54 protein-coding genes and 3 tRNA genes (2 of these 57 running past the window's edge) are annotated in these 56,500 nt (G+C 63.1%); 28 read left to right on the top strand and 29 right to left on the bottom strand.

Going from position 1 to position 56,500, the window contains the following annotated elements:
• Nucleotides 1-1,338 carry the 3' portion of an exodeoxyribonuclease VII large subunit gene (xseA, locus tag LZ538_RS08320; RefSeq protein ID WP_249831514.1) on the top strand. Its footprint begins 51 nt before the window's first position, so only the last 1,338 of its 1,389 coding nucleotides appear in the window; its start codon lies off the left edge, out of view; the stop codon is at nt 1,336-1,338.
• Between the two features lie 5 nt (nt 1,339-1,343).
• The gene (locus LZ538_RS08315; RefSeq protein ID WP_249831513.1) at nt 1,344-1,550 is read left to right on the top strand and encodes a DUF2093 domain-containing protein; all 207 of its coding nucleotides are present in this window, start codon (nt 1,344-1,346) and stop codon (nt 1,548-1,550) included.
• Here the strand turns inward: LZ538_RS08315 and LZ538_RS08310 are convergent.
• Complete coding sequence (locus tag LZ538_RS08310) at nt 1,547-2,074, bottom strand: type VI secretion protein (RefSeq protein ID WP_249831512.1); 528 nt, start codon at nt 2,072-2,074, stop codon at nt 1,547-1,549. The genes LZ538_RS08315 and LZ538_RS08310 overlap by 4 nt on opposite strands.
• 281 nt (nt 2,075-2,355) lie before the next feature.
• Here LZ538_RS08310 and LZ538_RS08305 point away from each other — a divergent pair, with 281 nt between their 5' ends.
• Nucleotides 2,356-5,463 carry a TonB-dependent receptor domain-containing protein gene (locus LZ538_RS08305; RefSeq protein ID WP_249831511.1) on the top strand — a complete coding sequence of 1,036 codons (3,108 nt, stop codon included), beginning with the start codon at nt 2,356-2,358 and terminating at the stop codon, nt 5,461-5,463.
• A gap of 102 nt (nt 5,464-5,565) precedes the next feature.
• Here LZ538_RS08305 and LZ538_RS08300 read toward each other — a convergent pair whose 3' ends face one another.
• A complete protein-coding gene (locus tag LZ538_RS08300) occupies nt 5,566-7,365 on the bottom strand; it encodes a tetratricopeptide repeat-containing sulfotransferase family protein (RefSeq protein WP_249831510.1) in 1,800 nt (599 codons plus the stop codon).
• Nucleotides 7,366-7,376: 11 nt separating this feature from the next.
• On the bottom strand, nt 7,377-7,994 hold the full coding sequence (locus LZ538_RS08295; RefSeq protein ID WP_249831509.1) for a 2OG-Fe(II) oxygenase: 618 nt from the start codon (nt 7,992-7,994) through the stop codon (nt 7,377-7,379).
• Between the two features lie 194 nt (nt 7,995-8,188).
• On the opposite strand from LZ538_RS08295, the gene LZ538_RS08290 reads away from it, so the two are divergent.
• Complete coding sequence (locus tag LZ538_RS08290) at nt 8,189-9,208, top strand: hypothetical protein (protein WP_249831508.1); 1,020 nt, start codon at nt 8,189-8,191, stop codon at nt 9,206-9,208.
• 405 nt (nt 9,209-9,613) lie between these two features.
• Here LZ538_RS08290 and clpB read toward each other — a convergent pair whose 3' ends face one another.
• Both clpB and LZ538_RS08280 read right to left on the bottom strand, forming a co-directional pair.
• Nucleotides 9,614-12,217: an ATP-dependent chaperone ClpB gene (gene clpB / locus LZ538_RS08285; protein ID WP_249831507.1), complete on the bottom strand. Its 2,604-nt coding sequence runs from the start codon at nt 12,215-12,217 to the stop codon at nt 9,614-9,616.
• A 61-nt stretch (nt 12,218-12,278) separates the two neighbouring features.
• Nucleotides 12,279-13,034 carry a hypothetical protein gene (locus LZ538_RS08280; protein ID WP_347402750.1) on the bottom strand — a complete coding sequence of 252 codons (756 nt, stop codon included), beginning with the start codon at nt 13,032-13,034 and terminating at the stop codon, nt 12,279-12,281.
• Between the two features lie 57 nt (nt 13,035-13,091).
• Between LZ538_RS08280 and LZ538_RS08275 the strand changes: the two genes are divergently transcribed.
• The 3 genes from LZ538_RS08275 to LZ538_RS08265 all read left to right on the top strand — a co-directional run bounded on the left by LZ538_RS08275 (nt 13,092) and on the right by LZ538_RS08265 (nt 14,918).
• The gene (locus tag LZ538_RS08275; RefSeq protein WP_249831506.1) at nt 13,092-13,409 is read left to right on the top strand and encodes a polyhydroxyalkanoic acid system family protein; all 318 of its coding nucleotides are present in this window, start codon (nt 13,092-13,094) and stop codon (nt 13,407-13,409) included.
• A gap of 44 nt (nt 13,410-13,453) precedes the next feature.
• Complete coding sequence (locus LZ538_RS08270) at nt 13,454-14,752, top strand: FAD-dependent oxidoreductase (RefSeq protein ID WP_249831505.1); 1,299 nt, start codon at nt 13,454-13,456, stop codon at nt 14,750-14,752.
• An 89-nt stretch (nt 14,753-14,841) separates the two neighbouring features.
• Nucleotides 14,842-14,918, top strand: a tRNA-Pro gene (locus LZ538_RS08265).
• Nucleotides 14,919-14,942: 24 nt separating this feature from the next.
• On the opposite strand, the gene LZ538_RS08260 is transcribed toward LZ538_RS08265, so the two are convergent.
• The 6 genes from LZ538_RS08260 to LZ538_RS08235 all read right to left on the bottom strand — a co-directional run bounded on the left by LZ538_RS08260 (nt 14,943) and on the right by LZ538_RS08235 (nt 20,670).
• The gene (locus LZ538_RS08260; RefSeq protein WP_249831504.1) at nt 14,943-15,503 is read right to left on the bottom strand and encodes a hypothetical protein; all 561 of its coding nucleotides are present in this window, start codon (nt 15,501-15,503) and stop codon (nt 14,943-14,945) included.
• Nucleotides 15,504-15,601: 98 nt separating this feature from the next.
• Nucleotides 15,602-16,741 (bottom strand): L-lactate dehydrogenase, encoded by a 1,140-nt coding sequence (locus LZ538_RS08255; protein ID WP_249831503.1) that lies wholly within the window; start codon nt 16,739-16,741, stop codon nt 15,602-15,604.
• Entirely contained in the window at nt 16,742-17,527 is a 786-nt protein-coding gene (locus tag LZ538_RS08250; protein WP_249831604.1) for a class II aldolase/adducin family protein, read from the bottom strand.
• Nucleotides 17,528-17,553: 26 nt separating this feature from the next.
• Entirely contained in the window at nt 17,554-18,195 is a 642-nt protein-coding gene (gene maiA / locus LZ538_RS08245) for a maleylacetoacetate isomerase (RefSeq protein ID WP_249831502.1), read from the bottom strand.
• Nucleotides 18,196-18,205: 10 nt separating this feature from the next.
• Nucleotides 18,206-18,589, bottom strand: a complete 384-nt coding sequence (locus tag LZ538_RS08240) for an acyl-CoA thioesterase (RefSeq protein WP_249831603.1) — start codon at nt 18,587-18,589, stop codon at nt 18,206-18,208.
• Nucleotides 18,590-18,606: 17 nt separating this feature from the next.
• Complete coding sequence (locus tag LZ538_RS08235) at nt 18,607-20,670, bottom strand: S9 family peptidase (protein WP_249831501.1); 2,064 nt, start codon at nt 20,668-20,670, stop codon at nt 18,607-18,609.
• Between the two features lie 168 nt (nt 20,671-20,838).
• Between LZ538_RS08235 and LZ538_RS08230 the strand changes: the two genes are divergently transcribed.
• The 3 genes from LZ538_RS08230 (at nt 20,839) to LZ538_RS08220 (ending at nt 23,633) form a co-directional block, all read left to right on the top strand.
• Nucleotides 20,839-21,318: a hypothetical protein gene (locus tag LZ538_RS08230; protein WP_249831500.1), complete on the top strand. Its 480-nt coding sequence runs from the start codon at nt 20,839-20,841 to the stop codon at nt 21,316-21,318.
• A 105-nt stretch (nt 21,319-21,423) separates the two neighbouring features.
• Nucleotides 21,424-23,235: an aminopeptidase P family protein gene (locus LZ538_RS08225; protein ID WP_249831499.1), complete on the top strand. Its 1,812-nt coding sequence runs from the start codon at nt 21,424-21,426 to the stop codon at nt 23,233-23,235.
• Nucleotides 23,202-23,633, top strand: coding sequence for a cupin domain-containing protein (locus LZ538_RS08220; protein WP_347402749.1), 432 nt, complete (start codon nt 23,202-23,204; stop codon nt 23,631-23,633). The genes LZ538_RS08225 and LZ538_RS08220 overlap by 34 nt, the downstream gene beginning before the upstream one ends.
• Nucleotides 23,634-23,637: 4 nt before the next feature.
• Here the strand turns inward: LZ538_RS08220 and LZ538_RS08215 are convergent.
• Nucleotides 23,638-23,712: transfer RNA gene (locus LZ538_RS08215), tRNA-Thr, on the bottom strand.
• A gap of 91 nt (nt 23,713-23,803) precedes the next feature.
• Between LZ538_RS08215 and LZ538_RS13275 the strand changes: the two genes are divergently transcribed.
• Genes LZ538_RS13275 through LZ538_RS08195 form a run of 5 tightly spaced genes read left to right on the top strand, consistent with a single transcriptional unit; the run spans nt 23,804 to nt 26,383 of the window.
• Complete coding sequence (locus LZ538_RS13275) at nt 23,804-23,935, top strand: hypothetical protein (protein ID WP_283937666.1); 132 nt, start codon at nt 23,804-23,806, stop codon at nt 23,933-23,935.
• 32 nt (nt 23,936-23,967) lie between these two features.
• Nucleotides 23,968-24,969, top strand: a complete 1,002-nt coding sequence (locus tag LZ538_RS08210) for a threonine aldolase family protein (RefSeq protein WP_249831498.1) — start codon at nt 23,968-23,970, stop codon at nt 24,967-24,969.
• Nucleotides 24,966-25,895, top strand: a complete 930-nt coding sequence (locus LZ538_RS08205) for a DMT family transporter (RefSeq protein WP_249831497.1) — start codon at nt 24,966-24,968, stop codon at nt 25,893-25,895. The genes LZ538_RS08210 and LZ538_RS08205 overlap by 4 nt, the downstream gene beginning before the upstream one ends.
• Nucleotides 25,896-25,936: 41 nt before the next feature.
• Nucleotides 25,937-26,152, top strand: coding sequence for a KTSC domain-containing protein (locus LZ538_RS08200; protein WP_249831496.1), 216 nt, complete (start codon nt 25,937-25,939; stop codon nt 26,150-26,152).
• Between the two features lie 24 nt (nt 26,153-26,176).
• Entirely contained in the window at nt 26,177-26,383 is a 207-nt protein-coding gene (locus tag LZ538_RS08195; RefSeq protein WP_249831495.1) for a hypothetical protein, read from the top strand.
• Here LZ538_RS08195 and LZ538_RS08190 read toward each other — a convergent pair.
• Nucleotides 26,380-26,934: a hypothetical protein gene (locus LZ538_RS08190; protein ID WP_249831494.1), complete on the bottom strand. Its 555-nt coding sequence runs from the start codon at nt 26,932-26,934 to the stop codon at nt 26,380-26,382. The two genes, LZ538_RS08195 and LZ538_RS08190, sit on opposite strands and share 4 nt — an antisense overlap.
• A 77-nt stretch (nt 26,935-27,011) precedes the next feature.
• Here LZ538_RS08190 and LZ538_RS08185 point away from each other — a divergent pair, with 77 nt between their 5' ends.
• The 4 genes from LZ538_RS08185 to LZ538_RS08170 all read left to right on the top strand — a co-directional run bounded on the left by LZ538_RS08185 (nt 27,012) and on the right by LZ538_RS08170 (nt 30,714).
• Entirely contained in the window at nt 27,012-27,221 is a 210-nt protein-coding gene (locus LZ538_RS08185; protein ID WP_249831493.1) for a hypothetical protein, read from the top strand.
• 108 nt (nt 27,222-27,329) lie between these two features.
• Complete coding sequence (gene hmgA, locus LZ538_RS08180; RefSeq protein ID WP_249831492.1) at nt 27,330-28,613, top strand: homogentisate 1,2-dioxygenase; 1,284 nt, start codon at nt 27,330-27,332, stop codon at nt 28,611-28,613.
• A complete protein-coding gene (fahA, locus tag LZ538_RS08175; RefSeq protein ID WP_249831491.1) occupies nt 28,610-29,896 on the top strand; it encodes a fumarylacetoacetase in 1,287 nt (428 codons plus the stop codon). Before hmgA ends, fahA begins: the two co-directional genes overlap by 4 nt.
• 116 nt (nt 29,897-30,012) lie before the next feature.
• On the top strand, nt 30,013-30,714 hold the full coding sequence (locus LZ538_RS08170) for an MBL fold metallo-hydrolase (RefSeq protein WP_249831490.1): 702 nt from the start codon (nt 30,013-30,015) through the stop codon (nt 30,712-30,714).
• A gap of 5 nt (nt 30,715-30,719) precedes the next feature.
• Here the strand turns inward: LZ538_RS08170 and LZ538_RS08165 are convergent, their stop codons facing one another.
• Both LZ538_RS08165 and LZ538_RS08160 read right to left on the bottom strand, forming a co-directional pair.
• Complete coding sequence (locus tag LZ538_RS08165) at nt 30,720-31,130, bottom strand: Cif family virulence factor (protein ID WP_249831489.1); 411 nt, start codon at nt 31,128-31,130, stop codon at nt 30,720-30,722.
• 141 nt (nt 31,131-31,271) lie between these two features.
• A complete protein-coding gene (locus LZ538_RS08160) occupies nt 31,272-32,042 on the bottom strand; it encodes an OmpA family protein (RefSeq protein ID WP_249831488.1) in 771 nt (256 codons plus the stop codon).
• 421 nt (nt 32,043-32,463) lie between these two features.
• Between LZ538_RS08160 and LZ538_RS08155 the strand changes: the two genes are divergently transcribed.
• The 4 genes from LZ538_RS08155 (at nt 32,464) to LZ538_RS08140 (ending at nt 34,918) form a co-directional block, all read left to right on the top strand.
• A complete protein-coding gene (locus tag LZ538_RS08155) occupies nt 32,464-32,703 on the top strand; it encodes a hypothetical protein (protein WP_249831487.1) in 240 nt (79 codons plus the stop codon).
• Nucleotides 32,704-32,839: 136 nt separating this feature from the next.
• Nucleotides 32,840-33,514: a DUF3313 family protein gene (locus tag LZ538_RS08150; protein ID WP_249831486.1), complete on the top strand. Its 675-nt coding sequence runs from the start codon at nt 32,840-32,842 to the stop codon at nt 33,512-33,514.
• A gap of 21 nt (nt 33,515-33,535) precedes the next feature.
• A complete protein-coding gene (locus LZ538_RS08145) occupies nt 33,536-33,736 on the top strand; it encodes a hypothetical protein (RefSeq protein WP_249831485.1) in 201 nt (66 codons plus the stop codon).
• A 72-nt stretch (nt 33,737-33,808) separates the two neighbouring features.
• On the top strand, nt 33,809-34,918 hold the full coding sequence (locus LZ538_RS08140; RefSeq protein ID WP_249831484.1) for an AI-2E family transporter: 1,110 nt from the start codon (nt 33,809-33,811) through the stop codon (nt 34,916-34,918).
• A 3-nt stretch (nt 34,919-34,921) separates the two neighbouring features.
• Here the strand turns inward: LZ538_RS08140 and LZ538_RS08135 are convergent, their stop codons facing one another.
• From LZ538_RS08135 to LZ538_RS08120, 4 genes are read right to left on the bottom strand one after another with little or no spacing between them, the layout of a single operon-like run.
• Nucleotides 34,922-35,605: a potassium channel family protein gene (locus tag LZ538_RS08135; protein WP_249831483.1), complete on the bottom strand. Its 684-nt coding sequence runs from the start codon at nt 35,603-35,605 to the stop codon at nt 34,922-34,924.
• 22 nt (nt 35,606-35,627) lie between these two features.
• Nucleotides 35,628-36,128, bottom strand: a complete 501-nt coding sequence (locus LZ538_RS08130) for a hypothetical protein (protein WP_249831482.1) — start codon at nt 36,126-36,128, stop codon at nt 35,628-35,630.
• A 30-nt stretch (nt 36,129-36,158) separates the two neighbouring features.
• Nucleotides 36,159-37,118 carry a hypothetical protein gene (locus tag LZ538_RS08125; protein WP_249831481.1) on the bottom strand — a complete coding sequence of 320 codons (960 nt, stop codon included), beginning with the start codon at nt 37,116-37,118 and terminating at the stop codon, nt 36,159-36,161.
• Between the two features lies 1 nt (nt 37,119).
• The gene (locus LZ538_RS08120; protein WP_249831480.1) at nt 37,120-37,938 is read right to left on the bottom strand and encodes a DUF2092 domain-containing protein; all 819 of its coding nucleotides are present in this window, start codon (nt 37,936-37,938) and stop codon (nt 37,120-37,122) included.
• A gap of 346 nt (nt 37,939-38,284) precedes the next feature.
• Between LZ538_RS08120 and LZ538_RS08115 the strand changes: the two genes are divergently transcribed.
• Nucleotides 38,285-38,932 (top strand): response regulator, encoded by a 648-nt coding sequence (locus LZ538_RS08115; protein WP_249831479.1) that lies wholly within the window; start codon nt 38,285-38,287, stop codon nt 38,930-38,932.
• On the opposite strand, the gene LZ538_RS08110 is transcribed toward LZ538_RS08115, so the two are convergent.
• The 4 genes from LZ538_RS08110 to LZ538_RS08095 all read right to left on the bottom strand — a co-directional run bounded on the left by LZ538_RS08110 (nt 38,919) and on the right by LZ538_RS08095 (nt 42,445).
• Nucleotides 38,919-39,617, bottom strand: coding sequence for a sensor histidine kinase (locus tag LZ538_RS08110; RefSeq protein WP_249831478.1), 699 nt, complete (start codon nt 39,615-39,617; stop codon nt 38,919-38,921). The two genes, LZ538_RS08115 and LZ538_RS08110, sit on opposite strands and share 14 nt — an antisense overlap.
• 227 nt (nt 39,618-39,844) lie before the next feature.
• Nucleotides 39,845-40,465, bottom strand: a complete 621-nt coding sequence (locus LZ538_RS08105) for a DUF3313 domain-containing protein (protein ID WP_249831477.1) — start codon at nt 40,463-40,465, stop codon at nt 39,845-39,847.
• 161 nt (nt 40,466-40,626) lie between these two features.
• The gene (locus tag LZ538_RS08100) at nt 40,627-41,349 is read right to left on the bottom strand and encodes a DUF3047 domain-containing protein (protein WP_249831476.1); all 723 of its coding nucleotides are present in this window, start codon (nt 41,347-41,349) and stop codon (nt 40,627-40,629) included.
• Between the two features lie 4 nt (nt 41,350-41,353).
• Nucleotides 41,354-42,445, bottom strand: coding sequence for a patatin-like phospholipase family protein (locus tag LZ538_RS08095; RefSeq protein ID WP_249831475.1), 1,092 nt, complete (start codon nt 42,443-42,445; stop codon nt 41,354-41,356).
• A 337-nt stretch (nt 42,446-42,782) separates the two neighbouring features.
• Here LZ538_RS08095 and LZ538_RS13270 point away from each other — a divergent pair, with 337 nt between their 5' ends.
• Nucleotides 42,783-43,766 carry an outer membrane protein gene (locus LZ538_RS13270; protein ID WP_283937664.1) on the top strand — a complete coding sequence of 328 codons (984 nt, stop codon included), beginning with the start codon at nt 42,783-42,785 and terminating at the stop codon, nt 43,764-43,766.
• A gap of 60 nt (nt 43,767-43,826) precedes the next feature.
• Here LZ538_RS13270 and LZ538_RS08080 read toward each other — a convergent pair whose 3' ends face one another.
• The 3 genes from LZ538_RS08080 to LZ538_RS08070 are packed head-to-tail and all read right to left on the bottom strand — an operon-like array spanning nt 43,827 to nt 47,424.
• Nucleotides 43,827-44,864, bottom strand: a complete 1,038-nt coding sequence (locus tag LZ538_RS08080; protein WP_249831474.1) for a DUF2955 domain-containing protein — start codon at nt 44,862-44,864, stop codon at nt 43,827-43,829.
• The gene (locus LZ538_RS08075; RefSeq protein ID WP_249831473.1) at nt 44,864-45,991 is read right to left on the bottom strand and encodes an HlyD family secretion protein; all 1,128 of its coding nucleotides are present in this window, start codon (nt 45,989-45,991) and stop codon (nt 44,864-44,866) included. The genes LZ538_RS08080 and LZ538_RS08075 overlap by 1 nt, the downstream gene beginning before the upstream one ends.
• A complete protein-coding gene (locus tag LZ538_RS08070; protein WP_249831472.1) occupies nt 45,988-47,424 on the bottom strand; it encodes an efflux transporter outer membrane subunit in 1,437 nt (478 codons plus the stop codon). The genes LZ538_RS08075 and LZ538_RS08070 overlap by 4 nt, the downstream gene beginning before the upstream one ends.
• A gap of 320 nt (nt 47,425-47,744) precedes the next feature.
• On the opposite strand from LZ538_RS08070, the gene LZ538_RS08065 reads away from it, so the two are divergent.
• Nucleotides 47,745-48,821: an AraC family transcriptional regulator gene (locus tag LZ538_RS08065; RefSeq protein ID WP_249831471.1), complete on the top strand. Its 1,077-nt coding sequence runs from the start codon at nt 47,745-47,747 to the stop codon at nt 48,819-48,821.
• Nucleotides 48,822-48,996: 175 nt separating this feature from the next.
• On the opposite strand, the gene LZ538_RS08060 is transcribed toward LZ538_RS08065, so the two are convergent.
• The 3 genes from LZ538_RS08060 to LZ538_RS08050 form a co-directional block, all read right to left on the bottom strand.
• Complete coding sequence (locus tag LZ538_RS08060) at nt 48,997-49,830, bottom strand: acid phosphatase (RefSeq protein WP_249831470.1); 834 nt, start codon at nt 49,828-49,830, stop codon at nt 48,997-48,999.
• 93 nt (nt 49,831-49,923) lie between these two features.
• Nucleotides 49,924-50,514, bottom strand: coding sequence for an OmpA family protein (locus tag LZ538_RS08055; protein ID WP_249831469.1), 591 nt, complete (start codon nt 50,512-50,514; stop codon nt 49,924-49,926).
• Nucleotides 50,515-50,580: 66 nt separating this feature from the next.
• A tRNA-Thr gene (locus LZ538_RS08050) sits at nt 50,581-50,656 on the bottom strand.
• Between the two features lie 181 nt (nt 50,657-50,837).
• On the opposite strand from LZ538_RS08050, the gene LZ538_RS08045 reads away from it, so the two are divergent.
• A complete protein-coding gene (locus tag LZ538_RS08045; RefSeq protein ID WP_430741963.1) occupies nt 50,838-52,211 on the top strand; it encodes a PAS domain-containing protein in 1,374 nt (457 codons plus the stop codon).
• A 109-nt stretch (nt 52,212-52,320) separates the two neighbouring features.
• On the top strand, nt 52,321-56,500 hold the 5' portion of the coding sequence (locus LZ538_RS08040) for an NAD-glutamate dehydrogenase (protein WP_249831467.1). 458 nt of this gene lie beyond the right edge of the window; the window shows 4,180 of its 4,638 coding nt (coding positions 1-4,180); its start codon is at nt 52,321-52,323; its stop codon lies beyond the right edge, outside the window.

Raw genomic sequence — 56,500 nt, 5'->3', positions numbered from 1 at the left:
GGCGACAATTCGCCGGCGCTCAGTGTCAGCGAGTTGTCGGGGGCACTGAAGCGCACGATCGAAACCGCATTCGGCCAAGTCCGGGTCCGCGGCGAGATATCGGGCTTCAAGCGACACGGTTCAGGTCACTGTTACTTTACGCTGAAGGACGAGAATGCCTGTATCGACGCCGTGATTTGGCGGACGAGCGCGGGCGCACTTGCATTCCGACCAGAGGACGGCGCCGAAGTCATCGCGACGGGCAGGCTCACCACTTATCCGGGGCGATCGAAATATCAGATCGTCGTTGAACGTATGGAGCTGGCAGGCGAAGGGGCGCTGCTGGCGCTGCTGGAGAAAAGGCGAAAGGCTCTCGCGGCCGAAGGCCTGTTCGACACCTCGCGAAAGCGCCGACTGCCCTTCTTCCCGCGGCTGATCGGGGTCGTCACATCGCCGACGGGGGCGGTGATCCGGGACATCTTGCACAGGCTCGAGGATCGTTGCCCGACCCATGTCATCCTGTGGCCGGTGCCGGTCCAGGGGGACGGTGCCGCCGCGCGCATCGCCGATGCCATTCGCGGTTTCGCGTCGCTTTCGCAAAAGCCGGACCTCCTCATCGTCGCGCGCGGCGGCGGCTCGATCGAGGACCTGTGGGCATTCAACGAGGAAGAGGTGGTTCGCGCCGCCGCCGAATCACCGATCCCGCTGATTTCCGCGGTAGGACATGAAACCGACACGACCTTGATCGATCATGCTGCGGACCTGCGGGCGCCGACGCCCACGGCCGCGGCGGAGCTGGCGGTGCCCGTCCGGGCCGAATTATTCGCGCAGTTGGGCGAGCTGGGCCATCGCGCGCAGCACTGCCTGTCCCGAAGGACCGAGCGTGCGCGCGAGCGCCTTGAGCTCACGGCGTGCCGCTGGCCGGAACCGCAGGCGATTATTGCGCCGCACGTGCAATATATCGACGAACTCGGCGAACGCCTCCCGCGTTCGCTCGCGGCACGTGCGAGCCACGCGCGCGCGGATATGAATCTTGTCACTGGCCGCCTCAGGCGGGATCTGATCGACCAGCGGATTGCCCAGCTGACGGATCGCCTCGCCGCGGCATGGAGGATGGCAGAGCTCGCGCATCCCGAGCGGCCACTCGCAAAAGGCTATGTGCGGGTTACGAGCCGTGGCGGAGCGACCCTGACGAGTTCCGCGCAGGCGCGCGCCGAACGATCGGTGACCTTGCGATTCGGCGACGGTGCCGTCGATGCGACCATCGATGGGCAGAAGGTTTCGCCGACCGTTGAGCGCAAGGCGCGGACTTCCTACAATCCGCCGCAGCCGGGGCTGTTCGACGAGGCGAAGGAGTAAAGAGAATGCTGATGTCGGGAAGCGGAAGGGCAGCGCGCGTGCATTATCTCGCGGGGACCTTTCGCATGCTGAGCGACGGAGACCATGTCGTCTGCGCGGTGACCGGCGAACGCATCCCCTTGCTTGAGCTGCGCTACTGGAGCGTGGAGCGTCAGGAAGCCTATGCCAGCCCGGAAGCGAGCCTGAAGGCGGAGGCCGGCGCCGCGCGCTAGTGAATTCGGCGCACCTTGACCGCGGGCTGGTTGGCAATTTCCGCCCAATAGCTTCCAAACGCGCCGCGCGAGATGTGCACCTTAGTGCCCTTCTTTGGTTCGAAGACCGAAGTCGGCTCGATCGATTCCCAGGTTGATTGGGGCTCGGTCAGGTCGAAGCGAATGTAGCCGTTCGATATCGGCCTAAATGCGGCGAGAGTGGAATTCAGCTCCTTCTGCTCGGCCTCCCCACGGTCCTGATCCTTGCCTCCGAAGAATGGCAGTTTGAGGCCTCCAAAGCCGAACAGGGAACGCCTGACTTCCTGGACCTGCTTGCGGTCGACGACCGCAACGTCGCCCTTGGCACGCGCCGTGGCGAGCTCGCCGACGGCACGGTCGAAACAGGCGAGCCGAGCCGCATTGTCCGCGACTTGCCGGCAGGCTTCGACCGCAATCACAAGGCCGGACTTGCTGAGGTCGGCAGTTGCCGGGTTGGCCGGCGCCGCCGCGGCTGCGGCCGCGGCCAGAACGAAGGTGGTGATCATGGATGCTGGTCCCCCCAGATGCATTCGGCGCGCAACGTGACAGTCCGTCGATGAAATTCAATCTGCGGCTGCTGCATTGGACGTTCAAAGTGCCAGTCCGTCGACGAATTTCAATCTGTGCCTCAAATGCAACACCGCTGAATTGTTCGTCAGGCGAACGCTCCCGATCAATTGTCTCCCCCAGAATCATTGGTCATACAGCGGCCACTAACGTGAGGCTCGGCGCATGTGCGCACCTTTAGCGCGCGCCCAGCTTTCAACGTTCGTCGAAGGGGACAAAAATGCGAATTTCCAAGACCCAATTGCTTGCAACCACGTTTATTGCGGGCGTCGCTTTTGCGGCTCCGGCATTTGCGCAATCCACGGACCCGCAGGGCCCGTCACAGGATCCGAACGTCCAGGCGGCTCCGACCGACCAGACTCCGGCGACCCAGGAAAATCCGGCTGACACGGCCGCACAGGGCGCTCAGGACACCGAGAAGGGCTCGGCCGAGACGATCGTCGTCACCGGTTCGCGCATCGTGTCGCCGAACATCGTGTCGCTCGCTCCGGTCCAAGTGGTCGGCGAAGCGGACATCGACAAGTCGGGCGCCGTCAACGTGCAGGAAGTCCTGCTCGAGAATCCGGCCTTCGGTACGCCGGCGGTCAGCACGACCAACTCGGCGTTCTCGACCTCGGGCGCGGGCGCCGCGACGATCGACCTTCGCGACTTCGGTTCGAACCGTACGCTGGTCCTGATCAACAACCGCCGCGTCGTCGGCGGCTTCGGCGGTTCTCCGATCGTCGACCTCAACGTCATCCCGACCCAGTTCATCGAGCGCATCGACGTCCTCACCGGCGGCGCTTCGTCGCTCTACGGTTCGGACGCGGTCGCGGGCGTTGTGAACTTCATCTACAAGCGCAACTTCCAGGGCCTGCTCGCCGAAGGTCAGTACGGCATCACTGAGAAGGGCGACTATCCGCGCTACCAGATGAACGTTACGGCCGGCGCGAACTTCGCCGAGGACCGTGGCAACCTCATGTTCCACCTCGGCTACTCGGACGACAAGGGCCTGCTGTCGCGCCAGCGCAAGAACACGCGCGTCGACGACATCGACTATTTCCAGTTCAGCGGCAATCCCGACGATTACGGCACGCCGTACGAGCCGTTCTTCTCGAGCTTCACGCCGCAGGGCCGTTTCTTCACCTCGGCCGGGTCGTTCACGTTTGACCAGAATGGTGTGCTCCGGAACTGCTTCAGCAGCAACGGATCATCGTGCGGTGGCGCTCCGAACGGCTTCAACCGCCAGTTCTTCCGTACGCTGTCGACGCCGGTCAAGCGGTGGCTGGTTGCCGAGCGCGGTCACTTCGACATCACCGACAACATCAGCTTCATCACCGAGGCGACCTACTCGAAGGTGGCTGCGAAGACCGAGATTGAGCCGGTTCCGCTCGACGTTGCGAATATCTTCGTCAACACCGCGCGCGCTCCGGTTCAGAGCCTCGTCCAGGGCCCGAACGGACCGGTCATTGTCGACAATCCGCTCGTCCCTGCAGCGATCCTCGCCGCATCGACGGACACGGACGGCGACGGCCTCAAGGATATCGGCTTCTCGCGTCGTCTGCTGGAGTTCGGCACCCGTAACTATACCGCGGACCGCGACTTCTTCCGCTTCGTGACCGGCTTCGAAGGCAAGCTGTTCAACGACCGCTGGAACCGGGACGTGACCTACAACTTCGGTCGCACCGAAGAGCAGCAGGTTGCGAACGGCGACGTCAACATCCAGAACTTCCAGCATGGCTTTGCGGCGGTTCGGGAAACGGCGGCGACGGGCGACCTCAACGGCAACGGTGCGCTCGGCGATATCGTCTGCGCCGATGCGGAGGCTCGCGCCGAGGGCTGCGTGCCGATCAACATCTTCGGCGCCGGCGCCATCTCGCAGGCGGCGGTCAACTACATCAAGGCCGAGAGCAACCACTCGTTCAAGGTCACCCAGCAGGTGTTCAACGCGAACCTGTCGGGCGCGATCATCGACCTTCCGGCCGGTCCGCTCGGCGTCGCGATCGGCGGCGAGTATCGCAAGGAGAAGAGCGAAGAGAATTGGGACGCGCTTACCAACGCGGGCCTTCTGACGGGTAACGCGCTGCCTGACACCTCGGGTCAGTTCAACGTCAAGGAAGCCTATGGCGAAATCAACGTTCCGATCCTCGCCAACATGTCCTTCGCCCATCAGCTCAACCTGCGCGCCGCGGGCCGTATCTCGGATTATTCGACGATCGGCAGCGTGACGACCTGGAACGTTGGTGCCGACTGGGCTCCGATCGAGGACATCCGCTTCCGGGGAACCTATGCGAAGGCGGTTCGCGCGCCGAACATCGGCGAGCTGTTCACCGGTCCGTCGCAGACCTTCCCGACCGGCCTCCAGGATCCTTGCGCCGACATCGATCCGGGCACTGCGGGCCAGCAGGGCGTCACCCTGACCAGCACCGGCACCGTCTCCGAGCAGTGCCGTGCTACGCCGGGCGTCATCGCGAACATCAACGCCAATGGCGGCGTGTTCACGCTGACCCAGGCCGACAAGCAGGGCGTCAGCGGCTTCACTTCGGGTAACCCGAACCTCGGTCCGGAGAAGTCGAAGAGCCTTACGCTGGGCGTGGTCATCAACCCCAAGAGCTTCGAGCCGCTTCGGAACCTCGTGCTGTCGGTGGACTATTTCAAGATCAAGCTGACCGATGCGATCTCGTTCTTCTCGCGTCAGACGATCCTGAACCAGTGCTACCAGGATGCGAACGCCGCGTTCTGCCAGTTCATCACCCGCTTCCCGACCGCGACCGGTTCGGCGAGCCCCGGTGCGCTGCAGTTCATCAACGTCGGCGGCGTCAATGCGTCGAAGCAGAACGTGGAAGGCATCGACACCGTGCTGTCCTACCGCACGGGCCTCGACAGCTTGCTCACCGGCCTGACCGCGAACGCCCGGATCGCCTGGACCCACTATCTCAAGGGCGCTCTGACCGAGCTGCCGGGTGAGGATCCGAACCGTCAGGTTGGCGAGATCGGCACGGCCAGGGACAAGGCTAACGGCACGATCGCGTTCAACACCCGCCAGTGGGGCGTGTCGTTCACCGGCACCTACATCGGCAAGTCGTATGAGGACGACGTGTTCCTCTCGGGCTTCGGTCTCGACGACAAGGCGGTCAAGATCGATCCGGAGTTCTACCTCGACACGCAGCTGAGCTTCACGCCGGTCCGGAACTACGAGTTCTTCTTCGGTGTCGACAACCTGCTCGACAACAAGGCTCCGAACATCCTGTCCGGTTCGCCATTCAACAACACGGGTGCGGATACCGCAGCCAGCGTCTACGACATCTTCGGACGTCGCTATTACGCCGGTGCGCGCCTGCGCTTCTAAACCGACGAACGATCGTCAAAAAACTGGCGGCGGGGAGGAAACTCCCCGCCGCTTTTTATTGCCTTAACGACTGGATGATTGCGCGAAGCGCGAGTTAGGCGACTAAACCGACTGGAAGTCCGGTGCGTCCGGGTAGGCGTCGAGGACGGGTCCCAAAGCTTCCTTGAGCGGCGTCAGCCAAGGGTCGAACTTGCGCCAGGCTTCAAGACCCTCGCGGCTAATCGGCCTTCGGACCTGCTCCGAGCTGGGCGTGCGTACCGCACGTTCCGTTTCGTAGAACCGAAGGCAGGCATCATCGAAGGGGAGCCCGAGATAGTCGAGCATGCGCCGGATCTCGGCTTCCGTGTCCTCGACCAGCCGTTCGTGAATTACACGATGAACGCGTCCGGGCAGCACTTCTTCGACGTGCGCCATCATCCGTACATAGTCCGCATAATAGCGGCCCATCCAGCCGAGATCGTAGCTGAAGGCCTGCCCTCGCGCGTAATGCTGCTTGAAGTTCGAGAACCCGGTCGCGAGCGGATGCCGGCGCGCGTCGATGATCTTCGAGTTCGGAAGGATCAGGTGGATCAGCGGAACGTGCACCCAATTGTTGGGCATCTTGTCGATGAATCTTATCCGCCCTTCCACGCGATGAGGGCGCGTACGGGCAAGATATTCTTCCCCGAGATCTTCGATAGCGTCCGCTGAAAGGGCCGACAGCTTTCCGAAGTAATCACCGTGCCGACGGCCCAGCTTCTTCGCGAGGAACCCGATGTCGGGGAGTTCCGTCGTGCCCTCGATCGCGGGATGGCTGGCCAGGATTTGCTCGACCAGAGTCGACCCCGAACGCGGCATGCCGACAATGAAAATGGGATCGGGAGCGGGGCAGCCCTGGCCCGCGTGCTTTTCAAAGAATTCGCGCGTGAAGAATCGCGTACTGGCGGCGACTTCCTTGGAAATATCGTCGGGATCGTGATTCAGACGAATCCGCCGCAGCTGGTTCGCTTTTGCGTAATGCCCGAATGCCTGGTCGGTATCGCCGCTGTCCTCGAACGCCTTGCCGAGCGCAAAGTGAATATGCAGCCGGTCGTCCTCGCCGAGGCCTTCGTCCTCGATGGCCTCGGTCATGGCTGAGATATCTTCGGCGCCGAATTTCACCGTCTTCAGATTGGACAGGTTCCACCATGCTTCGCCGGCGTGCGAGTCCACTTCGACGGCCTGGCGCATTGCGCGCAGCCCATCGTCGGACCGGCCTTTAGTCTTGAGTATCAGACCGTAGTTCAGCCACAGTTTCGGGTTGTTGCCAGATGTCGCGATCAGGCGCTCATAGAGAGCAAGGGATTCGTCAAATCTGCCCGCGCGGCCAAGCGCGGCCGCCTTGATGAAACTCGCAAGTTCTTGGCCCGGATCGTTCGTCAGGGCCTCGTCCATCAGCGACACGACCTCGGCATGTCGGCCGTGCCCATCCAACGCCGATGCAAGCGCAAAGCGCGCCGGGAAGAAGTCGGGTGCGAGCTCAATAGCCAGCCAGAGCAAATCTTCAGCTTCGTCGTCGAAGTCGAGCTCGTGTGCCAATCTGCCCATCAGGAACAATGCCACCGGTTCCGCTGGCCGTTCGAGCAGGCGCTTGCGGAGCACTACTTCGGCCGTCTCGAGGTCCTTTTTGGCAAGCGCCGCGGCGGCTTGGTTGAGAAGCGGGTCCGCACCGCGCACGAACGTCCTGAGTTCACCGCGGCTATTGGCGCGCTGCTCGATTGCCGCCAGGGCCTGGGCAAGCAAGCGGTAGCCTTTGGCGTCGAGGGGGTCACCTCCGAGATGCTCGCGGAGGCGGCGAGCTGCCTCCTGGGGATCTCGGTCGATCAACTCCGGAATATGTTCCAGCGAACCCCCGTCGGTCACCGTGTCCGGGCTCGTACTCAATCCAATCTCCGTTAGCGCCTGTTGCCGATCGGTCCCGGAGGGTCGTCGCACCTGAACCATCCGGTCACCGCCATGCGCCTTTCCGTCACATAGGTCGAAACCATCGAAACGGAATGCAATTGCGGGATGGTAAAGATGTTCAGCGTGTTGAAGGACGGCTTGAACGCAGCCTCGATGTTGTCGTCGCGATCGAAGAATTGAAGAAAGCCGCCCCAATCGCGTTCCCACACGGGGGACATATTGAACACATAAGCGGCGAGGCGGCCCTCCATGTGCATTTCATCGGTGTGAGCCTTGAGGAAATGCCCTTGCTTGAACCAGGTCGCCTGACCGTCGGCCCAACGGATATTCTCCAGCCCCGTGACCTGGCGAATGGTTTCCAGCACGGGTTCGCTGTTGATGAGCTCGTAAAAGTCGAAGATCCCCTGTCGCGGTGCATGCTCTGAAAAATATGCATTCAGGACCGGGTAGAAGGCATAAATGAACTGATACTGCGTCCGCGCCCTCTCTCTGATGCCCATCATCATGCGCGTCGCTTCGTCGTTGCTCAAATTGTCCAACCGGTCAGCGTGCAACTGATGGACATGGTTGCCCTCATTGAACACAATGCCCCATGGCAGCGCTTTCAAGTCATCAAGCACTAGGTCGGCGGACTGGGGCGTGAGAAAGTTTCGGATTTGCAACCGTTTCGTGCGAGCATAATCCTGCGCGAGCGACGCGACGTCCAACTCCGGGCTAAGCTTTAGCGGGGCCTTCGATGGTTCGGTTTCCACCATGATTCTCTCGATGAAATTTGCAGAACTTCTAATGAGCCTTGGCTGCCATGTCTCCGGATAAACAGGCCGCGTCCGTGCTCCGGGACGCCGACTGGCTGCCTGTGCATTGGCATCATGCACGTGACGCAATCGACTTTGCGTGGATTCCCCGGGACCGTCATCCTTCGCTCACGTTCCTGGCGGAGCAATATTGGCGTGAATTGAATCCGCCCGTCGTTTCGCTCGATCGCAGCGGTCTGGGCGAACTCGGCTCGCACAATGCTCACTACATCTTCCATTCTGCATTTTGCTGCTCAACCCTGCTGACCCGAGCGCTCAATGTTCCCGGCAGGGCAATGGCGCTCAATGAGCCGGAGATCCTGCTCGATCTCGCTTCGGCGGCGCAGCATGGCCGGCTGACGAGCGACGCGTTGCGCACCGTCGCGGAGCTTTTGGCCCGACCATTTCGTCCGGAGGAATCCGTCGCGATTAAGCCGAGCAACGAAGCCAACGTCTTGGCTCAACATCTGCTTGGCGGGAACGAGGGGTCGCGTGCGATATTCCTTTATGCGCCGCTGAAGCGCTTCCTCAGCTCGGTAGCGCGAAAGGGGATGTGGGGGCGGCTATGGGCCCGCCGCTTGTTCTCGACACTCCGCGTGCAGACCGGGATCGACGTCGGCCTTGACGAAGTCGGGCTGTTGCAATTGACGGACCTGCAGGTCGCAGCGCTCAGCTGGCTCATGCACCACGCGCAGGGCGCCGCCTTGCTTGCCGCATTCCCGCAACGCGTGAAGACGCTCGACAGCGAAACCTTCCTTGCGAACCGGGCACAAACTCTCGACGCGCTCGGGGTGCATTTCGGCAATGCGCTGGACGGGGCCAAGATCGCTGCTGGCCCGGCGTTTGCAACGCATTCGAAGGAAATCGGACGCAGCGTGGATCCCGAAGCGCCGCTTGAGCCGCGCATACCGATGCCGACGATCGATGAGGAGATCGAGATGGTGGCGACTTGGGCGCAGTCCATGGCCGAACATCTGGGAATTGCCTTCGACCTGCCGCGAGGGTCGACCTTGATGGCACCCGCGTAGCCGCGCGGGATCCTAATTGCATAGGGCGATAAAAAGGATCATTGCCCCAGTGTCCTGATCGAAGTCGATGCTTCCGAAGGGAGGGGCCCCATGATCACTCGCCCGCTAGCTTCCTTTTCGATCCTTTTTGCCGCCGTTGTCTTGTCGGGAGCGGATCATGCTCCGCCGGCTGCACAGGCTCCTCAAGCCGGTGCTCCCGAGGAGCGCGTCTGTGAGAACATCACGGTGGTGGGAAGCCGGCTCGCAAGAAGGCGCGTCTGCGCGACTCGCGCTGAATGGGCGGAGCGAAGGAAGCAAGACAGGGAGGTTACCGAGCAGTTCCAGACGATGCGCAACAATCCCTGTAACTCGAGCAACCAGCCGAACCCATCAACGGGCATGTGCTAGTGGCGTCGAGGGACGTTGCTATTCCGCTGCGGCCCTGACTTCCTCGACCGGTGTCAGCAGCAGCTGGCCGTCGCCTTCATCCACACGGATGACCGAGCCGTCGGCGATCTCGCCGGCGAGGATTTTGTCGGCGAGCGGATCCTGCAAATACTTCTGGACCGCGCGCTTCAGCGGTCGCGCACCATAGACCGGATCGTAACCGACCCTCCCTAACCACGCGCGAGCAGCGTCAGTGAGGTCCAGCCTGATCTTCCGGTCCTCGAGCAGCTTCTGCAGCCGTGCGACCTGGATGTCGACGATCGGCCCCATGTGCCCGGCGCTCAGTCGATGGAACAGGATGACCTCATCCAGGCGGTTCAGGAACTCCGGCCGGAAATGGCCGCGCACGACCTCCATCACCTGCGGTTCGACTTTCTCGACCGGCTCATCCTCGCCAAGCGCAGCGAGATATTGTGATCCCAGGTTCGACGTCAGGATGATGATCGTGTTGGTGAAGTCGACGGTGCGTCCCTGGCCGTCCGTCAGCCGGCCGTCGTCGAGCACCTGCAGCAGCACGTTGAAGACATCGCCGTGCGCCTTTTCCACCTCGTCGAACAGGACCACCTGGTACGGGCGCCGCCGAACCGCCTCGGTAAGCACGCCGCCCTCTTCATATCCGACATAGCCTGGAGGAGCGCCAATCAGGCGAGCGACGGCATGCTTCTCCATGAACTCCGACATGTCGATCCGGACCATCGCGCTCGAATCGTCGAACAGGAACTCGGCCAGGGCCTTGGTCAGCTCGGTCTTGCCGACGCCGGTAGGGCCGAGGAACAGGAACGAGCCGAGCGGGCGGTTCGGGTCCTGGAGGCCCGCGCGGGCCCGGCGCACGGCGGCTGAGACCGCCTTTACCGCGTCTTCCTGACCGATGACGCGGGCGCCGATCATCTCTTCCATCTGGAGCAACTTCTCGCGTTCACCCTCCATCATCCGCTCCACGGGAATGCCGGTCCAGCGACTGACGACGGCGGCAATGTCCTGGTCGGTGACTTCCTCGCGCAGCACGGCGCCCTTCGACGCAGCCTGCGCATCGGCCAGCATTTTCTCGAACTCGGGGATGCGTCCGTACTGAAGCTCACCCGCTTTCGCGAGGTCACCGCTTCGCTGTGCCTGCTCCAGCTCGAGGCGGGCCGCGTCGAGCTGCTCCTTGATCTTCGCCTCGCCGGCGATCTTCTCTTTCTCGGCCTGCCAGCGCTGCGTCAGCTCGGACGATTTCTGCTCAAGATTGGCGAGCTCCTCCTCGAGCTTCCCAAGTCGATCCTTTGATGCCTTGTCCTGCTCCTTCTTGAGTGCCTCGCGCTCGATCTTGAGCTGGATGATCCGGCGATCGAGATTCTCGATCTCCTCGGGCTTGGATTCAACCTCCATGCGGATGCGGCTGGCCGCCTCGTCCATGAGGTCGATCGCCTTGTCCGGAAGGAAGCGATCGGTGATGTAGCGGTTGCTGAGCGTGGCTGCGGCCACGATCGCCGCGTCCGTTATGCGCACCCCGTGATGAAGCTCGTACTTCTCCTTCAGCCCACGAAGGATCGAGATCGTGTCGGGCACCGTGGGCTCGCCTACGAACACCGGCTGGAAGCGGCGCTCGAGCGCCGCGTCCTTTTCGATATATTTGCGATATTCGTCGAGGGTCGTCGCGCCGATGCAGTGTAGCTCGCCTCGCGCCAGGGCGGGCTTCAAAAGGTTGCCGGCGTCCATCGCGCCTTCGGCTTTCCCGGCCCCGACCAATGTGTGCATCTCGTCGATGAACAGGATGATGTCGCCCTCGGCCTGTCGGACCTCGTCGAGGACGCCCTTGAGCCGCTCCTCGAATTCGCCGCGATATTTTGCGCCGGCGATCAGCGAGCCCATATCGAGCGCAAGGAGCCTTTTGTCCTTGATGCCGTCGGGAACGTCGCCATTGGCGATGCGCAGTGCGAGACCTTCGGCGATGGCGGTCTTGCCGACGCCGGGCTCGCCGATCAGGACGGGATTGTTCTTGGTGCGCCGCGCCAGGACCTGGATCGTCCGGCGAATCTCCTCATCGCGGCCGATAACCGGGTCGAGTTTGCCGGCGCGCGCTGCGTCGGTGAGGTCGCGCGCATATTTCTTGAGCGCGTCATAGCGGTCTTCCGCGCCCTGCGTGTCGGCGGTGCGGCCGCCGCGCAGCTTGTCGATTGCGGCATTCAGGTTTTGCGCGGTCAGCCCGGCCTTCGCGAGCGCACCTCCGACATCCGTGTTCTTCGCTAGCGCCATGGCAAGCAGGATGCGTTCGACCGTCACATAGCTGTCGCCCGCCTTTTTCGCGACTTGCTCGGCCTGGTCCAGGATACGGATCGTGTCGCCGTCCAGCGCCGGGGCCTGGGTGGCGCCGCTGCCGGTAACCGCCGGTACTTTCGCGACCAACTGGTCAACTTCGCGCCGCGCCGCCTGAGCGTCGCCGCCCGCGGCGTTGATGAGCCCTGCCGCCATGCCCTGCTCGTCGTCCAGCAGCGCCTTCAGCAGGTGTGCGGGCGCGATACGCTGGTGGTGCTCACGGACCGCAATCGTCTGCGCTGCCTGGAGGAAACCGCGAGCGCGGTCGGTCAGCTTTTCGAAATCCATTCCCTACCCCTCTTTCAGGAGGCGATATGGTGTTGCACTATAGCAACACAAGCCCCGCGCATCAGTTGTTCGGCGGCTGCGTACTCGGGCTTTGGCTTATCAGAGGATTGGCCGCGGGCTGCGCGCTAGCGGCGTCCGGATCGCTCGAATGAGCAAGCTCGAAGCTGCGGGCACAGGCAATCGTGCCCTCGTCGTTCGTGCCCCACGTCCGGAATTTCCGCGAATCCACATGGAAGCGCAGCCCAACGTAGAAGCCGAGCCCGACGCCATAACCTTGTCCTGAGCGGGCGTGAACGGCGCATAAAGTCCGGATCATCGCGTCCCGAGTGATAGGCCGAAGCGGGACCATGTCGACCGCCTGCATGAACCGATGCGCGCTTTCCCGGGCACCGCCGGCGCACTGGTTCAGCATCGGATTCCGGTACACCGAAACAGGCTCTACCGGCCCCAGGACCGGAATCACCTTGTCGCGAACATAACGGAGTGCCTGCACTACGTTTGGCCAATCCTCCGGCGGCGGCACTTCGAACGCGGGGGCGCCGCATTTGTACCAGTCGCTCGCGGTCCGAAGCAGTTGCCAGGTCGGCACTACGCCGTTCACGCCATAAGTGGCAAGATAGTCGTTCAGAGCCTTCACCTGCGTCGCGTGGGAGGGCGAGGCGAGGTACCAATTGCGATAGCCGGGCTCGTCCTGTCCGATGACGACATAAGGCTCGAGCGGATTCCACGGCATGCCTGGGTACCAGGCTGGAGGCTGCGCAACCGCCGATGAGCTGGCGAGGAGCAGCAGGAAGAACAACTTGCACATCGGACGCAAGATACGCCCCTCACCGATCTTGAAAAGCAAAGAACGCCAGCCCACTGTATTATTTCTATGCCACAGCCCATCGAAGTCGATCTGCCTCACAACCTCGGCAAGGACGAAGCGCGCCGCAGGATCGCGAACAATGTCCACAAGCTCGAGGAGCATATTCCCGGGGGAGCCCAGGTTCAGTCCGGCTGGGCCGGCGATCAGCTCAACCTCGACGTGCAGGCGATGGGGCAGGAGGTCGCCGCAACGATCGATGTCGAGGACAGCAAGGTTCGCTTGAAGGTGCTGTTGCCTGGAATCCTCGGGATGTTTTCCGGCGTGATCCAGTCTGCTCTGCAGAAGAAGGGCGGTGTCCTGTTGGAGGATCATTCCAAGGGCTGACGTCGCGTCGGCTTTGCCGCTAAGCATTCCTGAAGGAGGTGCGGATGCGGCATTTCGCGATCGTCGGTTCAGGCCCCGCGGGCTTCTACACGGCCGAGGCGCTTGAGAAGGCCTTTGGCGATCAGGCGCGTATCGACATTCTCGACCGCTACCCTGTTCCCTACGGCCTGATCCGCTTTGGCGTCGCCCCCGACCACCAGTCGCTGAAAGCCGTATCCAAGCGCTACGATAAGGTCGCTGAATCCGCCGGCGTCGACTTCATCGGCAATGTGACGGTCGGCCGCGACGTCAGCGTGGCGGAGTTGCTCGAACTCTATGACGCCGTGATCCTCGCCACCGGGGCGCCGCACGACCGCAAGCTGGGCATTGCCGGTGAGAACCTGCCAGGGGTCATCGGCTCGGCGGAATTTGTCGGCTGGTATAACGGGCATCCTGATTTCGCCGACCTCGATCCGCCGTTTGATGGCGCCAGCGCCGCCGTTATTGGCAATGGCAATGTCGCGCTCGATTGCGCGAGAATTTTGTCGAAGACGCGCCACGAGTTCGAAGGGTCGGACATTGTGGGCCACGCGCTCGAAGCGCTGGACGGTGCGGCGATCCGCACGGTCACGATCCTCGGCCGGCGCGGACCGCACCAGATCGCCATGACTCCAAAGGAGCTCGGCGAGCTGGGCCATCTAGAGGCGGCTGTCCCAATCGTCGACTTGGCCGATTTCCCGCCCGTGGAAGCTGACGAGACGCTCGAGCCCGGCCTGCGCAAGTCGGTCAGCCTGTTGCGCGGATTTGCCGATCTGGAGGCGAACAAGCCCAAGAGTATGGTCTTCGACTTCTTCGCCAAGCCGGTGGCGATCGAAGGTGATGGAAAGGTTGAAAGGATCGTCGTCGAACGGACTGAGCTCGACGAACGTGGCGGCGCGCGCGGGACCGGGGAAACCTATGAGGTGCCGGCGTCCTTAGTGATCACGGCAATCGGTTATTCCACGTCTCCGATCGACCATGTGCCTTTCGATGGCGGAAAATTCGTCAACACGGACGGGCGCATTGCCGATCGACTGTATGCAGTCGGCTGGGCGCGGCGGGGCCCGACCGGAACGATCGGGACCAATCGTCCTGACGGCTATGAGGTGGCGGACCGCATCGCTGCGGAAATGCCCCAAGAATGCAGCGGAGACCGTGCCGGCGCAAGCGGCCTGAAACAATTGCTCGAGAGCCGAGGCGTGATGCCGACAGACTATGCTGACTGGCGCAAGATCGAGCAGACAGAAGAGGGCAGGGCACGGCCGGGCTCGCCGCGGGAGAAGTTCGTTCGGGTCGAGGACTGGCTTAAAACCGTCGGCCGCTGATTGCCGGTTGCGCTCGCCGCGTCCCCCATCTATCTAGCCGCGGCCTTGGCTCCCGCCCGCGACCTCGCGTCGCCTTAGCGGGTTCCGGTCGGGGAGTAGCTCAGCCTGGTAGAGCACTGTCTTCGGGAGGCAGGGGCCGGAGGTTCGAATCCTCTCTCCCCGACCACTTTATTTCGTCCTTAAGCGGGCTCTACCAGCTCGTGAATACGTCCGGGCAGGGGTTCGAAGACCCGTCGACCAGGATCTGCTTCAGCATCTCTGCCATCTGAGCGGCATAAGCGTCCGCCTCCGCCTGGCTCGATGCGCTGCGTTTCAACGCCACGCCGGCGCAGGCCGTATTCACCTGGACATTGTCGGGGTCGGATTGGCTGAGCTCGCTGTAATGTTGCGCAAGCGCTTCCCATTTCTCGGCGTCAGCGACGGCCGCGGGCTCTTCGCCGCTCGGAGCGCCGCCCATCAGGCTGAGCCGCGTCGGCGGATTGTCCGTGCCGGGCTTGAATGCCTCGATCGTGCGGTCGTCGATTACCCTGATCCCATAGGTGATTCCATTATTGGGATTGGTGAACTGATAGGTCCCGTCCGCTTGCCTCGCATATGGCGACGTCTTGTTCGGCTCGACCACGACCAACGTGTCGCCGTCCATCTTCAGGTCGATGGTGTAGCCGCCTCCATCGATCGCATAGGTGCCCCCCGGCTCGGCAGGCGCGACCACTGCAGAAAGCAGTACAGCAACTCCGACCGAAGCACGCACGGCGCGGTACGCAATACTTCCGTTCGACAAAACCGATCTCCCCCCAAACGACTGATCGGTTTGAATAACAGGCATGAATCGATGCGCAAGACGAGGGGTCAGCGGCTATCGATTGTTTCGGAGTCGACCTCGGCTACCGTCCGTGTGCCGGTGAGCGCCATGGCCACGCGCATCTCGGCATCGAGAAGTTTTAGTACGTGGCCGACGCCTGCCTCGCCGCGGGCGGCGAGGGCATAGGCCCAGGCGCGGCCCAGCAGCACGAAATCTGCACCAAGCGCGAGCATCCTGACGACATCCAGGCCAGATCGGACGCCGCCGTCCACGAGCACGGGCATTCTTCCGCCCACGGCGTTCGCGACCGAGGGAAGCGCCCGCGCGCTGGAGAGGGCGCCATCCAGCTGACGGCCACCGTGATTCGAAACGACGATTGCGTCGGCGCCCGCCTGAACAGCGGCTCGTGCGTCATCGGGATCGAGAATGCCTTTGATGACGAGCGGGCCGTCCCACTGTGAGCGGACCCACTCGACGTCTTTCCACGTGACGCTCGCGTCGAAGTTCTGCGCAACCCAGCCCATTAGGTCTGCGAGCACCGCCCCGGAGCCGAGCAGCGGCTCGAGATTGCCCATGGTAAGCGGGCGGCCTCGCGCCGCGACGTCCCATGCCCAGCTGGGTCTTTGCAGAACCTGCGCCACCCTGCTTCCGGGACGGCGAAGCGAACCCGACAGCCCCGCCCGATAATCGCGATAGCGAGTCCCGGGCACCGCGAGATCGACAGTCAGCAGCAATGCCCCGCAGCCGGCTTCCTTGGCTCCGGCGATGAGGTCGCTTACGAACCCCCGATCCTTGACGATGTAGAGCTGGAACCACAGCGGCGCTGCCTGCGCGACCTCGCCGATCGAACATGCGCTCAACGTCGACAGCGTGAAGGGCACGCCTGCGGCCTGCGCTGCTCTCGCCGCCTGGCACTCACCGCGGCGGGCATAAAGACCCGACAGGCCGACAGGGCCCAGTCCGACAGGCATGCTCCAGCGCTGCCCGAACAACTTTGTCGACAGGTCGATGTCGGAAACGTCGCGCAGCACCCTTTGCTTGAGCGCGACGGCCTGCAGGTCCTCGACGTTCCGCCTTAGCGTCACCTCGTCATACGAACCGCCGTCGAGATATTCGAAAAGGAAGTGCGGCAGCCGCGCTTTCGCGAGTGCCCGATAGTCGTTGATGGATGCTGCGCGGCCCGACACTTAGCTCGCGAAGCTCGGGTCTAGCCGGTACGCCTTCCGCTTCAGCGCCGGCCAGGCGAGGAAATTCGCTGCCATAGGCAGGCCGATGGCCCCCTGCTGCGCGGTGATTTCGGGCGACCCCTGCGGTGGGTTGTTGACGTTTTCGCCAGCCGAAAGAGCCATGATCTGCGCCTGGCATGCCCGCTCCAGATAATAGAGGCGGATGAAGCACTCCCCGACATTCTTGCCGACTGCGAGCGTGCCGTGGTTGCGCAGGATCATTGCATTCTTCTCGCCTAGGTCGGCGACAAGGCGATCGCGTTCGTCGAGATCGACGGCGACGCCTTCGTAATCGTGGAACGACACGTCGCCGCGGATCAGCATAGCCGTCTGGGTGAGGGGCAGCAGGCCTTCCGAATGGGCCGCGACTGCCTGACCCGCGGGGGTATGGAGATGCATGACCGCATGTGCGTCCTCGCGGGCCATGTGGATTGCGGAGTGAATGGTGAAGCCGGCCGGATTGGTGATGAAGGGCGTCGGCTCAACGGGGTTGCCGTTGACGTCGACCTTGATGAGGCAGGATGCGGTGACCTCTTCGAACATCAGATTGTACGGATTGAGCAGGAAATGGTGCTCGGGCCCCGGAATCCGCGCCGACAGATGCGTGAAGATGAGGTCGTCCCATCCGTAATAAGCCACCATTCGGTACGCGGCGGCGAGGTCGACGCGGATCGCCCATTCCTCTTCACTGACCTTGCCTTCCAGCGATGGGATATCGACCGATTGCAGCGGCTTGAGATCGTGCATGCCACGGTTGATGCTGTCGACGCGGTTCATGCGGGCACCTCCTGCCGGTCCGGGTGAGCGGCCGCGAATGCATCGAGCTTGTTAGCATTCTCATCGGCACGCAACAGCGTGGGATAATTGTCGAGCGGCACATCGTAACGGCGCGCGTTGTAGAGCTGAGGCACCAGGCAAACGTCCGCTCCGGTCGGCGCATCCCCGAACAGGAATTTGCCGGCCGTCGGCGCTGCAAGCGCTTCGAGCGCGGGAAGCCCCTCGGCGATCCAGTGCGCGTACCACGCGTCGATCTCATCCTGAGAATGACCAAGCTCGCTCTTCAGATATTTGAGCACCCGCAGGTTGTTGAGCGGGTGGATGTCGCAAGCGACCGTCATCGCCATCGCCACCACATGCGCGCGCTCCGCCGCGGATGCGGGAAGCAGCGGCTGGTTGGGGTAACGAAGGTCGAGATAATTCAGGATGGCGAGGCTTTGCGTCAGCCGATGCCCGTCGATTTCGAGCATGGGCACGAGCCCCTGAGGATTGAGCCGGCGATAATCCGCCGACTTCTGCTCGTCGGCGCGAAAGTCAACCTGCCGGCTTTCGTAGTCGATCCCTTTGAGGTTGAGGGCAATGCGAACTCGGTAGGCGGCGGACGAGCGCCAATAATCGTAAAGGATGGGCCGGCTCATCGGACCGCTGTTACTCCGACGAGACGAATGGCGCTATGACTTCGGCGGGAACCCTGATCGGCCGCCCGCTCTCCTTGTCGATAATCGCCCAGTCCGTTCGCGAGCGAACGCGGGCTTTGCCGTCCTCGCCGCAAAATTCGATGTGGCGATCGAACTTCGCGCCCTTGAGATTCTCTCCGGCCCAGGTTCTCGCGGTGATCGTCTCGCCTTCCAGGACGGCGCGCAGATAGTCGATCTCGTGCCTGACCACGACCCAGACATAATCGTCCTGGTGGCCGGGGTCGGCGACGCTTCGCCAGTGAGTGGTCGCGACCTGCTCCATCCACTGCACCCACACGGCATTGTTCACGTGCCCGAGCTCGTCGATATGCTCAGGTCCGGCGACGAAGGTCATCTCGAAGACGGGACGGGTCAATCCGGGACCTGCGTGAGCATGAACGCGTAGGTTTCCGCGACCTCGTGGAGCTTCTCCCACCTGCCGGACTTGCCGCCGTGGCCGGCGCCCATGTTGATCTTGAGGAATAAAGGGTTGCCGTCGGTCTTGGTGGCGCGCAGCTTTGCCGCCCATTTGGCGGGCTCCCAATATGTCACCCGCGGATCGGTCAGTCCGCCTGTGATCAGCATCGGCGGATAATCCTGCGCCTTCACATTGTCGTAGGGCGAATAGCTCCGGATGTAATCGAACGCCGCCTTGTCCGCGATCGGGTTGCCCCACTCGGGCCACTCGCCCGGCGTCAGCGGAAGCGTGTCGTCGAGCATCGTGTTCAGCACATCGACGAAGGGCACGTCAGCGATCATCGCGCCGAACAGCTCCGGGGCTGCGTTGACCACCGCACCCATCAATTCGCCGCCCGCCGAGCCGCCGTTGATCGCGATCTTCCCGGCGCTGGTTAATTTCGCGTCGATCAGCCCTTTGGCGACATCGACGAAATCGTTGAACGTGTTGGTTCGCTTGGTCAGCTTGCCGTCGAGGAACCACTGGTAGCCGAGGTCGTCGCCGCCGCGGATGTGCGCGATGGCGCAGGCCCAGCCCCGGTCGAGCAGACTCTTGCGATTACTGTTGAAGGCGGGCGGGATCGCGATTCCGTACGCGCCGTAGGCATAGAGGAACAATTTGCCCCCGCCGTCCTTCCCGAACCCCTTCCTGTAGACCACCGAGACCGGGATTCTCGCGCCGTCACGCGCTTCGATCGTCAGCCGCTCGGTCGCATATTGCGACGCGTCGTAACCGCTGGGGATTTCCTGGACCTTGCGAACCTCGAGCTCGCCGCTCTTCGGATGATAATCATAGGTCGTCGCGGGCGTGACCATCGACGAATAGCCCAGGCGATAGCTGTCGGGTGCGAATTCAGGATTGCCGTGGAACGCCGCCGAATAGCTCGCTTCCTTGAACGGAATGCGCGTCTCTTCGCCGTCGTAGCTTCGCAGCATGAGCTGGTCGAGGCCGCCGACGCGGCTGCTGATCGCGAGATGATCGCGGTACGCGCTGGCGCCGGTCAGATAGGCGTCGTCCGAACCGGGAATGACCGTCCGCCATTCCTCGGGCGCCGATGGATCGGCCTCGGCAAGGCGGAAGTTCACATGGTCGTCGTTGGTGTGGATCCACAATTTCCCGTGCGCGGCATCGACATGATATTCGCGCAGCGGTTTCCGTCGTGAAATCAGCGTGAGCGGCTGCGCCGGATCGGCCGCCGATACGAAGCGCACTTCGCTCGTCGCATTGTCGCCGGTTGCGATGATGATCAGGCTCTTGTCGGTCGACTTGCCGACGCCCACGCTGAATCCGAGTTCCTCGGTCTCCTCGTACAGCGTGATCGCCTCTTCGGGAGCGTTGCCGAGCCGGTGATAGCGGGCCCGGTAACTCCGCCAATGCTCGTTGACCTCGTTGAACACGATCCCGGCGCTGTCACTGGTCCAGACGGGCTGGCCGATGCCGACCTTGGTGACGGTCTCCAGGTCCTTGCCGGTCGCGAGGTCGCGGATCCGCAACTCGAAGCGCTCCGATCCATCATAGTCCGCAAGCGTGGCCAGCAGCTTGCCGTCCGGACTCACATCGAGTGCGCCGAGGCGGAAATATTCGCGGCCTTCGGCTTCGACCGGCTCGTCGAAGATCGTCTGATCCTCGCCGCCCTTCACAGGCTTCCGATACCAGCTGCGATATTCGGCGCCGGGCTTGAACGCCCACCAATAGAGGAAGTCACCGTCGCGGATGGGGACCGAGCTATCGTCCTCCTTGATCCGCCCCTTCATCTCCTCGAACAGCTCATCGATGAGGCCCTGATGCTGCTTCTTCCACCCCTCGAAATAGTCGTTCTCGGCGTGAAGGTAGGAAAGCACGTCCGGGTCGTTCACTTCGGGATATTTCTGGTCCCGCAGCCAGTGCCAGGGGTCCTCGATGGTCACTCCGTGACGCTCGTAGCTGTAGGGGCGTTGCTCGGCGCTCGGCGGTTGCGGCAGGTCGGAAGGCATGTCCATGAAAGCGCTCTTAGCGCGATGGCCGCTGACTGAAAGAGGCGACCGCGAATGCGAATGCGTCTCTAAATGCCAAGTCCCTGACGTCGTAGGTAAAAAGGCGTCGGGTGGTTCACCTTAGCCGTAGCTCCCGCAGCTCGATCATAGTATCGAGCGGAAGGGGGAGACAGTATGCGCAACCATCTATTCGCGGGGCTTGCCGCGTGCCTGTTGCTTGAGGGGTGCTCATCGCGTCCGCGCGAGTTCACGCCAGCGCTCGCGGCGCCGGCGTCGAGCCAGGCTCAGTTCGACGCGGCTTATTCGGAATGCCGGCAGCTTCTCGTCGAGGGCAAGCTCGATTCGTCGGGCCGGGTCGCCTCGGCGGGCGCCGGTGCGGCAGCAGGAGCGGCAACCGCCGTCGCCGGGGGCACGGCCGCTGCGGCTGCCGGCGGCTATGCCGGTCTTGCCGCTGCCAGCGCCACCATCGTCCTGCTTCCGGTGGCGATCATTGGCGGAGCCTGGGGCATGTCCAGGATGAAGCGCGCCAAGAAGGAGCATGCGGTCAAGACCGCACTGTCCGGCTGCCTGCACGAGCGCGGCTACGAAGTCGCCGCCTGGTCGAAGGCCGCGAAAAAGCCTGTCGCCGAGGCACCGAAAGCGACTGGCGAATAAGCGTCGCTCTCCGATTGGGCTAGGCATTCCCGCAGGCGCTCCGGCACACCGGGTCTTTAAGATTGCCGTTCCTTGGACTAGCTGGGGGCCAAGGGAGTCCCGCCCATGTCCACGTACGCCGATCGTCTTGCCGCCCTCCGTGAGCAGCTGAAAGCCAATTCGCTGGACGGCTTCGTCGTCCCGCTGACCGATGAGCATATGAGCGAATATGTCGGAAGCTATGCCCAGCGGCTGGCCTGGCTCACCGGCTTCGAGGGATCGGCGGGGTCCGCCGTCGTCCTTCCGGAAGAGGCCGCGATCTTCGTCGACGGCCGCTACACGCTCCAGGTGCGCCAGCAAGTCAGCGCGACCGAATGGAGCTATCAGTCGGTGCCGGAAACGAGCACAACCGACTGGCTGAAGGAGCATGCGCCTGAAGGCGGGCGCATCGGCTACGACCCCTGGCTGCACACGCGCGACTGGGTGAGGAAAGCCAAGGAAGCGCTGGCGAGCCGTGGCGCCGAGCTGGTGCCGGTCGAGCGCAATCCGATCGACGAAATCTGGTCCGACCGCCCCGAGGCTTCGAAGGCGCACCTTGTCGTCCAGTCGGACGAATATGCGGGGAAATCGGCGGCGGAGAAGCGGACCGAGATCGGCGACTGGCTGGCCAAGCAACATGCCGACGCAGCCGTTTTGTCGGCGCTCGATTCCATTGCCTGGGCGTTCAACATTCGTGGGCAGGACGTTTCGCATACTCCGGTCGCGCTCGCTTATGCATTGGTCCACGCCGATGGGACCGCGGACTTGTTCGTGGCCGGCGAGAAGATCAGCCCCGAGGTCCGGCAGCATCTCGGCAACGGGGTTCGGCTGCATGAGCGCTACGAGTTCGAGAATGCGCTTGCGGAGCTGAAGGGCAAAACTGTCGTCGTCGACCCTGAGCGCGCCGTAGCCGCCATCTTTGAGGCGCTTGAGCGGGCCGGTGCGAAGGTGATCGCGATGCGCGACCCGACGATCCTGCCGAAGGCGATCAAGAATCCCGCGGAAATCGCCGGCCAGAAGTCCGCGCAGGAGCGTGACGGCGCCGCAATCACCCGCTTTCTCCATTGGCTCGACGAGGAAACGCCGAAGGGCGATGTGGATGAGCTGAAGGCCTCGGATCATCTTGAGGCTTTGCGCCGCGAGAATCCCGAGCTGCGCGACCTTTCCTTCGACAGCATCTCGGGTGCAGGGCCCAACGGCGCTATCGTGCACTATCGCTCGAGCGAGAAGACCAACCGCAAGCTTGAGCAGGGCACGCTCTATCTGATCGATTCCGGCGGCCAATATGTCGACGGTACGACCGACATCACGCGCACGGTTCCGATCGGCGAGCCGACGGCGGAGATGCGCGATCGCTTCACCCGCGTTCTGCAGGGTCACATCGCGATCGCGACCGCTGTTTTCCCGAAGGGCACGCGCGGTAGCCAGCTCGACAGCTTTGCACGCCGGCCACTGTGGGAAGCGGGTGTCGACTATGCCCATGGCACCGGCCACGGCGTAGGCAGCTTCCTGTCCGTCCATGAAGGCCCTCAGCGCATTTCGCCGGTAGGAAGCGCGCAGAGCGGCGGCGACGAGCCTTTGCAGGTGGGCATGATCCTCTCGAACGAGCCGGGCTATTACAAGACCGGCGAATATGGGATCCGGATCGAGAATCTGGTGCTGGTCGTGGCGCGGGAGATCGAGGGTGCCGAGAAGGAGATGCTCGGTTTCGAGACCCTGACCTTCGCCCCCATCGACCGGCGGCTGGTCGATGTCAGCATGCTTAGTCCGGAGGAGTTGATCTGGCTCAATTGCTACCATGCGCATGTGCTCGCGCGTATTGGTCCCAAGCTCACTGGTGCTGACTTGGCCTGGCTTCAGGCGGCGTGCGCGCCGATCGAGGCGCCCTCGGTGGACTGATGCAGGGCAAGTCCCTTTTCGACTTCCCGATCCACCTTGGAAGGGATGGCCGCGCGATCCAGCAGCCCGAGTTCACGGGCATGGAATGGTATGACGATTATGTCCTCCGCCATGGCGACGATCTTGACGAAGGCCGTCTGGTCAGCCTTTTCCGTTTCTCAGAGCCTTGGACGAGCTGGGAAATGCACCCGGCGGGCGACGAGGTGGTCTGCTGCCTCCAGGGGCATATGACGCTCCACCAGGAGCTGGAGGACGGTTCGGAGCAGTCCTTTGATCTTGGTCCCGGCGATTATGCGGTCAATCCTCCAGGCGCCTGGCACACTGCGGACGCGGAGGGCCCCGTCGTGGCTCTTTTCATCACTGTGGGAAAGGACACGACCCACCGGCCGCGAGACTAGGGAGTGGTGCTGCCGGTGAGGATTGAACTCACGACCTCAGCCTTACCAAGGATGCGCTCTACCACTGAGCTACGGCAGCACTTTTTCCGGAAGTGGCGCGCCTATGACGGCGCGGCCCTTGCGCTGTCAACCCGGTTGCAGCGGCCGACAGCCCGGCGCATGTGGCTGGCATGACGGGAAAAGACAAGGCGCGCGAGGAACGCCTGGCAGCGGCGCTTCGCGAGAACCTGCGCCGCCGAAAGGCTCAGGCCCGCGAGATGCCGGTCGATTCCGACGGCAAGGGCAACAACTCTTCACATTGACGCCCGATTCTACCGCCGCCAATGCGCCGGCCATGCGCTTCTTCTCCGACAATGCGGCGGCCGCCCACCCGAAGGTGATCGAAGCGATCGTAGAATCGAACCGCATGGACACCGCCTATGACGGCGACGCCTGGAGCGCGCGTTTGGATGGTGCCTTCTCGGATCTTTTCGAGACTGAAGTCCGGGCATTTTGGGTGACGACCGGGACAGCCGCCAATTGCCTGGCCCTTGCGGCCTTGTGCCCGCCCTATCGGAGCATCCTGTGCCATAGCGACGCGCATATCGAGGTGGACGAGGCCGGAGCTCCAGGATTCTTCACTGGGGGCGCCAAGCTGATGCTCTTGGACGGCGCAGGCGCCAAGTTGGCACCTGACGAGGTCGGTGCCGCCTGCGACCGTATCCGGCCCGATGTGCACCAGGTCCAGCCCGGGGCGCTTTCGATTACCAACGCAACGGAATATGGCCTCGTCTACACGGCTGCCGAAGTGGCTGCGCTCGGGCGGCTTGCAAAAGAGCGTGGATTGGCTTTCCACATGGATGGCGCCCGCTTCGCCAATGCGCTCGCGTCGACGGGCGAAAGTCCCGCCGATGTCACCTGGCGTGCCGGCGTGGACGCTCTTTCCTTCGGCTTCATCAAGAATGGCGGTCTCAACGCCGAAGCCTTGATCCTCTTCCGCACGGAGCTTGCCGACGAGATCGCCGTGCGTCGCAAGCGCGCGGGGCATCTGCTGTCGAAGGGCAGGATGATGGCAGCGCAGATTTTGGCGCTCCTCGACGATGGGCTCTGGCTGGAAAATGCGCGCGCCTCGAACGCTGCTGCGCGCATCCTTGCTGAGGCAGCGCCGGGGCGCTTGTCGTACCCTGTCGAGGCCAACGAGATCTTCCTGAAGGTCACGGGCTTAGAAGCAGCCGCGCTCCGAGCCGCCGGATATGATTTCTACGATTGGGGCCCGGGGGAAATCCGTCTCGTGACAAGCTGGGACCAGCCAGGCGAGGCGGTCGAGCAGCTGGCCGCGGCGATCCGTGCCCTGTGAGTGAGCGGCACGGCCCCGACTTCCGGACGGTCGTCCTTCCCTTCGCTATTTTCACCGCCATCTGGGGCTCGACCTGGATCGTCATCCGCGACCAGCTCGGAGTTGTCCCCGCGCAATGGTCGGTGACCTATCGCTTCATCATCGCGACGGCGGCAATGATGCTTCTGGCAACGGTCAAGCGTCACGACCTGCGCCTCAGCCGTCACGGAATGCTCATCGCCGCATCGCTCGGCTTCACGCAATTCTGCATCAATTTCAACGCCGTGTACCTTGCTGAACGTCACATCACCTCGGGCGTCGTCGCAACCGTATTCGCCTTGCTCCTGATCCCTAGCAGCCTCCTCGCCTGGGCGTTTCTCGGCCAGCGCCCGTCGAAGCGGTTCGTCGCGAGCTCCACCGTGGCGGTAGCTGGCGTCATTCTTTTGTTCGCCCACGAGCTTCGTCAGCACGCGGCCGATGGTGGGGAGATCCTCTCCGGGATCGGCTTGACCCTCGCGGGAATGCTGGGAGCATCCATCTCGAACGTTGTGCAAGCTCGCCCGGAAGTCCGCGGCTATCCGCTTTTTGCATTACTCGCCTGGTCGATGGCTATCGGCACATTGCTCGACGCAGCAGTCGCCTTCACGCTCGCCGGCCCGCCCGTCCTGGATTCCCGCCCCGGCTATTGGCTCGGACTGCTCTATCTTGCCATTCCGGCCTCGGTGCTCACCTTCAGCCTATATTATCCCGTGGTACGGAAGATCGGCCCGGCGAAGGCCGCATATTCGAGCGTGATTGTGCCGCTTATCGCCATGGGCTTTTCGACCTGGCTGGAGGATTATCGCTGGACGCCGCTGACCATTGCGGGCGCGCTGCTCGCCATTGGGGGAATGTTGGGCGCGCTTAGCCGCGGTCGACCGCCAGTCGCGGCTCCGGACGCCGCCTAAGGCTGTTGGAGCAGCTTTGGGCGTCGGACGTTAAGCCGCGCATGCCTTCAACGGTCATTCGCCGCTTCGTCTATTGCCCCGACAACAGCGAGCTCTGGGTCGAGTTCGTCACCGGTCGCCGCTACGTTTATTCTGACGTCCCGAGCGAGGTGGCCGACGCGATGCGCGGCGCTTTCGCGAAGGGTATCTATTTCAATACGCGCATCCGCGATCGCTTTCCGCACCGCGAAGTGACTCACGAGCATACCGAATCTTAAGGCCGATGACCGATATGCTCGCGCATGATTCCGATGCGCACGAGCTCGGTCTTCAAGAGCCGCTGGATGGCGCTCGTCTGGGCGGCCGGCGTGCTCTGGTTTGCCTATAGCGTTGCCGGCTCCGAGCCTTCCGGTGGAAACACGGCTGCCGAGCAGCCGACCGACGTTACCGGGGCGACCATTTCCGACGAAGACGCCAAGAAGTTCGTCGAAGTCGTCAACGGCCTCTAATCCTTCTCCAGCCACTCCGCCGATTCGATGTGCCAGCGCCGCTGCGCTTCCGTCGAGCCGGGGACATCGTTCACTCTGCGAAGGGTCATTTGCCCTGACCGGTTGAACGCGCTCCCGTCGTTGCGTTTGCCGTAGAGCACGGTCGGAACATTCACGTAGATCGACCCTGCCGCGCCCTCGGGCTCTTCCGGTTTGCCTATCTGGAGATGGACTTCGGCATATCGGCGTAGCTCTTCGGACACGCCGCGGGCGCGTGCGGCGTCGCCCCACAGCTTTTCGGCCTCGGCGAAGCGCTTTTGCTCGATCAGCGCGCCGTAACTTTGCACGACCTGGCCAGCCGCCTCTGCGCTCTTTGGATCGATCGGGCCGTGGGGCTCTTCCAGCGGCTTTCGGTCGTCCGGCAAGCCGCCCTGGGTGCCCGGTGCGGGAGGGGCTGCAGGCGATGGCGTCGGCGCCACGGGAGTCGAAGATTCCGGCTCGGCGGCTGGCTGCTGCGACTGCTGTCCGCAGGCCGCGCAGCTTACGGCCAGCATTGCAATCACTACTCTCATCGCAGTCTCCTCATGGGAACCGCGCACCGCACGGTTCGTTCGTTTCGCAACAACAACGTGCAACAGGGAGAGTTTCCGTGGCCGATAACGATCGGGATGAAGTAGAACGCACGACCGTTGTCGAGACTGGCAACGGGGGCGGAGGCGGAGGCGTGCTCGCCGTCGTCCTGCTGATCATAGTAGTGCTCGTGCTCCTTTATTTGTTCCGCGGCCAACTCGGCCTCGGCGGGAGCGACACGAACATCAACGTCCCAGACAAGATCGACGTCACCGTCAACCAGAACTGACGTCCATTCTTTTCACGCGGGTGGGATGCGAGTCCCCGCTCGCTCGCGGGCGCGGTCTGACGGCCGCGCCCGTTTGAGTTTGCGCTATTGACGCACTAACGCACGCTCATGGCTGATGCCTTTCAATATATGAGCGGCTTTGGCGGTCATTTTGAATCGGAGGCTGTTTCCGGCGCGCTTCCGAAGGGCCGCAATTCGCCCCAACGGCCCGCGTTCGGCCTTTATGCCGAACAGCTCTCGGGAAGCGCATTCACCGCCACTCGCCATGAAAACCGGCGCAGCTGGCTGTACCGGCTTCGACCGACCGCCGACCATCGACCTTTCAGCGCCTATGAAGGCGCAGCTTTATTCGCCGCTCCGCAATCCGCCGAACCGCTGGCCCCCAACCGGTTGCGGTGGGATCCCGCCGATCTGTCGAGCGGGACTGACTTCGTGGACGGGCTCGCGACCGCTCTCCACGCTCGCCAGCCGGAGGATCTGGAGGGCTGCTCGGTCCACCTCTACCGCGCGACGAAGAGTATGGACCGTCGGGTCTTCGTCGACGCCGATGGGGAGCTATTGATCATCCCGCAACAGGGGAGGATCGAACTCCAGACCGAGCTTGGACGTCTGGAGCTTCCTCCAGGATTCATCGGTGTCGTGCCACGCGGCGTGAAGTTCCGCGTCCAGCTGATCGACGGCGAAGCCCGCGGCTATGTCGCGGAAAATTATGGGCTGCCGTTCCGGCTTCCCGATCTCGGTCCAATCGGGGCAAATGGCCTCGCCAACCCGCGCGACTTCCAGGCGCCGATGGCCTGGTTCGAGGACAGCGAGGAACCGACGGAAGTGATCCAGAAGTCGCTCGGTCACCTCTGGACGACCACGCTCGATCATTCGCCGCTCGATGTGGTGGCCTGGCACGGGAACTATGCGCCGTATCGCTACGATCTTGCCAGCTTCAACACGATGGGGACTGTCAGCTTCGACCACCCCGACCCGTCGATCTTCACGGTCCTCACGTCGCCGAGCAATGTGCACGGGCGCGCCAACGCGGATTTCGTGATCTTCCCGCCGCGCTGGATGGTCGCCGAGGATACGTTCCGTCCGCCCTGGTTCCACCGAAACGTGATGAGCGAAGCCATGGGGCTGATCTACGGGGCTTATGACGCCAAGGCGGAAGGGTTCGCGCCGGGCGGCCTCAGCTTGCACAACCTCATGAGCGGCCACGGCCCGGACGTGGAAAGCTGGCGGAAGGCAAGCGAGGCGGATCTCAAGCCCGCCAAGATCGAAGGGACGATGGCGTTCATGGTCGAGACCTGCTGGCCTTATCGCCCGACGCAATGGGCGCTCGACCGAGCCCAGCCCGATTATGATCTTGCCTGGACAGGCTTTCCGAAGGCGCAGCTGCCATGAGCGACGGCTCGATCGACCAATCACTCACCAGCTGGGTGGAAAGCACGGGCGGCGAGACCGATTTTCCGATCCAGAATTTGCCGCTCGGCATTTTCTCAGAGTCGAAGGGCAGGCGCCGGCCAGGCGTCGCGATTGGCGACTATATCCTTGACCTCCCGGCGGTCATCGACCTGCTCGACGAAGGATGGCGGGAGGACCTCACGCAGCCGGTCCTCAACGCCTGGCTCTCGCGAGGACAAGGCGCGCAGCGGGAGTTGCGGTTGCGGCTTGCCGAATTGCTGAGCGATGCGCGCTACCGCGACGACGTGGAGGCCCAGCTGATCGGACGAAGCGAGGTACGAATGCACGTGCCCTGCCTCATCGGCGACTACACCGATTTCTATGTCGGCATCCATCACGCGACCAACGTCGGCAAGCAATTCCGCCCCGACAATCCGCTGCTGCCGAACTACAAATATGTGCCGATCGGCTATCATGGGCGCGCCAGTTCCGTGCGCGCATCCGGCGAGGATGTAATTCGCCCGAGCGGCCAGCGCAAAGCGCCCGATGCGGACCTGCCGGAATATGGCCCAAGCCGTCGGCTGGATTATGAGCTGGAACTCGGGATCTGGGTGGGATCCGGCAACGAGCTGGGCCAACCCATACCGATCGGTGAGGCGAGCGAGCATATCGCCGGCTATTCACTGCTCAACGACTGGTCCGCACGCGACCTGCAGGCATGGGAATATCAGCCGCTCGGCCCGTTCCTCTCGAAAAGCTTCCTGACCAGCGTCAGTCCCTGGATCGTGACCCCCGATGCATTACGACCGTTCCGTAATCGGCTGCCTTCCCGCCCCGCCGGGGATCCGCAGCCGCTCCCTTATCTCGACGATCCGGCGGATCGTGAAACTGGTGGGCTCTGCATCCAGCTTGAGGTGACCCTCGTCACCGACGCCATGCGTGCGGCCGGCATGCAGCCGCACGTCCTGTCCCGCGGCTCGGCCGATACCGCGATGTACTGGAGCGCGGCCCAGATCGTCGCCCACCACAGCTCGAATGGCTGCAACCTGCAGCCTGGCGACCTCATCGGCACCGGGACGCTCTCCACGGACAATGATGAGGGCCTGGGATCGCTCCTCGAAATCAGCCGCGGCGGTAAGCAGCCGATTCAACTCCCCACCGGGGAAGAGCGCAGCTTCCTTGAAGACGGCGACGAGATCGTGCTGCGCGCATGGTGCGAAAGCGAAGGCGCGGTCCGCATCGGCTTTGGCGAATGCGTCGGGCGGGTCGTGTCGGCGGCCTAGGCTGGCGCCAAGTCTCAGCCACGGCGACCAAGGCGCCGATGACGGGTGCTTCGAGAACACAAATGTTCACAGGCATTTCGATCGGCTAAGATGAAGCCCAGGCAAGGGGGCGCACCGTGATCTTTCGCCAGCTATTCGAGCCGAAGTCGTCCGCCTACACCTATTTGATCGGCTGCGAAGAAACGGGAGCAGCGGCTTTGATCGATCCGGTGCTCGAGACGGTCGAGCGCGACCTCGATCTGCTGAGCGATCTCGGCCTGACGCTGGAATATACGATCGAAACGCACATACATGCCGACCACGTCACTGGTGCGGACCGGTTGCGGGCGGCGACGGGAGCCACGGTTGCCGTCCCGGAGCAGAGCGGCGCCGCCAATGCCGACCTTTTGGTGCGGGAGGGCGAACCGATCCAGATCGGACTGCTCAGCTTACATCCGCTCCACACGCCCGGTCATACGGCGGATCATCATTGCTATCTGCTTGAGGCGCCGAGCGCCGCACGCCTGTTTACGGGAGATGCGCTGCTCATCGAAGGTTGCGGCCGCACCGATTTCCAGAACGGCGATGCAGCAACGCTCTATCGCTCAGTGCATGAAAAGCTGTTCTCTCTCCCCGAGGAGACTCTGGTCTACCCCGGTCACGATTATCAGCAGCGGCGGGTCAGCAGCATCGGGCAGGAAAAGGCGCGCAACCCCCGGCTGGGCGGGGGCAAGACGCTCGCGGAGTTCGTGTCGATCATGGCCGCGCTGAACCTGCCCAACCCGAAGATGATGGACGTCGCCGTCCCCGCCAACCTGGAGTGCGGCGAGATCGATTGACGGCGCTAGCGCTGATTGTCCCAGATCATGTGGATGATGCGCCAACCCTGGTCCGGATCGCGGAATAACTGGATCGAATTGATGCCGCGTCTTTCGACGTCTGAATCGTCCGGCGAGCGTCGCGCTTCATAGGCGCTCCACACGTGCGCGATGTTGCCGAACTGGTGGATGCGCCGCGCCGTTTCGACCTCGTAAAAGGCGTTCCTTTCGAAGAAGTCCGATGTGTTCGCGGCATATTCGTCGAGGCTCATGACCAAACGCTGCGGCCGACCGTTCTCGTCAACCCAGGTGCGCATCTGATGTGCGTCGGTCAGGAAGCAATTTGCCTGGCGTGACCAGTCGCGCGGGCCGGCCGGACCGGAAATCATTGCATACATCTCGTCGACAACCGCGCCGATCTGTTCTTCGTCGCTCATACTTACCCCCCGCTGCTTGCCCGCGCTCGCCTAGGCGATGTGACGCGCGCACCGGAACGATTTTCGACGAAGAGCTGAGCCCGTTGCGCGAAGGGGCGCGGCGCCCTCGACGCCGCGCCCCTGCAATTGCTCAGCAGTCGCTTATTGCTTCAGGTGAGCGGCGCTGGTCAGTATGCGGACCGTGACCTTGCGGGCCCCTTGCAAGCTTGCAGGGTCCGGCTTGTCGACGGGAATGTGCATCTCGCCCATCGCCGACGCTCCCAGCACTCGTCCGGGCAGCACCTTTCCGCTCTGCTTGAGATAGTTGATCACGGCCTGCGCGCGGCGATTGCTGAGCTTCTCATTCGCCGCCGCATTGCCTCGCGGATCGGCGTAGCCGAGGACCGAAATCACATAACCTTTATGCGACGCCGCCTTGGAAGCGAGCTCGCGCAGCTTCGTCTTATCAGCCGCGGTAACCACCGCGCTGCCGGTCTTGAAATAGATATTCTCCTCTTCGCGCACGTCCCAGTCGCCCATGCGCGAATAGGCCGACCTCAGCTCGGCCTCGCGTCGCGCCGTTTCCTGCACGCCGGCCTGGATCTGCGCGGCCGTCTTATAGTCTTTCGCCTTATACTCGATGTCGTTCGCGGCGCCTGACGCGTCGAGGTCGATGTGGACAGGCAAGCCAGGGATCAGCGCGGTCGTTGGCACTTCTTCCTTCTGACCTCCCAATGGTCCGGATACGGACCGCACGCGGGTAGACGGGGGCAGGGCGATGGTCTTGTCGCCCGCCGGCGTTTTCACGGTCAGTTGCCCGTTCTGGTTGGTGACAATAATGCCGTCGAGCTGTGCCTGCGCCAGCACCGGCGTTGCGAACAGCGCCGCGGCCGCGGTCCCCACAATCAGCAAGCGCATTCCCCGGGTCGTCATGTCCCATCTCCTCGATCTAACTGCGCGATGCGCACCGAGAGCGGGTTAGGATTCGTCGGGAGGGCCATCCATCAGGAGAAACCCGCTCGGATGCGAGGGCTTTTCATGATCGCAGGAGGGCGTAGGGATCAGGGCAAGTCATCCCCCTGACTATGGAATGTACGTAGGGACTCTCAGCAGCTTGTTGCGGGGCCGTAGCAGGAGGAAAAGGATGCGCCGGCTTGAAGGCGCGCCTCACCTCCCCAGAACCCCAGGCGGGCCTTCGCCGGTATGTTTGTGTCATAGCGCATCGTGGAAACTTTGGCGTTCGGCAGCCGTTAAGGCGCCGCCAGTTAGCGATTCGGAATTACGTGGCTGGCCATTGGAGCTGCAGCGCTCGAGGGTTCGTTTCTACAGCCAATCGTGAGCGTAGTGAGGTGCGATGGATAATTATCGCAATTCCGCCGCCGAAGCGCAGCCACAGCGCCACGATCCGGTATCGGTGGCGGCAAGCCTTCGCGACGACTTCAGCGGGCTGATCGCAATCTTCGACCGTCACCTCTCGAGACCGCTCGATGTCGATGGTGAGGTGCGCCTGGCGCTGTCAGAAGCCAAATGCGCTGCGCAGCGCGGGCATGATCTCAGCAAGCGCCTGATGGGCCTTCTTCGCCAATCGATTTGATCGCGGGCAAACCCCGATCCGAGTGACGCGCTTCCGAGCGCGCGCGGAGGAGCACTCCTACAGATTTACGCTGATCGACTTGGTCCCGCTTTGACCTGAAAACGCCCTCCTCGTCTTTGTGATTGAGGAGGGTTCTGTGAGGCTCCCGCCTGTCGCGATCGTTGCAGCAAGCGCGCTACTTGGCGCGGGTGCATCCGCGGTTGCCAAGGCACCCACCACTTGGGACGGTCTTACCCAGGTAAAATCGAAGCGGCTGGATCTCGTCTACCTGCAGCCAGGCGCTGACTTCCGCGCCTACAGCAAGGTACTGGTCGAGCCCACGGAGGTCGCTTTCGCGAAGAACTGGCAGCGCGACTACAACAGGTCCACGCGCCAACTTGGCGCACGCGTTTCGGACAGCGAAGTGCAGCGGACGATCACGGAGGCGGTCAAGGCCGCGAACGACATATTCGCGCAAAGCTGGACCAAGGGCGGCTACGCGGTCGTCGACACACCGGGACCGGATGTCATGCGCGTCAAGACCGGCGTCGTGAACATCTGGGTCAACGCGCCGGATCGCCCGACAGCCGGCCGCTCCTATTCGTTTTCCGAGGAAGCTGGGCGCGCGACACTATTTGTCGAAGCGCGCGATTCGATGACGGGAGCGCTTCTCGGCCGCGCCGTCGATCAGCGCATCGTCGGCGATAACATGACCGCGTGGCGGACCAGCGTCAGCAATCGGGGCGACTTCCGGGACCAGGTGCAGCATTGGGCAGACATCAGCGTGCGCGGGATGGCGGAGCTCAAGGCGCTTTCGCCGATCAAACCGTAGCGCAAGGATGAGGGAGGACTCATGTCGAAAGCAGCAAATCTAATTGCGGGAATCGTTTTCCTGATCGTCGCGGCGGTGTGCCTTTATCGGCTCCTTTTCTATTTCCCGATCGACATAGGCGGTCAGCGCGTCGGGCAGGTCGCGACATTCTTCGCGCTGGTCATCTCGGCGGCGCTTTGCCTCATTCTCCTCCGTGGAGGGCTCGCCGGCGACCGGCGCTGACGGAACGGACGGAGACGACGGTCGGGAACAATCCCGATACTTCGAGAGCGAGGGAGGCCTAGGGTGGCGGCCATGGCGGAAAAGACAACAGGCAAAACGACGATCGGCGGAGTTGTCGAGATCATCCTTCCGCTGCTCATCCTGGCGTTGCTAATTGCGCTTTGCGTGCAGCTGCTGGTGCCGTTCGTCGGCCTCCTGATGTGGACGATCATTCTCGCGGTCTGCTTCTACCCGGTGCACAAAAGACTCAGGGCCCGCGGAATGAGCGACCGGCTTTCCGCAAGCATCATCGGAATTGGTCTTGCCGCACTGATCCTGGTGCCGACTGCTATCGCGGCAATCAGCGCGGCGAGCTCTGTACCCGCGCTCGTCGCAGGTCTGCGATCTGGCGAGCAGCACGTACCTCCGCCACCCGCGAAGCTTGCCGACGTTCCGCTGGTCGGCGCGAAAGTGCACGCGGCGTGGGCGCAAGCGGCAAACGACATGCCGGCTTTCGCCAAGCAATTCGGCCCGCAACTTGCGAATTTCACCAAATGGCTTGTCGGCGCCGCAGGCGGAATGATCGGCGCGGTCCTTGCGCTTCTCCTGGCGGTGATTTTCGCGGCGATCACGCTGGCCTATTCGGATGCTGCGCGCGCGTTTATCCGCTCGGTCTTTGCTCGGGTGACCGGCAGCCGAGAAAAAGGCGATCATTATATGGACGTGATCGGCGCTACCGTGCGTTCGGTCGCGAACGGCGTCATTGGCGTGGCCTTCGTCCAGGCTCTCCTGTGCGGAATCGGCTTCTTCCTGGTCGGCATTCCGGGCGCGGGAATCCTGTCGCTTCTCGCCATGGCGCTGGGCGTCGTGCAGGTGCCAGTCGTTATCGTGACGCTGCCGGCGATCATCTACGCCTTCGCGGTCAAATCGACCACGGTGGCTATCATCTTCCTCGTCTGGTTCATCATCGCGGGGCTGAGCGACGCGGTGCTCAAGCCGCTCATGATCGGTCACGGGCTCGAGGTGCCGATGCCCGTCATCCTGCTCGGCGTGATTGGAGGCGTGATCGCTTACGGGCTCGTCGGCCTGTTCATCGGCGCGGTGCTCCTCGCCGTTGGCTACGTGCTGTTCCGTGAGTGGCTGGCCGCGACGCCCGCCGCGACGAATGCCAAGGGATCGGGGACGCTTCAGGCAGCTGAGTAGGGCTTACCGTCCGCCTTTCTGAGGCACGAACAGGCCGATGAGGCGCGCCACCATCACTGCCAGGTAAAGCTGTCCGCCTATCACTTCGAAGGTTGCTACGCCGCGTGCAATGTCCGTGCGCGGCAGGAAGTCGCCATAGCCGAGCGTCGCGAGCGTGACGAAGCTGTAATAGACGGCCGTTGTCTCGGTCGTGGGATCCGGTCCTACCAGGCTTCCGGGCCAGAAACCCTCCAGCGACCAGTAGATCTGGCCGAAGAAGATGCCGGCGAGCAGGTAGGTGCTCAGCGCCGCGTAAAGGGTCTCGCGGTCCACGGCTCTGGAGCTGACGACGAAGCGCAACGTGGCGCCGGCCGCGGCAAGCCCCGTCAGTCCCACGAGCACGAGCAGGACCCCTGAATTTACTGGCAGGTAGCCGTAGTCGGCGGCGAAGCGCGCGGCGACCAGCAGCGCAACGCCAATGAACAAAGCGTGCCGCGTCGCCTTGGTTGCATTCGGCATCACTGCCGCGAACAGGCACAATCCGAGCAGGAATTTGATCAGGAACACCGGGAGCCCGATGGTGGATGCGGCCGGCATCACGAGCAAAGTCAGCAGCAGCGCATAGAAGAGAACAGTGTAGCGAGACGTATCGTAGGCGCGCCAGAACCGCGTGTCGCGGATCATGCGCCTGTTGGTATGGGTAGCCATTTCGATTGGCGCCCGGGCGCGCTCACGCGAGCTTTCGATACAGACGCACGATCAGTTCCTCGACGATCACCATCGTCACGACGACGATGATCAGCCAGATGATCCCGTGCCACAGGCCTTCGAAATGAATGTCCTTCCCGAAGACGAAAGTCAGCGCTTCTAGGATCACGAACTTCGATCCGAACAGGATCAGCCAGGCGCAGAAGAATTTGGCGGCGGTCCAAGCCGCGCCGGTCTTGCCCTTGAATTTCGCGAGGATGCGGTGCTCCGCAACGATCGTCGCCTTGAGCAGGATCTGCAGCACGAACGCGGCGAGTGCGGCCGTCGTGAACGTGTCGACATAAACCTTGTCGGAAAACTCGTTGAAGAGCCCGAGAATGAGAAGATCGACGAGCGCGCCGACGAAGAAAAGGACGAACAGCCGCTGCCGGTCAGACGGCAGGGTCGCCTCCGCCGGCAGGAGATCATGGACTATCGAGTGGCGGCCCACATTTTCATGGGCCGCCGCGACTGCATCGCTCACGTTAGAACTCTCCCCCAATAACGAGCGACGTTACTGTTGCACCGTCACGGAAGCTGGGTCGGGCACCGACACGTAAACGACCGTGTCGCCTTCATATTGCGGCTGATAATAAGCGCCGCCGCAGCTGTAATAGGTGTAAGTATGATACGGATACGGCGAGCAGGCCGGCGGCAGCGCGTAATAAGCTGAGCCATAAGCGACCGCTGTAGCCCATGCCGCCGTCGCGCCGATCGCGATGCCGGCTCCGATCGGATAATCGCCCCAGCCGTCCCAATCGCCCCAGCCGCCATCGATGTCGATGTCGTTGTTGATGTTGGTGTTGCGATTGAAATTGTTGTTGCTGCCGATGTTGTTGTTGTTGCCGCGGTTCCCGCTCCCGACCTGGTTGCGGCCACCGCTTGGGCGCTGACCTGGCCGTCCCGCGCCGCCGACACCGCCGACGCCACCTGCGCCGCCCACACCGCCGACGCCGCCCACACCCCCGGCTCCGCCGACGCCACCGACACCGCCAACACCGCCGGGCTTGCCTGGCCGGCCTGCACCGCCAACGCCACCGACGCCTCCGGGCTTACCGACGCCACCGCGCCCGCCGACACCGCCGGCTCCGCCGACACCGCCTCGGCCACCGACACCGCCAACACCGCCAACTCCTCCGCGACCGCCAACGCCACCACCATAGGCGCCTGCTGGGCGGTTGCTCGGACGGCTATATCCGCCTGACGGGCGGCTGTAGCTTCCACCCCGGCTGAAGCCCGATCCGCCGCCGCCGCGGCCAAAGCTGCTTCCGCCTCGGCTCATGCTGCTGCCGCCTCGGCTGAAGCCTCCGCCTCCACCCCGGCTCATGCTGCTGGATCCGCCACGGCTGAAGCCGCCGCCGCCGCGACCGCCTCCGCCTCCGCGTCCTCCGCGGGCTTCGGCTTCCTGGACTGTATAGGCTGCAAGGCTCACGAATGCGCTGAGCATCGCGATGCGGAAGAAACGACCGCGCATGTTACTCTCCCGGTCCCTGATAGGTTGCGAGCTGGATCTTCTTCGAGTTCGCGTCGGGCACGAACGTGAAGTCGGCGTCGGAGTAGGTGGGGTTCACCTTCCATGACAGCCGCGTGATGAAGGTCGGACGTGCAGGATCGTTTCGATCGACGATGACCAGCTTCCTTGGAAGCGGCTGGTCGCCCTGCTGAATCCAAACCTCCCAATCGACGTCGGGTTCGCGGAATGCATAATGGTCCGTCTCGAACCCGTCGATCGTCGCTGTGCCGACCTTGTAGCCGGACTGCAGCGCCTTGATCCGCTCGTCGTCTCCGTCGGATCCCCAGCGGAAGAGATCCTCGAGCGGAAGCGAGATGCCGAACTTGTTATAGATCGTCTCCAGCACCTCTCTGTTCGTCGCGGGCGCTGGAACGCTCGCGTAATAGCCGAGCTTGGGCGAGTAGACCGTGAATGTCTTGCCGTCGTAGATGAAGCGCCGGCTCTTGATGTCGCTGTTGTAATCCAGGACGAAACCGTTCGGCTTGCGGATCTTGTAATCCGTCGTCCCATCGAGCTGGATTCGCTGCCCGTTGTTGGTGACGACGTCCAGGCTTCCGACGCCATGCGCTTCAAGCGTTGTTGCGCCTCTCAGGAAATTGCCCATGTCCTTGAGCGCGTCGACGGCATTGTCCTCGATCACGCCCTCGTTCGCCACTGGATCTGACTGCCCCGAACGTGGCATCGACATACCGGATTCCGGCGGCGCCTGCGCGATCGCACTTTGCGCGCCGGCAACGCTGAACAAGCCGAATACAATTACCGTGTGGCGGAGATACTTCATGCGGCGCTCCCCAAGGCTGACGGGATTTGTCCAAACCGACTAACACCGCGCCGACGGCGCTCTCATCGGGTGAACCCCTAGGTCTCCGGGGGTAACGCTTCTGATACGTTCATATCTCGGTAGGGGGGCGAGCGCCGTTGGTGTAAGCTACCGTAAAATTTGGGAACCCCGCACCGCGGGTCGCCACGGCGTGTGGGTTTACCCCGATTGGTTAGAGTGATCGCGTACGTAGGAATGGAGAGGATAAGATCGATCCGGCGGCATTGCGCCAACCGGACGCAAAACAGGGAGGATGGTTTGGCAAGCCATGGAGCAACGCGCTTTTGGTGAGCCGACTTCGGGAGCCATGACGAGCCCAATCCGGCGCATCATGATTGTCGACGATCACGACGCGATCCGTCGCGGGGTGCGGCAGCTTCTTGAGACCACGCCTTACTACCAGGTGGTGGGCGAAGCTGCGGACGGAAGGGCGGCGTTGGAGCTCGCGAGGGAAGTCCGGCCGGACATAGCGATCCTCGATTATTCGATTCCCGATCTTAACGGATTCGACCTCTCTCACGCGCTGAAGCGTGAATTCCCGCGCATCGAAATCCTGATCTACACGATGCACGACCGCGAAGAGATAGTCATGGGCCTGCTTCGCGCGGGCGTTCGCGGCTTCGTGCTGAAATCCGATACCGAGAAACATCTCATCGCTGCACTAGACGCGCTCTCGCTTCGCCGCTCTTACTTCTCGAGCGCAATCTCCGACGCGCTGCTGCACCAGTTCCTGGAAAGCAAGCCCGCGTCGCTGTCGAGCATTTTGACGCACCGCGAGCGCGAGGTCGTCCAGCAAGTCGCGGAAGGGCGCATCAACAAGGAGATCGCGCACCGCCTCAACATCAGCATCAAGACGGTCGAAACCCATCGCGCAAGCGCAATGCGGAAGCTGAAATTGAGGACGACCGCAGACCTGGTGCGCTACGCCGTGAGGAACCAGCTCATACAGCCATAGGCAGCGGCACGGACATCGCGACCTTTGCGCCGTGCTTCATGTTCACGGTGCGGAAGCTTCCGCCAACCGTCTCGATGCGATGACGCATGCCTTGGAGGCCGATGCCGCGTGGTTTTCCGTCCGCGCCGCCGGGAGGGAAGCCTACGCCGTCGTCCGCAATGTCCATCTGCAGGCGCCCCGCGTCACGTTTGAGCGTCACCTTTGCGGACGTTGCACCGGAATGGCGATGGACGTTCGCGAGCGCTTCCTGAGCAACACGGAGAACTGCAAGCGAGAGCGTCTCATCGACGGCCGACCGATCGCCGACCCATCGGAACGTCGTCCGGATGCCCGTGCGCCGCCCGAAGCCCAAAGCGAATGACTGCAGGGCTGAATAAAGCGATCGGTCGCACAGCTCGACGGGATAACGCAGGAAGGCGAGGGAGCGGATCTCCTCGTCGATCCGATGAACCGTATCCTGGATTTCCGCGATCAGGTTGTCGTGGTCGGCATCCTTCCCGACGCGCCTGAGATGCGCGAGCCCAAGATCGAGGGCCACGACCAGCTGCCCCGCCGAGTCATGCAATTCCTGCGCGAGGCGCTGCCGTTCGTACTCATGGATGGTCAAGACGTTGTCGAGGCTGGTGTCGTCCGGCTGAATGGAATGCTCAGCGATCGTTTCGCCACTCGCGGGAATCAGCTGCACGACCTCAGCTGCAACCGGCTGGCACAATAAGCCGCGGTCGGATGTCGACGAGGAACCCCGAGTTTCCAGGTCACGCTGCATCTTAACTGTCCCGCTCGAAGCCACGGTAACCAACTGGCAGCAGACTGATTCGGCTTTGCTTTAGATAACATGTATTACAGGTAGAAACCACGGGAGGGGTTTGCGTAATTCTCCCCACCGTACGGCCGCGGGTTAGAACCGAGCGGTTAGTTTCCCTGCGTCAGCTCCTGAAGCCGCTCGCGAGCGCGATTCGCGAAATCACGGGAAACCGATTTCACAGTGTCTGTGGTGGACAGGGTGGCGGGCACGTCGAGCGGGTCCGGAGTCCGGCGGCGCACCGCTGCGAGCAAAAGCTCGTTGGTCTTAGCGTCGAAGAGCTCCACCGCCAGCAGGACCGAACCTGTGAGCGTGCCCTTCTTGCCCAGGGCGCTTTTCACCGCGCTGGTCGCGAAGCCGAGCGGCGTCACGCGCGTTGCCGTGGCGATCCCGCCGCGCGTTTTCTGCGCGCCGAGGATGGTCACGCGAAGCCGTATGGTGTCGGCCTGCGGCTTAGCCGGCGTCGGGAAGCTCTTCGCCAACTCCGTGCGCAGCTCATCTGTCAGCATGCTCGCGAACTTCGCGCGGTCGGCATAATCGATGCCCTCGAATTGCGCGTCCGGCCCCTGATAAACGACCGCGGGGTCGACGATCAGCGTCCTGTATTTCGCGAAGATGGCGCGCGGCTGCGCATAGGTCCAGGATTCGCTCTGCGGCGCGTCCTGGGTCATCTTGCTCGACGAATGGAGCGAGACAGGCGCGCGGTCGCGCGTCTGTGCGGCTGCCGGCATCGCCGCCGCCAGCGACAACAATGCGACTGCGGGTAAACCCACAAGGTTCAGGCAGGGACGAGTTCGGATCATTGCAGTGCGCTCCAGGTCGTCTGATCTGTTCAGACCCATGGGCGTCGCATCAGAGCCCGCCCGGCTCCATCAGGACAATCCCGGACGCGCTAAAGATCGCACTGTTGGTTGCGGGCGACAAAATGGATGTCGGCAAAGGCTGCATGGCCGCTGCTCTTCGTGTTGTCGCCGTCGGCGGCGACAGCGATCTGGGTCGGCGTTCCCGGCTGGTTCGGAAAGGCCTTCGCAAAGTCGCTTGCGAGGTCAGCGCGCTCCGAGACCCAGGAACCGGCCCGGCCTGCTCCGGTCTCCGCCACGATGAGCTGGGAACGATCGGTATAGCTGCTCTTGCGCGCGGTCCCCAAGGCGTGACGATTGTCCCACACGTAAACGACGGCCGCGTCCGGTAGCTCTTTCCCGAAAAGACCCCTCGCCATCCTGAGCTTGAACTTCGTCGATCCGGACATCGCCGAGTCGTCGACGTCGAAGGCGACGTAGACGCGGGCCGCATAATCATCGCCACTCTTCCTGGTCATGTCGGCATTGCGAACGGGACCGCTTACGTACCAGCGCCAGCAAAGTACCGGAGTCTTCGAAAGATCGACGCGGATCGGCCGCGCCATCAGCGACATGCTTTTGTCGACGTCCGCCTCGATCGCTGCCCTGCCCTGAACCATGGCAACACGATATGCGGTGGGCCGGGCGCTGGACATCTTCACCATGTGCCATGGTGCCGGAGGCGCTCCGGGCTTCGAGAATTGGCCGACCCAAACTGCTCCCCCGCTTCCGCCGAGCAGGAACGCCACCGATACGCCAACAACACCAACGTGCATCAAACTACTGTCCTGGTGTCGTCACCGATGCCTGGACCGGCGCCGCGAAACCCGGCGGGTATTTCTGCCATTGGTATCCGCTCTTCGCTGCGTTGAGCCCGACGTCATAGAGCGAACGCATGTACGCGGTGTCAAATTCCTCATTGTGAGGCGTGTTGAACGTCGCCGGGATGTAGGTGAGGTTATAGTCGATGCCGTCGCGCTGGGTCGTGGTATAGATCCGGTAGAGGTCGCCGATGCCTTGCGTCCTCGTCAGGGATCCGATCGCCCGTGTCGCGATCGAAAGGGTGCGGCGCTCGACGCTCGCCCAATCCGGATCGAGCCGAGCATTGCGGATGATGTACAGCGTGCGTTTCCGCACCGGCGCATTGGCTACCGTTATCGACGGGGGATAGAGGAAGACCTGCGCCATCGTGCCGCCATCGACGTGCATCTCCTGATAGCGGGTGCCGTCCACCGTCACGTCGATCATGACCGGCGGAAACGCGCCCGGGATCGAGGCGGACGCCAAAAGGACGTCGCTAAACAGCTTGATCGCGCTCGGGTCCTTGCTCGCCGCGATCGCTGTCATGTTCCAGATTACGGGCTCGAGCGAATCCAGGTTCGCGGTGCCGACGAGAAGCAGCCGGCCCTTCGCATATTCGGCTGCGATCGCATCCAAGAGGTCGCGATTCACATATTGGGAGATCGTTGCCGCGAGCGGGCGCGAGTCGGCCATTGCATCGCCGAAGATGCCCTTGATCATGCCCCGCTTCTTGAAAATGTCCTTCTGTGACGTCTGCGTATAGACGCGTTCGAGGACGTAGTCGTACTTCGGACCGAGGAAAGCGAAGGGCGCGATCAGAGCTCCGGTGCTCACGCCCGTGACCACCTTGAATTCCGGGCGCGTTCCCGAAGCTGTCCAGCCGTTGAGGAAGCCCGCGCCATAGGCGCCATTGTCGCCGCCGCCTGAAATGGCGAGGAAATTTGCCGGCGGAAGTTCGCCCGACCTGCCCTGGCTGCTAAGCCACTGCTGCTCCTTTTCCAAAGAACGCAGGGCCTCGGCCGCGAACGTGTCGGTCTCTCGAGTGACGAGATATCGATACGGACCCGCCACAGGCACCGCTTGCGACACTTCTGAGAGGGGAACGGCTGGCAGGCGGTGGGGCGTCGCGCAGGCAGCAAGCAGTAACTGTGTCGCCGCGGCAACAACGAGAATCTTTCGCCACGCTGAGATCATCGGACGTCCTTTCGGCAGAGCGCCAGATTCCCCTCTGCAAACGCCCCCGCCCATCCATGCAAACCCGTAAAACGGCCTTCTGGCTTATTAGGGGTAACCCCGATTTCTTCGAGACTCTCGGTCGGGAATCTAGGCCTTCCTGACGGCCAAACAGGGGCCTTGCTTAGGGCTGCAAACGGCCGCGTCAGTCACGTGCTCGGGCAAGGAGACCAACATGCGGAAATATCTACTCGCAACAGCAGCTGCTGTGACCACCATGGTCATGGCCAGTCCAGCGCTGGCGCGCGATGGATCGGGTTATATCGGCGCCGAAGCCGGTATCATGTTCCCAAGGGACTCGGATGCCAACGTCGACGTCGTGTACACCACGGTCAATGCTCCGTCCGTCGTGGGCACACCCGCTGGGCCCACCAGTTTCTCGGCGAGCGACGCTATCAGCCTCGACGCGAAGACGGGCTACGACATCGGCCTCTATGGTGGTTACGATTTCGGCATGTTCCGTCTTGAAGGCGAGGTCGACTGGAAGCATGCGAACCTAGACGATCTGAGTGCAGATCCCGACTTGCTGGCTGCGCTCAGCGACGACTTGAACATCGACTTCACGGATAATGAGATCGACGTCAGCCAGGCCGTCGGCTCGCTTGCTTTCATGCTCAACGGCTTGCTGGACTTCGGCAACCAGGACGGCTTCTCGTTCCAGGCCGGCGTCGGAGCGGGCTGGAGCAAGGTCAAGCTGATCAACGACAAGGACGGCGCCTTCGCCTGGCAGCTGATCCTCGGCGCGCAATATGCGATCAGCCCGAACCTCGATTTCGGCCTGCGGTACAAGTATTTCTCGACCGGCAGTCTCAATCTTGCCGACAGCAACGGCTTCACCGTCGTTGGCTCGCGCGTCATTCCGGTGATCCCACCGGGAGGCACGGTGCCCGTCAACGTCACTCAGACGACGACGGCGGATATCTTCACCGACTTCGAATCGAAGTTCCGCTCGCACAGCCTGGTGCTGACGCTGGCGTATAACTTCGCGGCTGCAGCGCCGCCGCCGCCGCCGCCGCCGCCGCCGCCTCCGCCTCCGCCGCCTCCTCCGGCGACGCAGACGTGCCCGGACGGCTCGGTGATCCTGGCGACGGACGTGTGCCCGGCACCGCCGCCTCCGCCTCCGCCTCCGCCAGTCGAGCGCGGCGAGCGCGGCTTCTAAGTTCTTTCGAGAGCTTGCCCTGGAGGGCCTCCTATCTGACTCGGATAGGGGGCCTTCCTGTTATTTGCGGGCCTCGAGCGATTGGAGCCGCGGGAACAAAAGGCTCATCATGCCCACCGCGAACGTGCATGCGATCCCGAACTGAACCAGCCGAGTGATCCACAGGCCGCCGCTCGACCCACCCGGCGCGAGCGAGAGGCTGAAAAGCACCATGGCCTGGTTGAACGTGATGACCGCCACGGCCGCGCCGGGCCCGCCTCGCGCGACGCGGACCGCGAAGACGCTTGCGACGAGGAATGTGATCAAGGTCAGCGACAGCAACGACGGTGCGACATCGAGCAGCGCGTAAGCCATGAAGGCGAATAGCCCGCCGATGAAATTCCCGAGCATCATGGCCATCCCCTGGAGGGCGCTGCGCTTCGGATCGAAGTTGATGACGAGGACGACGGTCGTGATGAGCACGGGAAGCGCGTCCGTAAGTCCGTACAGCAGGTAAATCAGCATGATCGGAAGCACGATCGCGACGCCGGTGATGGCAAGTGCCAGCGGGGAGTCCAACGCAGCCTGAGCGGCTTGCGGTTGGGGTGGCAAAAGCTTTGGCCACGCCGCGTGAGCGAGCCAGACCGCCGCGACGGCGATCATCATCCCGCGCGTGAAGGCCTTCGCGAGGCCGCCCGCCTGCTCGGGGCTCATCATTGTAACGATGGGAACGGTCGCGAAGGCGATCAGCACCAGCAGTAGCGGCAGGAAGCCCCGTCCCCTCGCGAGGTTCGCGAAGCAGAGCAGGAGGATCAGGCCGATGCAGCCGAAAAGGACGATGGGCGTCTCGTGGAGCAGAGACGTGAGGATGTAGGCGGAATAAGCGCCGGCGGCCTGAACCAGCACGAGGAAGACACCGAGCTTGAATGGCGGCGCTTTCGGCAGGTTGGCGAGCAGGACACCTGCGAGTAGCGGCCCCAGGAAGGTCGGGTACCAGCCCATTGCTTCGGATACGACGAACGCGCCCGTCGTGCCCCCGGCGAAGCGCAGGATCGTGTGCAGGCGGGCGGAGCCGCCGTCGCCGGCTGCCGGGAGGGCTTGAGCGGCGATCTCGGCCATTATTGCAGATAGCTCATCAGCGTGATGAGCTTGATCCAGAACCTTCCGATGGGGTTCAGCAGTGACTTGTCGCTGGTGAAAATGATCACGTTGGCCTGCGCGCCGCTGCGGCCCGCATCGAAACGCGCATCCGCATCATCCTTGGGCATCAGGAGGATCCGGACAGGAAAGCGCTGCGGCTGGCGAATCCAGCCTTGAGGCGGCTGCACCGTAGCAAGCTGCCCGCTCGGGGCTTCATCGCCCTGGCTGATGCCCCACCCGACGCTGTGGACCTTGCCACGGAATAGCTTGCCGGGCCTGGAGTCGAGCGCGACGGTCACTTCTTGACCCGGCGCCACATTCCCAAGCTGGTTCTCTCGCATGTCGGCGGAAATCCAACGCGGGCCGGTCTCGAGGAAACTCAGCAATGGCTGCCCGGGCGCCACATATTGCCCGGTCGCGAGCCTGAGATTGGTGACGATGCCGTTGGCGGGAGCGATCACCTGGGTGTTGCGCAGATCGAGCCGGGCCTGCTCGAGCGCTGCCACGGACTGGCGCACTTTGGGGTTGTTCATGCCCGGCGCGCCAAGTGCGGCCTCCGCCCGCCGGAGGTCGGCTTGTGCCCGTGTCAGGTCGGCTTCCGTCTTCGCAGTATCGGCGCGCGCGCGGATGCCCTGCGTCTCGGCCAGGGCTCGCTTGTCTACAAGGTCCACCACGATGCCGCGCAGGGCACGGCTCGCCGCGAGATCAGCGCGCTGCTTTGCGATTTGAGCGCGTGCGGACGCAATGTCCGCGACGGACACATCTGCGCCCTGCAATGCCACCGAGAGGTTGGCTTCGGCCGAGCGGACCGCCAGCTCATAGGGCTCAGGGTCGATCCGGAACAGCAACTGCCCCTTGGTGACCTGGCTGTTATCCTTCACCCGGACTTCCAGAACGTCGCCTGCGACCTCGGGCGCGACCTGCGTCAGGAACGTCTCTACGCGGGCCTGCGACGTGTATGGCGTGTAGCGATCCGAAAGAACGCGATAAACGAACAGAACCAGCAACACGCCAAGCACAACGAGGATGATCGTGCGCATTGGGTTGCGCGCGGGCTTGGCTTCGACGGCCGTCGTCTCGGCAGCTGCTGCTGATGCGTCGTTCATTTGCCCCCATGCCCCGTTTGTGCTGACGATGCGGTCGTCGGCGGCACTGCATTCCAATCGCCGCCGAGAGCGCGATAGAGATTTACCAGCGCGCGCTGGTAATCCCCTTGTGCGGATGCAGACTGAAGCTCCGCGTTGAACAAGCTCCGCTCGGCGTCGAGCACGTCGAGATAATCGGAATAGCCGTTCTCGTATCGCTCGGTCGCAAGCTGGACGCTGCGTACGAGTGTGCTGACCCGCCTGTTGGCGATGTCGCGAAGCTCCGCGCTGTGCCGCAGGTTCGCCAGCGCGTCTTCGACATCCCGGAAGGCATTCTGGATGACGAGCTCATAATTGGCCAGCGATTGGTCGCGCCGTGCTTCGGCCTGGTCAACCGCTGCGGTGATCCCGCCGCCGGTGTAGATCGGTCCTGCGACGTCGCCGGTGAAAGACCAGGTGCGCGCCGGACCGGTGAAGAGACTCCCGAGGGAGCCGCTGGCGAACCCGAAAAGACCGGTGAGGCTGATCCTCGGGAAGAATAGTGCGCGGGCGGCACCGATCAGCGCATTGGACGCGACCAGCTGTTGCTCGGCAACCAGGATATCCGGCCTGCGGATCAGCAATTCCGATGGGAGCCCGGCCGGAACGATCGGCGAATGAAGCGCCTCGAGGTTATTGGATCTCGCGATGGGGCCGGGATTGCGCCCGAGCAGCACCGACAATGCATGCTCCTGGACCGCGATGGCCTGCCGAATAGGAGGCTGCTGCGACGCTACGGATTCATAATCGGCGCGCGCCTGCGTCATCTCGAACTCGGAAATCCAGCCGCCGGCCAATCGGGTCTCGAACAGATCGACCGATTTCTTGCGGCCGGCGAGCGTCGCTTCGGACACGCGCAGCTGCTCGTCTAGGTCGAGCAGGGTTACGTAACTGGCGATGACGGAGGAGATCAGGGTCAACGTCACCCCGCGGCGCGCTTCCTCGCTGGCGAGAAGGTTCGCCCGAGCGGCCTCCGTCTCGCGCCTGATGCGACCCCAAAGATCGATCTCCCAACTGGCCGACAGCACAGTGCTGAACGTGCTGCTCAATGGATCCACGAAAGCGGGAAGCTTCTCCTCGCTCGTTCGCGTCCGGTTGGCGCTGATGCCGTAGCCGACCTGCGGCAGGCCCTGCGACCTGGTGCCGGCAAGGATCGCCGTGAACTCGTCCACCCTCCCGGTGGCAATCCGCAGGTCGCGATTGTTCGAAAGAGCCTCGGTGACCAGCGCGTCGAGATAGGGATCCCCGAAGCCGCTCCACCAGGCCTGCGCCGCCGTTTCGGCATCGGGCCGCACTGGCGCGTCTCCGTACCGATAGGCCGGCGGCACTTCGACTGTCGGCTTGAGGTAGTCCGGGCCCTGCACGCAGCCGGCTGCCAACGATGCGCAGCACAGGACGACAGGCAGGCGCCTCATCAATTCGCCTCTCCTCCTTCGTCGGTTCGCGCGTTCCCCCTCGGCGGAACTAATGACTGCGAAAGGGCAACAGGCAGGGCCTCAAATCATCGTCAGCACTAGTGGCTGAGTGAATTGGGAGATTCCGCAGAACAACCAAGGGTTTTTCAGTAGCTCGTGACCTCATGGGTGGCCCGTGCCAAGCTGCGCCAGACTGAAGCGGCGGTCGGCAATCTCCCGCATGCGAGTTTCCCGCCTCTGTCGTCGGGATTTATACGAAATGCTTGCCGCGACCGGCCTGTCATATTCCAGTCACGATCGAACGTTGTGGAGAACGGGATTTGCTTGCGCGCGCTCGTGCGGTGATCCTCACCAATTATCATGCCGTTGCGCGCTTTGCGGGCCTGGATCCCCTCGTCATGCTGAGGCATGTCGGGCTCAATCCGGGGGCGCTTGCCGAACCCGAGAATTGGATTCCTGCCGGACGGGTGCTCAGCCTGCTGGGGGAATCCGCCGCGCAATCCGGCCGCGACGATTTCGGCGTCCTGCTGGGCGAATGCCGCACATTTGGCAGCCTGGGGCCGGTCAGCCTTTTGCTCCGCCACGAGAGCACGCTGCAAACGATCATCTCGGCGATGGTCGATTATCGCAGGTTGCTGAATGAGCTGCTGCAGCTTCGCTTACACGACGACGGCCGCAGCGCCGTGCTCGAGTGGAGCCTCATACCTGGGCTTCGGAGCTCCCAAGGCATCAACCTGCTTGCCACGATAGCCTATCGCGTCCTCGTCGATGGCGCAGGTTGCAACTGGCAGCCCGACTGCATCCACTTCCGTCATGGGCCGCCCATGCATTTGACGACCTTCAACCGCGTGTTCCGCTGTCAGCTCGAGTTCAACAGCAGCTTCGACGGACTTTCCTGTGCGTCGACCTGCCTTAGCCGCTCGAACGAGTTCGCCGACGCCGAACTGGCGGTTCATGCGCGGCGGCTGCTGAGCCTCATGCCGGGAATTCGGCGTGACGATACGATGAGCCAAAGGGTGGCTTCCACGATCCCGCTCCTGATCTCGAACGGGCAGGCGAATGTGGAAGGCATTGCCGACTGCCTGGGCGTCTCGAGCCGCACGCTCCAACGCCGCCTGATCGCCGAAGGCCAGTCTTTCGGAAAATTGCTGAACGAGACGCGCCGCGAGGTGGCGGTCCGCTATCTGATGAACTCCAACCTTTCGATCACGTCGGTTGCGCAGCTGACCGGCTATTCTGCGCTGAGCTCCTTCACGCGCTGGTTCATATCCGAATTTGGCGTGTCGCCGAGGAAATGGCGCGCGCAGGCGCTCAGCGGAGAGCAGCTGGGGCTCCGTTCGCGTTCGACGGTAAGCAGCCGCGGTGGAATGGTGGAGGCGAGCGTTGCCGCGATGTGACCCGCGAAGAAGCGGGGGCCCGCAAACATGCGTAGAGGAGGAGAACAGCCTGCGAGCCCTCGCCTGAGGCCGCCGGCGCAACCGGGAGATCCAATGCCGGCCAACCCCACCTTCGCGGTTACACTCGCTTCGCCCCGTCCTGCATCGGGAAATTCCCTAGCTTAAACAGACATATTCAGCGCTGCGCGAGAGCGGCGACTTCCATTCCGCAATTCGCAGACGGTTTCGCACCCGCGGCGATTTCGGCGGCGACTTCCTTTCGCGCGGAAGCAAGATCTGCCCTGTACCATTCGTTCGATTCCAGCCGGCTGACGGTCACCGTCGCGACCGTTCTGCCGGCATCCACGTCACTCTGCCATTCCTGGTCGCATACGATGCGGCTTTCGCCGAAATCCCGGCCTCGCTTCAATATCACCTCCGCGCGATCGGGCCGGAGTTCGGCAAGGACGAGGGCATAGGCCCATCCCACAGCTCCGCGCGCCGAAGGATAGGATCCGTCATCGTGAACCATCTCCTCGTCGTCGGAATAACAGGTGCGGGCGTTATGAACGACGAATGGCCGCGGCCGCGCGAAGTGCTGCTTGGCGGGGTAGCTTGCCGCGCGCACGTCGAGCCGGACACGCGATAACAGCTGATACAATGCGGGCGTCCGCTGCATGCTGATATCCGTCCCGAAAGCGCATTGGAATCGTTTCACGGTATTCTCATGAGTTCGGACGGCGTCGGCTGCTGCGAGTGCATACCGCGCGGTGCCTTTTAGCGGCAGCGCAGCCTCTCGAGCGACCTCATCGCGGCGCTGCGCCTCAGAACCCGGCTCGGGCGGAGGTGGAAGAAGCTTCATGCTGTTCGGCAGCTCTTTGGGAGACAGGTAGCCAAGCTTGTTCAGCTCTGCCCTGTCTCGCCCGGAATCGGCTTGGGCCTGCCACGGCGACTTGAAGTACCCGTTCAGGGTTACGCCAACCGCGCCAAGCGCGACGATTCCCAGGATCACAAGCTTCGAAGTCGGCATAGAGCCTCTCGCCACGCGCGTTGTTTCAGGATTTGTCCGGTCTTTGCCGCGCCGGGTCCATCATGGTGATTACGGAGAAGCTGGGCAGCTCGATCAGCTGCGATTGGTAAGAACGACCTCGAGGCCTGGATCTCGCGCAGCATTATGATTGGGTTCGAAGGTCTCGGGCGCGACAGCGATCTGCTCGTCATCGACGCCCTGCTTTACTGCTTCCTGATGAATGACCTCGGCGCGCGAATGCTCGAGCGGAACGCTGCTCGCGTCACCGTGATAAGGCGAAAAAAGGACGAGGGCCCGAACCTCATGATGGGCTTTCATCAGCTGCGAGAATTCAACGAGATGCGCCCACCCGTCCTGCGTCAGTTTGGACGATCCGGGCACGAAATTCGCATTGCTGAGCTCGAAAGTCTTTTCTCCGGCCACGTCGCGTTTGAACCATTCGGCCACCGCTGCGCCCGCGGATTTGTGCCTCACCAGCATGGTCGACCCATCCCGCAATATGACGATCTGGTCCTTGCTGGGCGCGAATACATGCTCCTCTTCACCCGACACCCGCGACGAAACGAGTTTTCCGATCAGGAATAATGGGCCGGCGAAGATAAGAGCCAATGCGGCGAAGATCGCAATTCGAGCTTTTCGATCGAGAGGCTTTTTGCGAGTGGCGGAGACTTGCCGAGCGGTCATGCCTGGAATGTGCCGGGACCCGCGCGAAGCGCCATCCGGCGTTTTCCCGATGCTATGCAAAAAGGGTGGTGCCGCTTGCGTGACTCGAACACGCGACCCCATCATTACGAATGATGTGCTCTACCAGCTGAGCTAAAGCGGCCTGGCCAAGGGATGCTGCCATGCGCGACGGCTTTCGGGCCGGCGTGCGCGGCGCCCACTATCAGTGCGACCGTCGCTGGGCAAGGCCCGACCCCGGCCGCCGCATCCAATTCATCATCCTTAACATTATGGTAACCACGACCCGCCATTTTCCACCCAAATGGACGAGTGGGGCGTGGGGAATGGATAGCTATCGCGAACATCCAAGCGACTTCGAGCCGGCGGGCGGTGAGCCCGAGGCTGTGCACGACGTCGCCGCCGCAATCGGCACCGACGAGCGGCGCATGCACGTGCGCGCGTACAATTACTGGGTCTCCCTGCTCGAAGGCCGCGACTTTCCTTCCATCGAGGATCTCGAGCCCGCGGACGTCAGCGACTTCGCGGCGCATAGCGTCCTTCTCGATTTCACCTGCGGCGGCGAGAACCCGGCAATCCCCTACATTGGGGCAGCGATCCGGGACGAATGCGGGCTGGAGGACGACACGCGGACCATCGGCGAGGTGCCCAGCCGTTCGCTGCTGTCGCGCCTGACCGACCATTACATGCAGATCATCGCGAACCGTGCGCCGGTGGGGTTCGAGGCGGAATTCGACAACCAGCGCGGCGATAATATCTGCTACCGCGGCATCCTCATGCCCTTCTCGTCGGACGGCGACGTTATCGACTTCATCTATGGCGTCATCAACTGGAAGAAAGTGGGCGAGGAGGACAGCGGCCTGGTCGGCGAGGAGCCGAAGCCGCTGCTCGCGGAGCTTCCTGCGAATGCCGATGAAGAGCCGCTTGAGCTGACATCGGATCTCGAAGCTGAACCAGTCCAGGAAGCCGGACATGAGGACGACAGTCCGACCGTCGAGTTCCAGCCTCCGGAGCCGGAGCTCGAGACGATGCAGCCCGTCCACTTCTCTTGGGAGGATGGACCGCTGGCGGGGGACGATGATGACGTCCCCGAACTTCCCGACTTCGCCGTCGATGATGACGCGGCTCTGGCCGACCGCCTGTGGGCGGCTCGCGAAACGGCCGAGGCCGCCAAGGCGGGCGAGGGGCGAACGCGTTCGGCGCTCTACAAGGCGCTATCGCTTGCCTATGATTTCGCGCTCGCCGCTCGCGATAATCCTCACGATTACGACGAGCTTCTGCACGAGTCCGGGATGAAGGCTCAGGCCCGCGCCCCGATGACGCCGATCGTCAAGCTTGTGTTCGGCATCGACTATGACAAGGCTCGCCTCACCGAATTTGCGGCCGCATTGTCCTATGCGCAGCGGCAGGAGATCGCGCTCGGCGGCTTCCAGGGCCTCATTGAAGCGCAGCCCGGAGGCCTCAAGGCGCTGGTCGCAGCGGAACGGCAGGCGCGCCGCCCTGAGCCCAAGACCGATACACAGACCGAGATCGCGCGCACCCGCCTGCGCTCCGCCCCAAGCATCAGGCTTGCCGATGTGCCGGCGGAAGCGGAGTTCGCGCTCGTCATCACGCGCCGCGGCGCCGATGGGCAGCATGAGGCAGTGGCCGTCATCGACGACGAGAGCCTGGTCGAGCGCGCAATCCGCAAAGCCGGCTGACCAATACTGCTGTTTGTCGCGCAAGCGGCAGAGTCGCGGGGTTGTAGCTCTGCGGAGCGCGGCGCTATAGGCCCGCCGCATCGCCCCAACCGCGGAGCCTAATCATTTCATGACCGCGCACACGCCGCTGCCTCAGCCGCTGGTCGAATCCATTCGAAAGGCGCTCACCAGGAACGCTCTTCCGGGCGAGGTCCATGGCCTCACCCGGGAGTCCGAGCGGGAAGCTGCTGAATTCCTCGCGCAAGTCGCGGCCCAACGTAAGCCCGGCCAGGTCGAGATCGAGATCCAGTCGACGGGCGGTGAAGCCGGCAACCGCCGGATGCGTATCGGTATCGTCAACGACGACATGCCGTTCCTGGTCGACAGCGTCGCGAACGCGATCGCCCGCCGTCAGATCACCATCCACCGCCTGCTGCACCCGGTGGTGTGCGTGGACCGCGACGCGAAGGGCGTGCTGGGCGACGTCGCCCCCATCTGCGCGGAAAAGACCAAGCGCGAATCGATGATGTATATCGAGCTGGATCGCGTCGATGCGCGCGAGCGCCAGGAACTCGCTGCGGATCTGAAGCGCGTGCTCGACGACGTGCGTCTGGCGGTCCGCGACTGGCCGAAGCTCCAGGGCAAGATGCGCGAGGATGCCGCGAATGTTTCCGATCCTGAAGGCGCGGCGCTGCTGAACTGGTTCGCCGACGGGGCGATGACCTTGCTCGGCTATCATGTCGAGAAGCCCTATGAAGCGCCCTCGGAAGCGCTGGGCATCTTCAGCATTCCCGGGGCTCCCACGGACGAAGGCGGCTGCCTCGGCGCCATGAATTATCTGCAGCAGGGCGGCTCGGTCCCCCTGATGGCCAAGGCTGAGCGCAAGTCTACCGTGCACCGCCGCGTACCGCTCGACCTCGTCGTCGTGCCGCTTGGCGGCGATACGGTGACGGGAATAGGCGTTCATGCCGGGCTTTGGACCAGCGAAGCGCTCCGCGTGCCGCCGGAGAAAGTGCCGGTGCTCCGCGAATATCTGAAGCAACTCGACGAAGAGTTCGGCTTCGATCCCAAGGGGCATTCCGGCAAGGCTCTGCGCCATGCGGTCGCGTCGCTTCCACGCGATCTTCTCCTGACGGTGGATTATGAGTCGTTGCGCGAGCTGGTCTCGATGGCGATGTCGCTCGCCGATCGGCCCCGTCCTGCCCTGATGCAGGTGCGCAGCATCCTCCAGGGCCAGCTATTCACGTTCGTCTGGCTGCCGAGGGAAGAGCTTACGACCTCGCGACGGACCGCGATCGCCACGCTGCTGAAGCTGGAGGTTGGGCGTGAAATCACCAGTTGGGCCGTCGAGCTGGGCGACGGCGACCTGGCCTTGGTCCGTTACACCCAATATATCGACGCCGACGCGCCGGATCCCGATGCCGAGGGCCTAGATGCCGCGGTCGTCGAGATGGTCCGCGGGTGGGCGCCAGCCGTCGAGGCTGAGCTGATCGAGGCGGCCGGCGCAGCACGGGCGACGCGTCTTTCCATTACCTACATCAATACATTCCCCGACGGATATCGCGCGCGGACGGCACCGGAGGAGGGTGCTGCGGACATCCTTCGGCTTTCCTCGCTCGCAGACGACAACGATCGCGCAGTGCGTATCTGGCGGGCAGAGGGTGATGCCACCGACCAGCTGCGGCTGAAGACCTATCGGCAAGGTGGGTTGATCCCCCTGTCCGAGGCAGTGCCGGTCATGGAGAATTTCGGTTTTCGAGTCCTCGAAGAGCTGCCGACCGCTTTGGCCGGCGGCATGGGCTATATCCATGACTTTCGTGTGGAGCTGGCGTCAGAGGCGGACGTGGATGCGATCCTCGCGCGCTCCTCAGAGATCGAAACGGCAATCGCCGGCGTCCTCTGCGGCGTCGCCGAAGACGACGAGTTCAACCAGCTCGTCCTTTACGCGGGCCTGCCCACGCGTGCCGTAGTGTGGCTTCGGGCCTGGTTCCGGTACCTCCGCCAGACGGGAAGCAGCTTCGGTCTCGTCACGGTCGTGGACGCACTCCGGCGTGCGCCCAATGCGACTGCGGCGCTAATTGGTCTCTTTACCGCATCGCACGATCCCGGCGTGAAGAATCGCGACGAGCAGGTCAGCCGCTACTGTGGCGATCTCGATCGCTCCCTGGCGAAGGTGCGCTCGATCGATGATGACCGTATTCTTCGCCGGCTGCGCGCGCTCGTGGAGGCAATGCTGCGCACCAATGCCTTCGCGCCCGCTGCGCAAGAAGCTCTGGCATTCAAGATCAACAGCTCGCTGGTGCCCGGCCTTCCGGCGCCCGTGCCGTGGCGTGAAATCTGGGTTTACAGCCCGCGCGTCGAAGGCATCCACCTGCGCGGCGGGCCGGTGGCGCGCGGTGGATTGCGCTGGTCAGACCGCCGCGATGATTTCCGCACTGAGATCCTCGGCTTGATGAAGGCCCAGCTGGTCAAGAATGCCGTGATCGTTCCGACCGGCGCGAAGGGCGGCTTTTATCCCAAGCAGCTCCCGCCGTCGTCCAACCGCGACGCCTGGCTTGCGGAAGGGACGGAAAGCTACCGCATTTTCATCCGCTCATTGCTGTCGGTCACTGACAACCTCGTCAACGACAAGGTCGTGCATCCGGACTGCGTCGTCGTTCATGATGGCGACGATCCCTATTTCGTGGTCGCTGCAGACAAGGGCACGGCGACCTTCTCCGATGTCGCCAATGCCCTCGCGCTCGAACGCAACTTCTGGCTTGGCGACGCTTTCGCGAGCGGCGGTTCGAACGGGTACGATCACAAGGCGATGGGGATCACGGCGCGCGGCGCATGGATCTCGGTCCAGCGTCATTTCCTCGAGATGGGCATCGACGTCCAGTCGGACCCGATCACCGTGGCAGGCTGCGGCGACATGTCGGGCGACGTCTTCGGAAATGGAATGCTGCTGTCGAAGGCTCTGAAGCTCGTCGCGGCGTTCGACCATCGCCACATCTTCATCGATCCCGATCCCGATCCGGCTGCGAGCTGGAAAGAGCGCAAGCGGATGTTCGAGCTGCCGCGCTCGAGCTGGGACGATTACGACCGGAAGCTCCTGTCCAAGGGCGGCGGTATCTATCCGCGTACCGAGAAATCGATCGAGCTCAGCGCCGAAGCGCGCGAGTTGCTCGGCATCGAGGCGAAATCGATCGACCCGACAACCATCATCAATGCGATCCTCAAGGCTGAGGTCGACTTGTTATGGTTCGGAGGCATCGGCACGTACATCAAGGCCTCGACTCAAAGTCAGGCCGATGTCGGCGACCCGTCGAACGATGCCTTGCGCGCGGACGCGCGCGACCTCCGCGCCAAGGCGATCGGCGAAGGTGCCAACCTTGCAATCACCCAGGGCGGCCGCATCGAGTTTGCGGAGAATGGAGGCCGGATCAACACCGACTTCATCGACAACAGCGCGGGCGTCGATTGCTCCGACAATGAAGTGAACATCAAGATTCCGCTGAACCGCGAGATGCGGGAAGGCCGGCTCAGCGAGGCCAAGCGCAATAGCTTGCTCGCGAAGATGACCGATGAGGTCGCCGAGTTGGTGCTGGAGGACAACCGCCTCCAGAGCCTCGCGCTCTCGATCGCGGAATCCGGTGGCCACCAGGCCGTTCCGGCGCATGTGCGCACGATCGAGATTCTGGAAGCTTCCGGTCGCCTGGATCGCAAGGTTGAGGGTCTCGACACGAGCGAAGAACTGTTGCGGCGCTCTCAGGAAAATCGCGGCTTGACGCGCCCCGAACTGGCCGTCGTTCTGTCCATCTCGAAGATCGTGCTTCAGGATGCCGCCGAAGACCTGCGGCTGGCCGACGATCCGTTGCTCGAGCCGGAGCTGTTCAACGCCTTCCCGAAGCCCATGCGCAAGGCGCATGCCGATGCGATCCGCGCGCACCGGCTGCGCCACGACATCGTCGCGACGAAGGTCGCAAACCGGCTCGTGAATCGGCTTGGCCCCGGCGTCGCCTTCGACCTGATGGAGGAAGAAGGGGCGTCCCTGCAGCAGGTCATCGTCGCCTTCCTCGTCGCCGAACGGTTGCTCGATATCGACCGAATCTGGGAGGAGATCGAGCTGGAGTCCCTTCCCGAGGCTGTTCGCGTCGAATTGTTCATGATCGCCGCGACGACGGTTCGTTCGCACATTTCCGATATCCTCCGTTGCGCGGGTGGAGAAACGAACGTCAGCAAGCTTTGCGACTTGCTCGCGCCTTCGGTTCGGAAGATCGCGGCTGCTGCAACCAAGCTGATCCGCATGGAAGTCCGCAACGAGGCCG

The organism is Sphingomonas hankyongi (genome assembly GCF_023516575.1).
Taxonomy (GTDB): domain Bacteria; phylum Pseudomonadota; class Alphaproteobacteria; order Sphingomonadales; family Sphingomonadaceae; genus Sphingomicrobium; species Sphingomicrobium hankyongi.
The sequence above is the reverse complement of the archived record's forward strand: the minus strand, read 5'-3'. Positions and strand labels throughout refer to the sequence as shown.

Bases quoted from the DNA above. Each gene is read 5' to 3' on its own strand.
- LZ538_RS08315 (WP_249831513.1), top strand. From the start codon at position 1,344: ATGCTGATGTCGGGAAGCGGAAGGGCAGCGCGCGTGCATTATCTCGCG.
- LZ538_RS08310 (WP_249831512.1), bottom strand. From the start codon at position 2,074: ATGATCACCACCTTCGTTCTGGCCGCGGCCGCAGCCGCGGCGGCGCCG.
- LZ538_RS08305 (WP_249831511.1), top strand. From the start codon at position 2,356: ATGCGAATTTCCAAGACCCAATTGCTTGCAACCACGTTTATTGCGGGC.
- LZ538_RS08290 (WP_249831508.1), top strand. From the start codon at position 8,189: ATGTCTCCGGATAAACAGGCCGCGTCCGTGCTCCGGGACGCCGACTGG.
- clpB (WP_249831507.1), bottom strand. From the start codon at position 12,217: ATGGATTTCGAAAAGCTGACCGACCGCGCTCGCGGTTTCCTCCAGGCA.
- LZ538_RS08275 (WP_249831506.1), top strand. From the start codon at position 13,092: ATGCCACAGCCCATCGAAGTCGATCTGCCTCACAACCTCGGCAAGGAC.
- LZ538_RS08270 (WP_249831505.1), top strand. From the start codon at position 13,454: ATGCGGCATTTCGCGATCGTCGGTTCAGGCCCCGCGGGCTTCTACACG.
- LZ538_RS08250 (WP_249831604.1), bottom strand. From the start codon at position 17,527: ATGCACGATCTCAAGCCGCTGCAATCGGTCGATATCCCATCGCTGGAA.
- maiA (WP_249831502.1), bottom strand. From the start codon at position 18,195: ATGAGCCGGCCCATCCTTTACGATTATTGGCGCTCGTCCGCCGCCTAC.
- LZ538_RS08240 (WP_249831603.1), bottom strand. From the start codon at position 18,589: ATGACCTTCGTCGCCGGACCTGAGCATATCGACGAGCTCGGGCACGTG.
- LZ538_RS08235 (WP_249831501.1), bottom strand. From the start codon at position 20,670: ATGGACATGCCTTCCGACCTGCCGCAACCGCCGAGCGCCGAGCAACGC.
- LZ538_RS08230 (WP_249831500.1), top strand. From the start codon at position 20,839: ATGCGCAACCATCTATTCGCGGGGCTTGCCGCGTGCCTGTTGCTTGAG.
- LZ538_RS08225 (WP_249831499.1), top strand. From the start codon at position 21,424: ATGTCCACGTACGCCGATCGTCTTGCCGCCCTCCGTGAGCAGCTGAAA.
- LZ538_RS13275 (WP_283937666.1), top strand. From the start codon at position 23,804: ATGACGGGAAAAGACAAGGCGCGCGAGGAACGCCTGGCAGCGGCGCTT.
- LZ538_RS08210 (WP_249831498.1), top strand. From the start codon at position 23,968: ATGCGCTTCTTCTCCGACAATGCGGCGGCCGCCCACCCGAAGGTGATC.
- LZ538_RS08200 (WP_249831496.1), top strand. From the start codon at position 25,937: ATGCCTTCAACGGTCATTCGCCGCTTCGTCTATTGCCCCGACAACAGC.
- LZ538_RS08195 (WP_249831495.1), top strand. From the start codon at position 26,177: ATGATTCCGATGCGCACGAGCTCGGTCTTCAAGAGCCGCTGGATGGCG.
- LZ538_RS08190 (WP_249831494.1), bottom strand. From the start codon at position 26,934: ATGAGAGTAGTGATTGCAATGCTGGCCGTAAGCTGCGCGGCCTGCGGA.
- hmgA (WP_249831492.1), top strand. From the start codon at position 27,330: ATGGCTGATGCCTTTCAATATATGAGCGGCTTTGGCGGTCATTTTGAA.
- fahA (WP_249831491.1), top strand. From the start codon at position 28,610: ATGAGCGACGGCTCGATCGACCAATCACTCACCAGCTGGGTGGAAAGC.
- LZ538_RS08165 (WP_249831489.1), bottom strand. From the start codon at position 31,130: ATGAGCGACGAAGAACAGATCGGCGCGGTTGTCGACGAGATGTATGCA.
- LZ538_RS08160 (WP_249831488.1), bottom strand. From the start codon at position 32,042: ATGACGACCCGGGGAATGCGCTTGCTGATTGTGGGGACCGCGGCCGCG.
- LZ538_RS08155 (WP_249831487.1), top strand. From the start codon at position 32,464: ATGGATAATTATCGCAATTCCGCCGCCGAAGCGCAGCCACAGCGCCAC.
- LZ538_RS08145 (WP_249831485.1), top strand. From the start codon at position 33,536: ATGTCGAAAGCAGCAAATCTAATTGCGGGAATCGTTTTCCTGATCGTC.
- LZ538_RS08140 (WP_249831484.1), top strand. From the start codon at position 33,809: ATGGCGGAAAAGACAACAGGCAAAACGACGATCGGCGGAGTTGTCGAG.
- LZ538_RS08135 (WP_249831483.1), bottom strand. From the start codon at position 35,605: ATGGCTACCCATACCAACAGGCGCATGATCCGCGACACGCGGTTCTGG.
- LZ538_RS08125 (WP_249831481.1), bottom strand. From the start codon at position 37,118: ATGCGCGGTCGTTTCTTCCGCATCGCGATGCTCAGCGCATTCGTGAGC.
- LZ538_RS08120 (WP_249831480.1), bottom strand. From the start codon at position 37,938: ATGAAGTATCTCCGCCACACGGTAATTGTATTCGGCTTGTTCAGCGTT.
- LZ538_RS08115 (WP_249831479.1), top strand. From the start codon at position 38,285: ATGACGAGCCCAATCCGGCGCATCATGATTGTCGACGATCACGACGCG.
- LZ538_RS08105 (WP_249831477.1), bottom strand. From the start codon at position 40,465: ATGCCGGCAGCCGCACAGACGCGCGACCGCGCGCCTGTCTCGCTCCAT.
- LZ538_RS08100 (WP_249831476.1), bottom strand. From the start codon at position 41,349: ATGCACGTTGGTGTTGTTGGCGTATCGGTGGCGTTCCTGCTCGGCGGA.
- LZ538_RS13270 (WP_283937664.1), top strand. From the start codon at position 42,783: ATGCGGAAATATCTACTCGCAACAGCAGCTGCTGTGACCACCATGGTC.
- LZ538_RS08080 (WP_249831474.1), bottom strand. From the start codon at position 44,864: ATGGCCGAGATCGCCGCTCAAGCCCTCCCGGCAGCCGGCGACGGCGGC.
- LZ538_RS08075 (WP_249831473.1), bottom strand. From the start codon at position 45,991: ATGAACGACGCATCAGCAGCAGCTGCCGAGACGACGGCCGTCGAAGCC.
- LZ538_RS08070 (WP_249831472.1), bottom strand. From the start codon at position 47,424: ATGAGGCGCCTGCCTGTCGTCCTGTGCTGCGCATCGTTGGCAGCCGGC.
- LZ538_RS08060 (WP_249831470.1), bottom strand. From the start codon at position 49,830: ATGCCGACTTCGAAGCTTGTGATCCTGGGAATCGTCGCGCTTGGCGCG.
- LZ538_RS08055 (WP_249831469.1), bottom strand. From the start codon at position 50,514: ATGACCGCTCGGCAAGTCTCCGCCACTCGCAAAAAGCCTCTCGATCGA.
- LZ538_RS08045 (WP_430741963.1), top strand. From the start codon at position 50,838: ATGGATAGCTATCGCGAACATCCAAGCGACTTCGAGCCGGCGGGCGGT.